The sequence below is a fragment of the Halorubrum sodomense genome, assembly GCF_900111935.1.
In the GTDB taxonomy this organism is placed as follows: domain Archaea; phylum Halobacteriota; class Halobacteria; order Halobacteriales; family Haloferacaceae; genus Halorubrum; species Halorubrum sodomense.
This window is the reverse complement of the sequence record NZ_FOYN01000003.1, coordinates 109329-164521: the sequence shown is the minus strand read 5'-3', so window position 1 is coordinate 164521 and position 55193 is coordinate 109329. Positions and strand designations below refer to the sequence as shown.

Here is a 55193-nt window from a genome sequence, read left to right as displayed (position 1 = left end):
CGTCCGAACGGTGAGCCCGGGACCGAGCCTGACGTCGCCGCGGAACGCCGCCTGCTTGTCGAGGCGTAAGAAGAGCGCGCAGTTGTCGTTGACCCGCTCGTCGAGTTCGTCGAGGACGCGGTCGAGGTCGTTCAGTTCGGACAGCCGGTCCAGCACGTGTCGCATCTCGTCGGCTCGCTCGACGCGCGCCGACAGCACGACGATCCGGTCCCCGTGGTGGCCCACGTTCTCGACGCGGTCGAGCTCGACGTCCTCGGGCAGGAGGTTGTACAGCGCCTGCTCGACCCGTTTTTCGTCTTCCGTGGCGTACGAGAACGCCCGGAGATCGACGTAGTGGAAGGGGACTTTCGGCATGCGGTACGAGTGGGGGCGGCGTTACTCCTCGCTCTCGACGGCGTCGAGCGCGTCCTCGGGGACGCCCGTCTCCTGGCCGTCCTCGAAGCTGACCGTGTACGTCGCGTCGCCGAACATCGTCTCCATCACCTGCGTGATCGTGCCCGACTCGCCGTCGTACTCGCTGTGTTTGTCGTGGAGCACGACCTCGTCTTCCTTCTCGAAGCTCATGGCCTCTCGTTCCGCCGGGACGGTTAAAAGCGCGCGGATCCGGAGCGAGCCGAAGGCGAACCGGACCGCGACGGGGCCTCACGTCACCGCGAGCAGGACCGCGCCGAGCGCGATCATCAGGGCGAGTCCCACCGCGACCGAGACGAGGAGGCTGTCGACGACGAGCGCGAGCGCGACGCCCGCGGCGATCGCGACCAACCCCAGGGCCGCGCCCGCGGTCCCGCCGCGTTGGACGAGTCGGTCGAGCGCGTTCACCGCGCGCTGGCCGCGCGGGGCCTCCGGAGCGCGCTCCGGGGGCGCGGAGAGGGTCTCGTCGACGGCCACCGACTCGTTCGAGGACTCCGGCGACGGGTCGATCCGCACGTCGACGTAGCGCGTGTTCGACCCGTAGCCGGTGACGACCTTCAGTTTGCCCCGGACCGGTTCGTCGACGTCGGCCGTCGAGACGTGGACGCGACGGGTGGCCTCGTCGGCGACGAAGTGGTTGCCCTCCTCGACCCTGGCCACCCGATCGAGGTCGTCGTCGAAGTGAAGGTGGACGTGCGTCGAGCGCCCGCTGTTGTCGAGCACGACCGGAAACGGCCCGTCGGTGACGAACGAGTCCGGGGCGTCGATGTCGTGGACCGCTTCCCCGTTCAGTTCGACGTCGAGTGTCGACACGGGTGAGACCACGACCCCGTACTAAAAAAAGATTCACACGGCCAAGGGTTTCGGAGGGAGTGTCGCCGCCGTCGTCGCGGTCCGTCTGCGTCGGGGTGCCCTACGCCGCCGCCTCTTCGCGCATGTCCGGGGGGAGGAGATTCGGGATCCCGTCCTCGATGGGGTACGTCTCGCCGCACTCCGTACAGGTGAGCGTCCCGGCGAGGACCTCCTCGTCGTCCGCCTCGTCGACTTCGAGTTCCAGAGTCGCTTTATCGAGCGGACAGCAGATCACGTCCATCAGGGATTCCTTCATACCGCTCGATTGGATCGGACCGATAAAAAAGCGTGCGGGTCGGCCCCGCCGTGGCGGCTCGGAACTTAACGTATTTATCAGCCGTGGGCGTACGTCGATTCCGTATGCGGTTCTGCGACGAATGCGGGTCGACGATGTACGCCGAGGGCGACGCGTGGGTGTGCCACTCCTGCGACGCCGAGGAGCCCCGGGACTCGGGGGACGAGGCGGCGATGGCGACGCGGGACGCGCAGCGCGACGACGGGGCGCCCGCCGTGGCCGACGCGACCGAGGGCTCCGCCGACACGATGCGAGAGCCCTGTCCGGCGGACGACTGCGACGGCGACCGGGCCCGCTACGAGATGCTGCCGAAGCCGGGGGGCTCCTACGAGGTCCGTCTATTCACCTGCGTCGAGTGCGGCCACAAGTGGCGCGAGTCCTGACGGCACCCCGCGGTCCCGCCGGTCAGCGGGACGCGGACCGCGCCTTCGGCTCCCAGATCCGAACTGACTCCCACGGATAACAACCCCTTTTGCGACGCGCCCCGGCATCGGTGACATGGGCATCCCGGCGGAGCGGATCGAGCGGCTGTTCGCCCTCGCCCGCGAGGCGGTCGTCGACGACGAGTACGACCGCGCCCGCGAGTACGTCGCCCGCGGTCGCCGGATCGCCGAGCGGAACCGCTGCGGCGTTCCCTCCGAGCTCTCCAGGCGCGCCTGCGACGACTGTGCCGTCTACCTCCGGCCCGGGAAGACGAGCCGCGTCCGGACGCGGCCCGGGCGCGTGGTCGTCCGGTGTACCGAGTGCGGCGCGACGGCGCGGTACCCCTACGGCGGGGAGTGACCGGGTCGGCGGCGGGACCGCGCCAGCGACCGCGTGCGACTACTCGGCGCGCTCGCGCAGCCCGTCGAGCACCGAGACCGTCCCGTCCATGAACCCCTCGTCGAGGACCGCGTCGGCGGCCCCGCGGGCCGCGTCGTCCGCGTTGGCGACCGCGTAGGACTCGCCGGCGACCTCGAACGTGGAGACGTCGTTCTCGCTGTCGCCGACCGCGACGAACGAGGCGGGGCCGACCCCGAGCGCGTCGGCGACCACGCCGAGCGCCCGCCCCTTGCTCACGGCCGTCGACTTGACGTGGTAGGCGTAGCCGGTGTCGACGACCTCCACGTCGTCGACGGCCGCGGCGACCTCCCGCAGGAGATCCGCGTCGGCGTCGGGCGAGAGCGCGACCTCCGTCTCGCGCCACCGGTTCACGGTGTCGCCGTCGCCCCAGCCCACCTCGCCGCCGCGCTCGCGGAACGCCTCGACGACCGCTCGCGCCGCGTCCGGGTCGCCGACGATCGCCGTCTCGCCCTCGACGTGGGCGACGCCGCCGTTCTCGGCGATGACGGTCTCCTCGCGCCCGAGGAAGTGCGCGAGCGCGACCGGGTACGGGAACGCCTTCCCGGTGGCGAACACTATCGGCGCGTCCCACGCGGGCAGCAGTTCGAAGGCCCGCGGGTCGATCCGACCGGTCGGCGTCGTCAGCGTGCCGTCGATATCGAGCGCGAGCGGCGGGACCATACCCGCCAGTCGGTGACTCGGGGTCAACTGTCTTCCGTTCGATCGGCGGGGGTCGGCGGCGGAGCGGGCCGCTGCCGGCCCTGCGAGGCTACCCCGTCCGGGCGCGCCGGTCGAACAGTTCGCGGAACACGACCGTCGGGAAAAGCGGGACGAGCCGGCTCGGCGGCCGCCCCTTCCCGTCGCTCCGGTGGACGGTGACGCGTTCGAGCAGGCCGGCGTCGGCCAGTTCGTAGAGCGCGCGCCGCACCGTCGACGCCGAGAGGTCGACGCCCGGGCGCGCCGCGATGGCCGCCGTCGCCTCACCGACGGTTGACCGCTCCGCGTCCGAGAGCCCGGTGAGTTCGTAGAGGAGTCGCTCCCGGCTCTCGGGGAGCGCCAGGACGCGACCCAGCGAGACGCAGGGGCGCGGGACCCCGTCGATACCGGCGTCGATATCTCCGGATCGGATCGTCGACGCGCCCGCCCGCTCCGCGTTGACCGCGGCGCCCATCACGGCGGCGAGCGCGTCGTGGGCGTCGCCCGCGGCCCACTCGACGATCTCGCGGATCTGGTCGTGGCTGAGCGCGTCGCGGCCGAGCCCGGTCGAACAGCGACTGGTCAGCAGTTCGACGAGCACGTGCCGCCGGTACTTCGCGAACTCGACGGTCGTCTCGGGTTCCCATTCGATCGCGTCCGGCGGGTCGCGGCCGAGACACGCCGGCGTCAGTCGCTCGCCGACCTCGGTGAGCCAGTCGATCAGCGTCGTCGCCGTCGGCGTCTCGGACTCGTTCGCGTGGTCGACGGCGACGACGAGTTCGGGGCCGGTGCGCATCGCGTCGCGCAGCGAGTCGGCCAGCTCCTCGGTCCCGATCCCGTGGTCCGGAACGGGGTCGTCGCTCATCGCGTTCAGCATCGCGTGGTACAGCCGGAAGCGGGTCGACGCCTGTCGGGCGTCGACGTAGACGAACCCGGGGATCGTCGGCTCGACCGCCCGCGTCGTCGTCTGGATCGCCCGCCGCGGCCCGCTGTGGCTCGCGAGTCGGTCGAACAGCGCGGAGACGACCGCCGACTTCCCGCTCCCCTTCGGACCGTACACGTAGACGCTCGGGGGGAGCGATCCGTTGAATGCGGGCGCGAACACGTCGAGCAGTCGCTCTATCGCCGGACCGCGACCGATCGGTGAGTCGACGTGCCTGACCGGTGAGACGGCCTCGAAGTCGGCGAGAACGCTCATGCCGGTGTCGTAGCCGAGCCGTCGCTCGATCCGGTCGTCGATGTTCACGGGCGTCCCTCCGGGGTTCCCGAACAAAACAGGCACGAAGCGGCGGCGATACGAAGCCGGTCGCGGCGACGACCGGCGCCGCCGTCGCGATCGGTGTCGGCCGCGGTGTCGCCGCCGCGATCGGTGTCGACCGCGGTGTCCTCGTCGCGACCGCCGTCGCGGCCGAAAGCGGTGGCTGCGTCGACCCGGCGACGGCGGTCGCTCGGGGATCGGTCTCGTCGGCGGTCGCGTGTCCGGTCTGGTCTCATTGGTGTCCGGCGACTTGGTCGGAAGGTGTTTCTCGGGCGGAGCCGTTCTCGACCGCCGCGAGAGGCCGACGCCGCGTCGGCTCCCGCGAGCGGGCTCAGAGGTACCCGGCGTTCGGCAGGACGCCGAGGATCGAGAGGACCGCGATCACGAGCATCGTGAGCGCGATCGCCATCGCCGGGGGGTCCACGTGGGTCCCGGAGTGCGAGTAGAACAGCCGCTGGGTGACCTCGCCGACGAGGCCGCTGAGCGCGCCGAGCGCCCCGGCGGCGAGCAGCGCGACGACGGCGCCGACCGCGCCCACCGACGCCAGCGGCGTCACCGCGCTGGTGTCGCCGAACGCGCCCACCGCGACCACGGCGCCGACGGACCCGAGCAGCGTGATGTGGTGCGTCACCGGAATCTTCTCGACGCCGAGGTTCAGGAACAGCAGGCTGATCGCCGAGATCGCGTAGCCGAGGAAGATGCTCCCCGTCTGGAGGTAGATGTACCCGCCCAAGATCCCGCCGACGAGACCGATCGCGGCGACGCCCGACCACTTGTACTGGTGGGGGAGCCACGGCTCGGTCGCGGGCCGGCCGGCGTGTTCCTCGGCGCCGCCGTCGGCCTGCGGGTGCATGTCGCCGCGCTCGAACGGCGACATGTCGAGCAGGCCCTTGCCGGCCGGCCTCCCGACGATCGGGTAGCCGAATACGGGCCGCGCGAGGAACGCGGTCGCGAAGACGGACACCGCGATGAAGTCGGTCGGCGGCGTCATCCCCAAGACGTTGATGAAGACGCCGTTGGCGACCCGCGTGAACAGCATCCCGACGACGCCGAATATCGCGCCCACGGCGAGGATGTCAGGCTTCGTGCCGAACGCATACGTGATGTCCTTCCCGAAGTGGTACCCGCCGTCCGCGGGGTTCATGTCGGGGTACTTTTTGCCCGCGTACGCCGAGGCGGCCACGCCGCCCGCGAACACGATGTGTGGGCCGGTTATGGCACCGAACCCGATGACGCCGGTGATGCCCGCGGCGAGCTCGCCCGCGGGGATGCCTTCGACCGCGCCGATCTGTCGCTGAAGGATGCCGATACCCTCACCGAGGAAGACGACGAACCCGGTGAAAATGAACGCCGGGAGCGCGCCGATCGCGGCCCCGAACGCGCCGCCGGCGAGCGCGGTGATGAGCAGCATGACGAACAGCTTGACCTCGATCCCGAGGACCGGGACCTGAAGCAGCAGTTCGTTCATTTACTCGTCCTCCTCGTCGATCGCCCAGTTCTTCGAGCGCTCGACCGCGTCGTCCCAGCGGCCGTACAGCTTGTCGACCTCGCCCTGCGACTTCTCGGGCGTGAACTCGCGGTCGACCTGCCAGTTGTCGCGCAGCTCGTCGACGTTGTCCCAGTAGCCGACGGCGAGGCCGGCGGCGTACGCCGAGCCGAGCGCGGTCGTCTCGTCGACCTCCGGTCGCGCGATCTCGGTCTGGATGATGTCGGACTGGAGCTGACAGAGGAAGTTGTTCTTCACCGCGCCGCCGTCGACGCGGAGCGTCGTGGTCTCCACGCCGGAGTCGGCCTCCATGGCCTCGGCGATGTCGCGGGTCTGGTAGGCGATCGACTCGAGCGTCGCCCGCACGATGTGCTCCTTGCTTGTCCCGCGGGTCATCCCGACGATGGTGCCGCGGGCGCGACCGTCCCAGTGCGGGGCGCCGAGCCCGGTGAACGCCGGGACCATGTAGACGCCGTCGGTCGAGTCGACCGAGCGCGCGAGCTCCGCGGTCTGTGCCGCGTTGTTGATGAGGTCGACGTCTTCGAGCCACTCGATGGCGGCACCGGTGATGAAGATGGAGCCCTCAAGCGCGTACTGGACGGGCTCGCCGGACATCTGGAACCCGATCGTCGTCAGCAGTCCGTGGTCGGACTCGACGGCGTCGGTCCCGGTGTTCATCAGGTAGAACGAGCCGGTGCCGTAGGTGTTCTTCGCGTCCCCCTCGTCGAAGCAGGTCTGCCCGAACAGCGCGGCCTGCTGGTCGCCCAAGGCGCCGGCGACCGGGACCTCCTCGCCGAGGAAGCCGTCGGGGTCGGTGTGGCCGTAGTAGTCCTCGTCGGAGGAGGGGCGCACCTCGGGCACCATCTCCTTCGGTACGTCGAACTCCGCTAAGAGCTCGTCGTCCCACTCCATCTCCCGGATGTTGTACAGCATCGTCCGGGAGGCGTTGGTGACGTCCGTGATATGGTTGCCCGTGAGGTTGTAGATGAGCCACGCGTCGATCGTCCCCATCACGAGTTCGCCCTCGCGGGCGCGGTCGCGGAGGTCGCCGCCGCGCGAGCTCTGCATCTTGAGCGGCTCGGCGTTGTCGAGAATCCACTCGGTCTTGGTCGCGGAGAAGTACGCGTCGGCCTCGAGGCCGGTCTTCTCGCGGATGTCCTCGACTCTGTCCGCTTCCTGAAGCTCCTCGACCCGGTCGGTCGTCCGGCGGTCCTGCCACACGAGAGCGTTGTGGACCGGCTTCCCGGAGTCTTTGTCCCACACGATCGTCGTCTCGCGCTGGTTCGTGATGCCGATCGCCTCGAGCTGGTCGGCGTCGAGGCCGGCGTCCGCGAGGCCGTCGAGGACGACCTGCTGGGTGTTCTCCCAGATCTCGATCGGGTCGTGTTCGACCCAGCCCGGGTTCGGGTAGATCTGTTCGTGCTGTTCGTAAGCGTTCGCGACGACCTGCCCCGCATGGTCGAACACCATGAATCGGGTCCCGGTCGTCCCCTGGTCTATCGCACCGACGTACTGTGTCATGTTGTGGATCCCTCCTGTGGCGCTGGTCCGTGCGCGGCGGTGACCGGGTCGCGCTCGTCGTCGAGCGCGACCTCGGCGCCGCGTTCGCTGCCGCATTTCGCGTCCGCCGAGCCAGGCCCGTCCGGAGCCGACTCGGGGCGGCCGAGAGGCGTATCGACGCCGTCCCGACATATCTTCACGGAAGCTACCACGCCAATCGTGAACATAATGTACTACCATAATAATCTTCCTGTTAAAATCCGGATATCGGCGTGAGTGAAAAAGTGTAGTATATAAACACACCGGCATTGGCAGCGATTACACTACTTGAACGTCCCTGATAGTTATGATCGAAGTGCGCCGGGAGGTAAAGTAAAGTGGTCGGGGTCCAAGGACCTCCCATGGACAGACAAGTGGACGTCGTCGTCGTCGGTGGGGGGTCGACGGGGTGCGGCGTCGTCAGGGACCTGGCGCGGCGCGGGCTCGACGCGGTCCTCGTCGAGAAGGGGAACCTGACGCACGGCACGACCGGGCGGATGCACGGGCTCCTCCACAGCGGGGGCCGCTACGCGGTCTCGGATCAGAAGAGCGCGAAGGAGTGCATCGAGGAGAACCGCGTCCTCCGCGACATCGCGGCGCACTGCGTCGAGGAGACGGGCGGAATGTTCGTCAAGCGACCCGAGGACTCCGAGGAGTACTTCCAGGAGAAGCTGGAGGGGTGTAAGGCGTGTGACATCCCCGTCGAGGTGATCGACGGCGAGGAGGCGCGGCGCCGCGAGCCGTACCTCGCGCGAGACGTCGAGAAGGCGATCGCCTTGCCCGACGGCGCGGTCGACCCCTTCCGGCTCTGCGTCTCCAACGCCGCCGACGCCCGCGAGCACGGCGCGCGGATCGAGACGCACGCGCCGGTGACCGACGTGCTCGTCGAGGACGGCGCGGTCGTCGGCGTCGAGGTCGAACACGAGACCGGCCCCGGCAAGCGGGTCCACCGCGAGCCGGGGACGACCGAGGAGATCCGCGCGCGCCACGTCGTGAACGCGACCGGCGCGTGGGCGGGCAACGTCGGCGAGATGGCGGGCGTCGACGTGGAGGTCCGTCCCTCGAAGGGCGTGATGACGGTGATGAACACCCGGCAGGTCGACACCGTGGTCAACCGCTGCCGGCCGAAGGGCGACGCCGACATCATCGTCCCCCACGAGACGGCCTGTATCCTCGGCACGACCGACGAGGAGGTCGACGACCCCGAGGACTACCCCGAAGAGGAGTGGGAGGTGGACCTGATGATCGAGACCCTCTCGGAGCTCGTGCCCGCGCTCGAGGACGCGCGGACGCTCCGCTCGTTCTGGGGCGTCCGGCCCCTCTACGAGCCCCCGGGGACGGGCACGGAGGACCCGACGGACATCACGCGCGACTACTTCCTCCTCGACCACGGCGACCGCGACGACCTGCCGGGAATGACCACCATCGTCGGCGGGAAGCTCACCACCTACCGGATGATGGCCGAGTCCATCTCCGACCACGTCTGCGAGACGCTCGGCCACGAGGCGACCTGCGACACCGCGGAGGCGCCGCTGCCGGGCTCGGAGAGCGAGGCGCGCATGGCGGAGCTGATGGACGAGTTCGGGCTGCGCTCGCCGGTCGCGCGGCGCTCGGGCCAGCGGCTCGGCTCCCGGGCCGACGACGTGCTCGACGAGTACGACCCGAACCCGATCGTCTGCAACTGCGAGAGCGTGACGCGCGCGGAGGTCCAGGACGCGATCGGCGAGGCCGGCTCCGACCTCAACGCGGTCCGGCTGCGGACCCGCGCCTCGATGGGGAACTGTCAGGGCGGCTTCTGTACCCACCGGATCGCCGCGGAGCTCGCCGAGGAGTACCCCGAGCCCGTCGTCCGCGACGCCGAGGACGAGCTGTACCAGGAGCGCTGGAAGGGCCAGCGCCACGCGCTGTGGGGCGAGCAGCTCTCGCAGGCGATGTTGAACCACATGCTCCACGCGACGACGATGAACCGCGACGGCGACCCCGCGAGCCTGGACGAGGAAGTCGACTTCGGCGCGTTCGACGCGGGCGCCGACGCCGGCTCGCCCGGCGCCGACGGTTCGAGCGGAGAAACGGGGACCGCGGCGGCCGACGGTGGGCGCGCCAACGGCGACGCGACCACTAACGGTGGGCGCGCAAACGGCGACGCGACCACTAACGGTGGGCGCGCAAACGGCGACGCGACCACCGACGGCGGAGGTCGCTGATGGCGATTAACAGCGACGTCCTCGTGGTCGGCGGCGGGCTCGCCGCGGTCACGGCCGCGGTGTCGGCCGCCCGCGAGGGCGCGGACGTGCGGCTCGTCTCCCACAAGGCGAGCACGCTGCGGCAAGCGTCCGGGCTGATCGACGCGCTCGGCTACGTCCCGGCGACCGAACCCGCCAAGCCGCTCCGCGACGGGCCGCCGACCGCGGGGCGCGAACTCGACCGCGACGAGTGGCCGGACCCGGAGGGACCGCTCGCGGACCCGTTCGAGGGAATCGACCGACTCCCCGAGAGCCATCCCTACCGGATCGTGGGGAGCGACGCGCTCCGCGAGGGGCTCGACCTGTTCGACGACCTCGCGGGCGACGCGTACCGCGGGGGCCACACCGAGCGCAACGCCCTCGTTCCGACGTTCGGCGGCGCGGTGAAGCCGACGGCGCGGTACCCGGCGGCCGCGGAGGCCGGGCTGGCCAGCGACGACCGGCCGATGCTGATCGTCGGGTTCCGGTCGCTCACCGAGTACGACGCGCGCGCCTTCGCGGGCCGGCTGGAGGCCGCGGGCGTCCCGTTCGACGCCGCGGGGACCGAGGTCGAGTTCGCGGAGGCGTTCCGCGCCGACGCGAAGATCACCCGGCTCGCGAAGGCGCTCGACCACGACGAGGCCATCGACGGCGTACCGGCGCGCGAGGCGCTGGCGAAGGCGGTCGCGCCGCACCTCCACGACGTCGTTGACGAGGAGGGCGGGGTCGACCGCGTCGAGCGCGTCGGCTTCCCGGCGTTCCTCGGCGACGACGAGGGCGACGAGGTCCGCGCGGAGCTCGCGGACCGGCTCGGCGCCGACGTGTTCGAGATTCCGATGGGGCCGCCGAGCCTTCCGGGCCTCCGCTTAGAGGACCGGCTGTTCGACGCGCTCGACGCCGAGGGCGTCCGGTTCGAGACCGGCAACCCCGTGGTCGGCGTCGAGTCCGCGAGCGACGGCCGGGTGGAATCGGTCGCGGTCGACCGGAAGGGGCGGACGGCGCCGTACGGCGCGGACGCGTTCGTGCTGGCGACCGGCGGGCTGGTCGGCAAGGGGCTCGACTCCGACCGCGAGGGCGTCCGCGAGCCGGTCTTCGACCTGTACGTCGACCAGCCCGACGACCGGTACGAGTGGTTCGTCGACGACGCGTTCGGCGATCAGCCGTACGCCCGGTTCGGGGTCCGGCCCGACGGGCGGTGTCGGCCCACGGACGCCGACGGCGAGGTACAGTACGAGAACGTGTTCGCGGCCGGCGGCGTCGTCGGCGGCGCGGACGCGGCGCGGGAGAAGTCCGCGAGCGGGGTGTCGCTCGCGACCGGCCTCGTGGCCGGGCGGCGGGCGGCGACGGAGGCGAGCCAATGACACGACACACGGACGACGACGGGGACGCTGAGGACTCGAACGGGACGAACGGACCGAGCGGCGGGCGCGATGCGGCCCGCGAGCGCGCGGGATGCGGGGACTGCGGCTGCGGGAGCCCGAGTCCGGGCGTCCCCGAGGCGGGGCGCGACGAGCAGCCGTCGATATTCGTCCCCGACGAGGGGGAGGTGCCCGAGGGCGAGGCGGGCGGCGGTCGCGGCGCGAGCGACCGCGCCGCCACCGACGGCGGCGTCGAGAGCGCCTCGGGCGGGGCGGAGAGCGCGCCGGGCGGGACCGACTCGACCGAGCTCGACCCCGACGCGTACGACCCCGTCGACGTGTTCCCCGGCGGCGACCTCGACCTCCGCGAGGGGGCCGACTCCTGTTACAAGTGCACGAGCTGCGACACCTCCTGTCCGGTGGCGGAGGTCGACGACGAGTTCCCGGGGCCGAAGTTCCAGGGGCCGGAGCAGTGGCGGCTCAAGCGGAAGGGGGACCACGACATCGACGAGTCGATCACCTCCTGTTCGAACTGCATGCGCTGCGACGACGCCTGCCCCTCCTCGGTGCCGCTCTCGCAGATGCACAACGAGGCCCGCGGGCAGTTCGTCGAGCGGCAGATGGAGAAGCTCTCGGTGGAGTACGTCCGGAACCGGATATTGGCCAACTACCGCACGTCCGCGAGCCTCGCCAGCATGTTCCCGCGGACGGCGTCGTTCGCGATGAACTTCGGGCCCGCGCGGTGGGCGATGGAGAAGGTGATGGGGATCCCTAAGGAGCGCGACTTCCCCGAGTTCGCCACGGAGACGTTCCGCGAGTGGTGGAAGGCGCGCGGCGGCGCGCAGGTGGAGAACCCCGACAAGCGCGTGGCGTACTTCCACGGCTGCTACTCCAACTACAACACCCCCGAGGTCGGGAAGGCCATGGTCCGCGTGTACGAGCACTTCGGCTACGAGGTGATGGTGCCGCCCCAGAAGTGCTCTGGCACCCCGATGTTCGCGAACGGGATGCTGAAGGACGCCCGGCGCCACGCGGAGACGAACGTCGAGAACCTCGTCGAGGCCATCGGGGAGGGCGCCGACGTGATCGCGTCCTGTACCTCCTGTTCGATGTCGCTGCGCCAGGAGTACCCCGAGCTGTTCGACCTCCACGGGATCGAGGACGTGGCCGAGCACACCTTCGAGGCGCTGGAGTACCTCCGGATCCACGAGGACCTCGAGGGCGAACTCGACGCGGCCGGCGGGCTCGACGACGAGCGCGCGTTCGCGTACCACGCGCCGTGTCACGCCCGCAATCAGGGGCTCTCCCGGCAGGCGGTCGAGACGTTCCGCGACGTCGACGGCGTGACGATGGAGGACGTCGGCGACTCCTGTTCGGGCATCTCCGGCACGTACGGCTGGAAGGAGGAGAAGTACGAGAAGTCGATGGAGATCGGCGCGGAGATGTTCGATCACATGGAGGACGCGGAGGGCGACGTGGGCATGACGGAGTGCCCGACCTGCGCGATGCAGATGGAACACGGCACCGGCTACGAGATCGAACACCCGCTTCAGCTGCTGGCGGACACGCTCGGCGCGTAGCGGCACCGGTCCGCCGATCGGGGTCGCCGGCCCCGAACGGCTACGGGCGCTGCCCGCGGGCGTGGTCAGTCCCGTCGTCGGCACCGTTCGTTCTCAACTCCGATAACTGCGCGCGAATCCTTATGGGGCGAAATCGCTCAGTCGGGGTACGTGACACTCGAACAGTTTCTCGATCGCTTCGACGGCCCCGAGCGGTCCGTGGTCACCGTCAACCGAACCGACCCGGACCCGGTTTTGAACATGCTCGTGGACACGTTCGGCGACGACGCAGTGCGGGTGGTCGACGGCCGGATGACGACGGGCGACGCCGAGCGGCCCGCGACCGACGGCGCCGGGGTCGCCGGCCCCGAGCGACGGGGGGGACTGACCGCCCGGGAGCTGACGACGAGCGGCGTCGTCGACGGCGACGAACCCGCCCCGTCGATCGACGTCGACGTGCTCCGCCGCCACGACGACGTCCCGTTCGACGGGGACGACCCCGACGACATCGAGAACCTCGTGCTGCTCATGGAGGGCGACGAGGTGGTCGCCGGCTCGACGCTCGGCGAGCTCGGTGACGCCGTGCTGTTCGTCAACTCCGACCTGTACGTCACCGGGAGCCGGCCGCTGGGGGACGTCGATCTCCCGTCGGTGATAAGCGGCCTCGACGACGCGACGTTCACGCTTCGAGGGTATCCCGAGTCGAACCGGCAGAAGCTGCTCCTGATCACCATCTCGCGGTTCATCGAGCGGGCGGCGTGGACCGCCGGCGACGGCACCCTGCGCTCGTCGTTCCAGCGGCTCTCGCGAATCGACGACGAGGTCGGCACGCGCGAGGTGTACGAGCGCGTCTCCGACACCGGCGTCGACACGCACCTCTACGGCGTCCCCGACGAGCTCCCGACGGACCTCGACGCGGTCGTCCACGCCGGGGACGACCCGGACTTCACCGACAGCTGGTTCGTGGTGTACCGCCCTCCGGAGGGACCGCACCCGGCCGAGAGCGACCCGAGAAGCGACCTCGTGCGGGGGATCGAGGGGGGCGTCGGGCTCCTCGCGGTCGAGACGGAGCCCCGCGTCTGGCGCGGCCTCTGGACGTTCGACGCGGAGCGCGTCTCGCGGGTGAACCGGTACATCGAGCGGCACCTCTAGCCCGGCCGTCGATTTCCTCCCGCCGCCGCGCGGTCGTATCCAACCCGTGCGTTCATATTCTCGGAGCGGTGACGGACGGCCATGTTCACGGAGCGGTCCTCGCTCGTCGACGACGGGCGCCCGATGCGCGGGTACGGCGTCGCGGTGACGCCGGGCCGCGACGGGCCGCTCGTCTTCGTCGCCGGCTACGGCGAGCCGAACCGGCTGTACGCCCGGGAGGACGGCCGCTTCTCGGACACCGCCTGCGGCATCGTCGCCGACGGGACGCGCCACGGGATGGGCGTGTGCGCGGCCGACCTCGACGCCGACGGCTGCGAGGAGGTGTACGTCCACAACTGCGCGCGCGGCGTCGACGGCGGCGACCCCGACCTCCTCTTGAGCCGCCTGGAGGCCGACCGGTACCGCTGGACCGACGTGTTCGCCCGCGAGGTGAACGCCGACCGGCTCGACGTCCGCGCCGGCCGGTCGGTCGCGGCGCTCGACCGGCTGGGGACCGGGAGATACGGGGTCGCCGTCTCCGGGTACGCCGCGCCGCTCGCGTTCTACGAGCTCGGTGACGACGGCGAGATCACCGACATGGCCGAGGCGGTCGGGCTGGAGGTGGACGGCGGGTGTCGGTCGCTGCTCGCGGTCCCGTACCGCTCCCGCGAGGGCGACCTGTTCGCGGGCGTCGAGGGCGGGCCGAACCGCCTGTTCAGCAACCGCGACGGCCACTACGTCCGGACCGACGGCGGACCGGACCTCTCGGACCCCGCCGGCGACACGCGCGGCGCCGCGGTCGTCGACGAAGGAGGGACGTTCGCCCTCGCGGTCGGCAACGAGGCGGCCCCGAGCCGCCTCCTGCGCTGTTCGCCCGGCGGCGGGTACGACGACGTGGCCCCGCCGGCGCTCCGCGACGTCGGAGCGGTCCGGACCGTGGTCGCCGCGGACTTCGATAACGACGGGCGCGAGGAGCTCTTCTTCAACGTCTGCGGCGCCGAGAACCGCCTGTTCGAGCGGGTCGACGGGTCCGACGAGGCGGCGCGCTGGGAGGCGGCGTCGCTCGGGGCGGCCGCGGAGCCGGACGGGTTCGGTACCGGCGCGGTCGCGACCGACCTCGACGGCGACGGGGCGCTGGAGCTCCTCGTCGTCCACGGCGAGGTCGCCGCGCAGCCGGTGACGGCGTACGGCGACGACGACGCGTCGGCCGCCGGATGGTTCCGGGTACGTCCGACGACGCGGCACGGCGCGCCGGCCCGCGGCGCCGTCGTCACCCTGGAGACCGACGACGGGGTCCAGCGGCGAGCGATCGACGCGGGCGGCGGCTGCCTCTGTCAGACGGAGCCGGTCGCGCACTTCGGACTCGGGGACGCGGAGCCGCTGCGCGTGGACGTGCGGTGGCCGGACGGCCGCGAGCGGACGGTCGTCGGACCGAGCGCGGACCGGGAGATCACCGTCAAACACCCGTCACAGGAGGCGACCGACCGCGACGCGCGGACGACGCGCTAGCGACGCGAGCGCCCACGCCGCCCGCCCGATCGGCCCGCCCTCGGTGCGAGACCGGGGGAGCCGTGGCCAGAACTGCCGCCCTTCGCGGGTTCAAGTGTCCGCGGGCGTACCGGGAGGTATGGTGGATCCGACCTCGGAGCTCGAGGAGGACGTCGACGAGGAGTCCGCGCCGAGTTGCGCGACGTGCGGCGAGCCGGCGCTGGGGACCGGGCACCGAACGGTGACGTGGGTCGACGGCGACGACGTCGTTCACCGGCACTTCTGCTCGCAGGCGTGCCGAGCGGAGTGGGACGACGAGCGGCCGACGGCGGGCGGGTAGTCGGGGGAGCGGCGGCGCGACGCCCGGACCCGACGACTCGACGCGACGACCGGCGGCGGCGGGAGGCTTTTTGCCCGCGGGGGTGGTACCCTCCGGTATGATATCGCTCGACGAGGCCGTGACGGCCCGACTGGAGTCGCACGGGGAGCGCTTCGAGGTCCTGATCGACCCCGACGCCGCGCTCGCGATCAAACGCGGGGAGTTCGAGGGGGAGTTGGAAGACGTCATCGCCGCGGAGGACGTCTTCGAGAACGCCTCGCGCGGGGACCGGCCCGCCGAGGAGGACTTAGAGACCGTTTTCGGCACCACGGACGCGCTCTCGATCATCCCCGAGGTCGTCGAGCGCGGAGAGATCCAGATCACCGCCGAGCAGCGCGAGGAGATGCAAGAGCGCAAGCACAACCAGCTGGTCACCACCATCACGCGCAACGCGGTGAACCCGCAGATGGACGACTCGCCGCACCCCCCCGAGCGTATCGAGCGCGCCCTCGAGGAGGCCGGGTTCCAGATCGATCCGATGGAGCCGGTGGAGAACCAGGTGGACGACGCGCTCGAGGCGCTCCGACCCGTGATCCCGATCCGGTTCGAGGAGGTGACGATGGCGGTCCAGCTCCCGGCCGACTACGCGGGGTCCGGGCAGGCCCAGATCCGGGAGTTCGGTGACTTAGAGCGCGAGGAGTGGCAGAACGACGGCTCGTGGGTCGGCGTGCTCACGTTCCCCGCCGGGCTCCAGAACGACCTCTACGACCTCGTCAACGAGGTCACCTCCGGCGAGGGCGACGCCCGCGTGATCAAGGACAAAGACGAGCTGCGGACCCGCTGACGGGGTCCGAACCGGCGCTGACGCGGTCTGAACCGCCGCTGACGGGATCAGAGACGCCGCTGACGCCGATTGACTTGGCGCAGTTTCACCGCGTCCGAGGGCTTGATATCGTCCGGGCGCGGCTCCGATCGCATGCATCCACGCGCGGCGGAGTTCGGGGAGCGAGCCCGGGAACGGTACGACGCCGACGTCGACGTGCTGGAGTTCGACGCCAGCACCGAGACCGCGGCCGCCGCGGCCGACGCCCTGGGCTGCGAGACGGGCGCCATCGCGTCGACGATCATCGTCTCGCTTTCCCGCGGCGACGACGAGGCGCGACGGGGGTCCGGCGGTCGGGCTCCGCCCGACGACCTCGTCGCGGCGATCACGAGCGGCGCGAACCGGCTAGACCTCGATGCCGTCGCGGACCACTTCGGTGCCGACGCCGCCGAGATGGGCGACCCCGACCGGATCCGCGAGGTCGTCGGCTGGAGCATCGGCGGCGTTCCACCGGTCTGCCACGACGCCGCGCTGCCGACCGTCTTCGATCCGACGCTCACCGAGTACGACACCGTCTACGGCGCGGCGGGGACACCGAACGCGGTGTTCGTGGTCGAGCCCGAGACGCTCGCGGGACTCGCGGACGCGACCGTCGTCGACCTCACCGACTGAGCCGACGTCGCCGGTACCCCGCCGTCGAGTTGTTAACGTCGGGCGGGTTTCGAACCTGAGTTATTAACTGGGAGTTGTGAAATAACAACTCTTTTCTGTTAATCGGTGGTATCGATCGGTATGACTCACTCACGGCGGTCCGTGCTGCGGCGCGGCGCCGGGTTGGCCGTCGCCGGAACGACGGCGGCGTTGGCGGGGTGTTCCGGCGCCGCGAACGCCGACCCCGAGGGGTTCGACTCGGGGTACGCCGCCTTCTTCACCCTCAGCGACTGGGCGAACGAAGTCGCGGGCGACCGCGCGAGCTTCGAGGACCCGGTCGACGTGGGGCAGCTCGGTCACGGCTGGACCCCGGACGGGACCCTCGCCGCCGACGTCGCCGCGACGGACGCGTTCGTCTACCTCGACAGCCCGGAGTTCTCGTGGGCGCAGGACCTCGCCGCGACCCTCGAGAGGGACTACGACACGGTCGCCGTGATCGACGGGCTCGACGGGCTGGAGGACGACCTGCTCGCCTGGGACCACTCGCACGGCGGGGGGACGGGCGGGGACGACGGGAGCGGAACCCGCGACGGCGGCGGGGGCGACGACGACGGCGAGACCCGGTACGACCCGCACGTCTGGGTCGACCCGGTCCTCGCGGGCGAGATGGTCGACACGATCGCCACGGGGCTCGGGGAGGCGGATCCGGACAACGCCGAGGCGTACGCCGCCAACGCCGACGCGTACGTCGAGGAGCTCGACGCGATCGACGCCGCCTTCGAGTCGATCGCGGAGGACGCCGCGCGAGACGTGGCGGTGATCGCGGGCCACAACTCGTTTCAGTACCTCGAGGCGCGCTACGGTTTCCGACTCCACTCGCCGGTCGGCGTCTCGCCGCAGAACGAGCCGACGCAGACGGAGATAGCCGACACGATCGAACTCGTCGACTCGGCGGGGATCGAGGTCGTGTTGTACGACCGCTTCCAGTCGCCCAGACTCGCCGAGTCGATCGTCGCGAACAGCGGCGCGACGGCGGCGGTCCCCGTCACGCCCGCGGGGGGAACGACCCGCGAGTGGAACGAGGCCGGGTACGGCTACCTCGAACAGATGACCGAGATCAACGTCCCCGCCTTCGAGCGGGCGTTGGGGGCGCAGTGAGCGGGACCGTGACCGACCGCCGGACTCCCCGCCGCGGACGCGACGACGGAGTAAAAGAGCTAAACGTACGGGCTCCCCACGTGAGGGACACGCAGTGACCGCAATCGTGGCTCTCGACGGCGTGACGTTCGCCTACGGCGACACCGTCGCCGTCAGCGACGTCTCGCTGACCGTCGAGGAGGGGGACTTCCTCGGGCTCGTCGGGCCGAACGGCTCCGGGAAGACGACCCTGCTCCACCTCATGCTCGGGCTCCACGAGCCCGACGAGGGGTCCGTCGAGCTGTTCGGGCGTCCGATCGACGAGTTCGACGACGGGGGCCGGATCGGCTACGTCTCCCAGAAGGCGACGAGCCGGGGCGGCGCGATGCCGGTCACCGTCCGCGAGTGCGTCACGATGGGCCGGTTCGCACGCGCCGGCCGCGGGCGACTCTCCGCGGCCGACCGAGCCGCCGTCGCGGACGCCATCGAGACGGTCGGTATCGAGGGGCTGGCCGACCGGCTCGTCTCGGAGCTGTCGGGCGGCCAGAAACAGCGGGCGTACATCGCGCGGGCCCTCGCGAGCGACGCGGACCTGCTCGCGCTCGACGAGCCGACGGTCGGCGTCGACGCCGAGTCGCGCGACGCCTTCTACGCCCTCCTCGACGACCTCAACGACGAGGGGATCACGGTCATCCTCATCGAGCACGACATCGGCGTCGTCACCGAGCGCGCCAACCGCATCGCCTGTATCAACACCGAGCTGTACCATCACGGGGACACCGAGTCGTTCGTCGAGAGCGACGCCCTCGCGGCTGCGTACGGCACCGACGGACAGGTCGTCCACCATCACCACTGATGAGCGGGGAATCAGCGGCCGACGACCGGGCGCGTGCCCGCTCCGTCCGAGGCCTCCGCCGAACCGCGGAGCTCGTCGGAATCGGACTCACCGGCGTCGTCGCGGCCGGCATGCTCGGGTTCCTCCTGCTCTACTGGGCGCGGGACCTCCCGGTGGCGAGCGACCTCTACGTCGCGTTCCGCTCGCTTGGCCGCGGGATGGACGCCGCGTTCGGCACGAACGTGTTCCGACACCCGATCATGTGGCAGTCGATGGCGGTCGGCGTGCTCGTCGGCGTGGTCGCTCCGCTCGTGGGCTCGTTCCTCGTCCACCGAGAGATGGCGCTGATCGGCGAGACGCTCGCGCACACGGCGTTCGCCGGCGTGGCGGTCGGCATCCTCGTCACCTCCTCGACCGGGTGGAACGGGTCGCTGCTGCTCGTCGCGCTCGCGGTCGGTATCGCCGGCGCGCTCGCGGTCCAGTGGCTCACCGAGCGCACCGACGCCTACGGCGACGTGCCGATCGCGATCATGCTCAGCGGGAGCTTCGCGGTCGGCACGCTGATCATCAGCTACGGCGACGGCCTCACCGGCGTCAACATTCAGGGGTACCTGTTCGGGAACCTCGCGGTGGTCACGCCGGAGGGCGCGCGCCTGATGGGCGCGCTCGCGCTGATCGTCGTCGCGGGCGTGGCGCTGACGTACAAACAGCTCCTCTTCATCACCTTCGACGAGCAGGCCGCGCGGGTCGCACGGCTGAACGTCACCGGCTACAACACCCTGCTCGTGGTGTTGACCGCGGTCGTCGTCGTCGGCGCGATGCAGGTGTTGGGCGTCATCCTCGTCGCCGCGATGTTAGTCGTCCCCGTCGCGGCCGCCTCGCAGGTCGCCCGGAGCTTCCGCGAGACGGTGTACCTCTCGGTCATCGTCGGCCAGCTGTCGGTGATCGGGGGCTTCGCCGTCTCGATCGGCCTCGGGCTTCCCTCCGGGGGATCCATCGTCGTCACGGCCATCGCCGTGTACCTCGCGAGCGTCGTCGGCTCCGGCTTCTCCGTGAGGGCCATCTCGACGCACGGGTGAGGACGGAGGAATCCGCGCCCGGCTCGCGAGCGGTGACCGCGTCCGGCTCGCGTCCGGTTTCCACAGACCCTTATGTCGCGGCCGCGACCCACGCGTATGGGAGACACCGAGACCTACACGGTCAGCGGCCCCGACGGTGAGGAAGAGTCGTTCGAACTGCCCGCCGGCCTCGTCGACGTGCTCAGCGAGCAGGGAGAGCCGGCGACGCGGGTCGTCTCCGACGTGATCGTTCAGGCGATGGCCCAGCAGGCGCACGTCATCGTCAACCACAGCGAGGGTGACGTGCCGGACGACATCGCGGAGATGGAGGAGACGGCCGCGGAGCTGTTCGAGGAGCGGTTCGGACAGCCGCTCGAAGAGGCGCTCGGTCACTCGCACTGAGCGGGTTCGCGACGCTCTCCGACCGAACAAGTTCGTCCCGGCCGGCCGCTTAAGCCGATGGAAACCCTCTTATTCGATATGACTCCTGACCCGGACGGCGCCGACGCTCCGGTGTTGATATTCGACGGCGACTGCCCGTACTGCTCGGTCGCGGCGGTCGCGCTCCGCCGGCTCGACGGCGTCGTCGCGGTCCCGTGGGAGGCCGACCCGGTCGGGCCGTTCCTCGACGCCCAGTTCGGCTCGCGCCCCTTCGCGATGGTGTTCGTCGACCCCGCCGAGCGCCGGGTGTACGCGGGCCGGTCGGCCGCCGAAGAGCTGGCCGACCGCGCCGGGACACCCGGGATCGTCGGGGGGCTCGTCCGCGACAACTACGACCGCATCGCCGGCGTCGTCGGCGCGCTGTCGGGCCGCGACCGCGACCCGGCGGACTTCCACGACGCCTACCCGCTCGACGGCGACGCGAGCGATCTGGTGGGATCGCTCCGGTCGGCCGCCGACGAGGCGCCGGCCGCGCTGTCGTGAGCGCCGCGGAGAGCGGCTCTCGGGCGGTGATCGACCGATGAGCGGCGCCGACGGGGGGAGCTACACCCTCGTCGTCGCCCTCGCGAGCGACGCGACGCTGTCGGCGGGCGCGCTGGGCGAGTACCGCCTCCCGGCCGGCGCGTACGCCTACACGGGCAGCGCGCTCGGCGCCGGCGGCTTCTCCCGGGTCGACAGGCACCGGCGCACCGCGCGCGGCGACCACGACGTCCGCCACTGGCACGTCGACTACCTGCTCGGCCACCCGGCGGCGCGGATCGACCGCGTCGTGCGGAGCATCGGCGTCGACGTCGAGTGCGCGGTCGCCGAGCGGCTGCCGCCCGGACCGGTCGACGGGTTCGGCGCCTCCGACTGCGGCTGTCCGAGCCACCTCGCGAGCGGCGACCGGGACGAGCGCGGCGGCGACGCCGACGAGGCGCTCGACGCCCTCGCGGAGCGCGCGCTGGCGGCACACGGGGCGGCGGTCGCCGCGTCCGACGCGCCGGACGCGACCGTCGAGGTCGTCGCGGGCTCGGCGGAGTGAACGCTCGCGGGGCGCCCGTTCAGATGTCGTAGCGGTCGACGACCTGCCGCAGCTGTTCCTCGCGGCCTTCGAGGGCGTCGTCGCGGAGGGCTTCCTCGTCCGCGGTCGGGCACGCGAGATCGGGAACCGGCGTCGGGCGTCCCTCGTCGTCGAGCGCGACGAACGTGAAGTAGGAGGTGGTCGTCCGCCGCGTCTCGTCGGTTCGCGGGTCCTCGGCGCGGACGTCGACCTTCGCGTCGACGCTCGTCCGACCGGTGTTGAACACGTACCCCTCGATGATCGCGACCTCGCCCGTCTCGATGGGCGCGATGAAGTCGACGTGGTCCATCGAGGCGGTGACGACCTGTCGGTTCGAAAAGCGCATGCCGGCGATGGCGCCGCAGATGTCCATCCAGTGCAACACGGCGCCCCCGAGCGCGCGGCCGAGGTTGTTCGTGTCGTTCGGGAGCAGCATCTCCGTCATCTCGGTGTGCGAGGAGGCGAGCGTGGCCGTCTCGTCCATACCCGTCGTGGGACGCCCGGCGACTTGAACGACGGGCTTCCCGTCGGCCGTCACCGGACCCGGCGGCTCAGCGCTCTTCGGACGGGTCGCCGTCGCCGCTGAACTCGACCGAGTCCGACGGGCGGCCGGCCTCGTCGATCACCTCGTCGGTCACGACGATCGGACAGTCGACGCGCACGGCGAGCGCGAGCGCGTCGGAGGGGCGGGCGTCGAAGACGAACCGCTCCGGCTCGCCGTCCTCGTAGCGCTCGGCGTCGACCTTCGCGTAGAAGGTGCCGTCGCGGAGGTCGTCGACCCTGACGCGGTCGATGGCGCCGCCGAACTCCGTGAGGATGTCGACCAGGAGGTCGTGGGTGAGCGGTCGGTCGAACGGTTCGCCCTCCAGCGCCATCCCGATCGATCGAGCCTGGTCGGCGCTGACGAATATCGGGACGTACTCGCCGCGCGCGGACAGGATCACCGCCGGGACGTCGCCGCTCGGCGCCGACCCCGCACCGACGCCGACGACCTCGGCCTCGTGTTCCATACGCGAACGTAGGGACGGCGCTTTGAATAGCTGTCCCACGAGCCGCCGTTTGGCGGACGCGCTCCGCCCGGTACGACGCCCGCGCTACCGGTTCGACGCGCGGTACCAGTACGCCCACGCGAGCGTGAACACGAGCGCGGCGGCGACGAAGAAGACGAGTCCGGGCTCGACGAGCGAGACGGCGTACTCCGCGAGCGGGTCGCCGACGAGTTCGATCGCGCCGTCGGCGGTCTCGGCCCCGGAGTCCGCGTTCGGGGCGCTCGCTATCGTCGGACCGTCGGCCGCGCCCCCGTCGCCCCCCGCGCCGCCGGCCGCCCCGGCGTCGCTCCTCGCCCGGTACCCGCCGAGCGAGCCGACCGCGAGGAGCCGCTGGGCCGCGACCGCCGCGAGGCCGATTATCCCGTAGCCGCCGAGCAGGCGCATGAGCGCGGTCTTGATCCCGGTCGACTCCTCGGAGCCGCCCGCGAACAGCACGAGCGGCTCGTCCGCGGCGGCGTACACGTCCATCTCGCGGCCCTTCTCGGAGTAGGCGGTGTCGACGACGTCGACGAGGTCGGCCTCGTCGAGCCGAGAGAGGTGGTACTGGACGTTCTGAAGCGACGTGTCGACCTCGTCGGCGAGCTCGGACTTCGTCGCCGGGCGCTCGTGGAGCGTCGAGAGGATCGCCCGGGCCGTCTCGGAGCCGAGGGCGGCGATGAGGTCGTCGGCCTCGTCGTCGTCGACGCCGACGACCCGGGGTTCGCGCTCCTCCGGGGTCGCGTCCGGCAGGGAGGGCAACAGCCGGGACATACGAGGAGGTGAGAGGCGTGAGAATACAAGTTTATTGGATCGCCGGGAACGCGGTTCGGCGGCGGGCCCGCGACGCGGCGGCGGGCGCGCGAACGCCGGGATCGACTCACAAACCCTAAACGCGGTGACCGAGTACGACGGGTGATGACAGAGACGTCACGGGGGACCGACGAGGCGCCCCCGTCGGCCGATCGGTCCGCGCGGACCGACGGCGGCGGCCTCGAGGCGGGGCCGCGCCGCGATCCCGCCGCCGACGAAGGGTCGGTCACGGTCGTCGGGACCGCGCACGTGTCGGAGCAGTCCGTCGACGAGGTCGAAGCGGCGATCGAGCGGGAGCGTCCCGACGTCGTCGCGGTCGAGCTGGACGAGGGGCGCTACCGGCAGCTCAACGGCGAGACGCCCGAGGACCTCGACGCGAGCGACCTGCTCAGGGGGAACACCGTGTTCCAGTTCCTCGCGTACTGGATGCTCTCGTACGTCCAGACCCAGCTGGGCGAGCGGTTCGACATCGAGCCGGGGGCGGACATGAAGGCCGCCGTCGACCTCGCGGAGTCGCTCGGCATCGACGTGGCCCTCGTCGACCGCGACATCCAGACCACGATCCAGCGCTTCTGGGCGCGCATGACGGTCACGGAGAAGCTGCGTCTCGTCGGCGGGCTCGCGTTCGGCGTCAGCGACCCGCGGGTCGCCGGCGTGATCGGCGGGCTCTTCGTCGGGATCCTCGCCGGACCGGCGATCGGCCTCTTCGGCGGCGCCGTCGGGATCACGAACGCCGTGCTGACGAGCGTCGCCGCCGGCGTCCTCGTCGCGCTCGTCGCGGGTATCGTCGTCGACCAGGTCGGGACGCTCGCGCTCTCGCCGGACCAGCGCCTCTACGCAGCGGTCGGCACCGGGCTCGCGCTCGGCGTCGCCGCCGGGGTCACGGGCGTCGTCGACGGGCTCGTGTCGACGTACCTCGGCGGCTTCGCCGTCACGGCGATCGGGGGCTTCGGGGTCGGGATCGGCCTCGGCCTGGTCGTCGGCGCCGTCCTCGCGGTCGCGGTGGGCGCGTTCGCCGGCGGCGACGTCGACGCCGAGGCCGGCGGGATCGAGGAGCTCGACGAGGCCGACCTCACCGACACGGACGTGGTGACGATGATGATGGAGGAGTTCCGCCAGTTCTCTCCGGGCGGCGCGGAGGCGCTCATCGACGAGCGCGACGCGTTCATCGCCCACCGGCTCGTCGCGCTCCGCGAGTCGGGCTACGACGTGGTCGCGGTCGTCGGCGCCGGCCACCGGGCGGGGATCGAGGGCTACCTCGCCCGCCCGACGACCCTCCCGCCGATGGAGAGCCTGGTCGGCCAGGAGTCCGGTCGCGGGCTCCCGTGGAAGAAGGCGATCGGCTACGCGATCACGGTCGGCTTCGTCGGCTTCTTCGTCCTGCTGGCCCTGGGCGGGGCCGGGAACGCGTTCCTGCTCCGGCTGTTCGGCGCGTGGTTCCTGATCAACGGGGTCTTCGCGTTCGCGTTCGCGAAGGTCGCCGGCGCGCGCTGGCTCTCGGCCGGCGTGGGCGGCGCCGTCGCGTGGATGACCTCGATCAACCCGCTGCTCGCGCCCGGTTGGTTCACCGGCTACGTCGAACTCCGAAGCCTGACCGTGAACGTCGCCGACATCGGCGCCTTGAACGACCTGCTCGCCGACGAGACGCGCTCCGCGGCGGAGCTGGTCTCCGCAATGTTAGATGTGCCGCTGTTCCGGCTCATCGTCGTCGTCGCGATGACGAACGTCGGGAGCATCGTCGCGAGCTTCCTCTTCGCGGCGTACGTCATCCCGGCGATGTTCGGCGCCGAGGTCGGCGGCGTCGAGGACGTCGGGCGGCTGCTCGTCGACGGCGCGATCAACGGCGCGAACCTCGTGCGCGGCGCCGTGGAGGGGATCGCATGAGCGGCGACTCGACGTTCGCCGGGCGTCGGATCGCCGGGCTCTACTTCAGCGGACAGGAGATCCGCGACCTCCTCGTCGCGTGGCTCGCGCTCGGCGTGGCGTTCACGCTGTTCTTCGTCGGCGGCTCGGGCGGGATCAGTCGGATCCTCGCCGCCGGCGTGCTCCCGCCGCTGTTCGTCGCGCTCGCGACCGCCGGGGTCGCCTTCCTGCTCCACGAGGTCGCACACAAGGTCGTCGCGGTCCACTACGACCAGGTCGCGGAGTTCCGCGCGGACAACAGCATGCTGTTCCTCGCGGTGATGAGCTCCTTACTGGGCTTCATCTTCGCCGCGCCGGGCGCCGTCCACCACCGGGGACGGCTGACGCCCCGCGAACACGGCCACATCGCGCTGGCGGGGCCGGTCGTGAACCTCGGGCTGATGGTCGCGTTCGTCCCGCTTTTCGCCCTCGGCGGAATCGTCGGCAGCGAGATCGTCACGATCCTCGGGGCGCGCGGCGTCGCGATCAACGCGTTCCTCGCCGCGTTCAATCTCGTCCCGTACGGTCCGCTCGACGGGAAGACGGTGCTGAACTGGAGCAAGCCGGTCTGGGCGGCCGTCTTCGTCCCGTCCGTGCTGCTCGCCTTCGGGCTCGTCTTCGTCGTCGGGCTCGGGTTCGGCGGGCCGTTCTGATCGCCGGCTCGTCACGACCGCCGCCTCGTTCTGATCGCCGGCTCGTCACGACCGCCGCCTCGTTCTGATCGCCGGCCCGTCTGGTTCCGCGACCGCTCCCCGCCCTCCGGAACGGTGCGCTTTTGCTCCGGGGGCGTGCCCCCTCACACATGACCGAGGGCAACGGCGGCGACGGCGGATCGGCGGGCGACGACGGGGAACCGGAGGCGGCCGAGGGCGACGAACTCACCTACGCGGACGCGGGCGTCGACGTCGACGCGAGCGAGGCGGCGACCGCGGCGCTGATCGGCGCGGTCGGGGCGGACACCGAGGCGGAGGGCTCCGGGAGCGAGTACGCCGGGCTGCTCGACATCGGCGACCGCTACCTCGCGCTCGCGACCGACGGCGTCGGGACGAAGCTGCTCGTCGCGGAGGCGCTCGGCGACTACTCCACGGTCGGCATCGACTGCGTCGCGATGAACGTCAACGACCTCGTCGCGGCCGGCGTTCGCCCCGTCGCGTTCGTCGACTACCTCGCGGTCGACGGGCCGGACGAGCGGTTCGCAGAGCAGGTCGGCGAGGGGCTCGCCCGCGGCGCGGAGCTGGCCGACATGGAGCTCGTCGGCGGCGAGACGGCGGTGATGCCCGAGGTGGTCCGCGGGCTCGACCTGGCCGGCACCTGCGCCGGCCTCGCCGCGAAGGACGGCGTGTTCGACGGCCGGGCCGAGCCGGGCGACGCCCTGGTCGGCTGGCGCTCGTCGGGGATCCACTCGAACGGGCTCACGCTGGCGCGGGAGGCGGTCACGCGCGAGCACGCCTACGCCGACCCCTGTCCGTTCGACGGCTACGAGACGCTGGGCGACGCGCTGCTCGAACCGACCCGAATCTACACCGACCTGCTCGACCCGATGCGCGCCCACGGCGTGCGCGGCGCGGCCCACGTCACCGGCGGCGGCTGGACGAACCTCGAACGCCTGGGCGGCCACCGCTACGTGATCGACGACGCGTTCGACCCCCAGCCGGTCTTCGAGTTCGTCCAGAGTGAGGGGAACGTCACCGACGAGGAGATGCACCGCACGTTCAACATGGGGACCGGGTTCGTCGCGGCGCTCGACTCCGACGCGGCCGAGTCGCTGGCCGACGCCACCGACGGGCGCGTGATCGGGCGCGTCGAGGCCGCCGAGCCGAGCGATGAGGCCGGCGACGAGGGGAGAGCGACCGTCGCGATCCGCGGACTGGAGCTGTAAGCGGGCGCGTCCGGGGTACCGGAGAGCGTTGCGGCCGGCGGGGAGACGCGGCGCGTCGTGCCGCCGAATGGCCGCTTATCAGCGGCGTCGACCTACGTCCGGCAGATGACCGACGGAGCCGCGGCGGACGACGAGACGGGAGGGGACAGCGACGGCTCCGGACGGGACGACGAGGCCGACGGCGACGCGGGAGGCGGATCGAGCCACCTCGACGACGTGGAGGACGGCGCGGGCTGTACGGAGATCTGGGAGCGGCTCTCGGAGCGCCGGGAGGAGTAGGGCGCGGTCCGGCGCGGTCGGCCCCGCGGAGCGCTACGACAGCTGCGCCGCGATGTCGGCCTCCGTGATGATCCCGACGGTCTCGCCGCCGTCGGTGACCATCACGGCCTTGTAGTGGTCGAGGAGGTTCCGGACCTCGTCGACGGTCGCGGACGGCGCGACCGTCGGGAACGACTCGCTCATCACCTCGCTAACGGGGTGGTCGCCCACGTTCTCGCCGGCGTGGACGACGTCGCCCTGGCTGATCGAGCCGACCGGCACCCCGTTCTGGAGGACGGGGAGCTGCGAGTACGCCTCGGCCTCCATCAGTTCGACCGCCTCGCTCACGGCGTCGTCCGGCGCGACGCTGATCACGGTCTCGTTCATCAGGTCGGCCGCGCGCACGACCTCGCCTTCGGCCTCTTGGAGGGCGTTGACGATGCGGCGCAGCGTCGAGAGTCGGGGATCGACGTCGCCACCCTCGATCCGAGCGATGAGCGGCTGCGAGACATCCGCGGCGTCGGCGAGTTCGCTCTGCGTCAGATCGAGCGCCGTCCGGCGCTCGCGGAGGTCCTGTGGCGTCGGCAGTTCCATACCGCCTAATTACTTATGGTTATTAGAAAAGCTTTCGGGACCGATCGAACTCGCGTCGCCCGCGGATCCTTCGACCGACCGCGTCGGGTCCGCGGACGCGGTCGCGGCTATCGGTCAGCGCCCTCGTCCTCGTCGTCGGCCTCGGTCTCGAAGACGTCGATGACTTCGAGGGGGACGTCGCGGAGCGCGCCGCCGACCTCGCTTTTCGCGATCCGCTCGGCGTGCTCCTCGCTGTCGGCGTTGAAGATGTCGATCTCTAAGAGGAGTCCGACCAAGGCCGTGTTCGCCGCGAGGAACGCGGCGTCGAACGGCTCGCCGCAGGCGGGACAGCCGGTGACGCCGGGTTCGACCTCGACGTACTGCTTGTCCGTCTCGTTGAGTCGCTTGCCGGCCTCGCTGACCGCGACGCCGATGGCGTCGTCGGTCTCCTCGACGTCACGGACCAACCAGGCGGCTTCCATCGCGACTTCGTAGTTGCTCATATCCGGTCGGAGGGGCCGCAGGGTTTCTTGTCTTGTGGTTCGCTCGCGGTCGCGATCCGCCCGCCGTTCCGACGCGATCGGGGGCGAGCGCCGCCTTACAGCCGGTCGACGATCGCCGCGGTGACCTCGTCGGTGGTCGCCGACCCGCCGAGATCGCCGGTGCGCGGGCCGTCCGCGAGGACGCTCTCCACGGCGTCGCGCACCCGTCCTCCCTCCTCGACGTGCCCGAGGTACTCCAGCAGCATGGCCGCCGAGAGGACCGCCGCCGTCGGGTTCGCCATCCCCTCGCCCGCGATGTCCGGCGCCGTGCCGTGGACCGGCTCGAACAGCCCGTTCTCGTGGCCGACGTTCGCGGACGGAAGCAGGCCGAGCCCCCCGACGAGGCCGGCGGCCAGGTCGGAGAGCACGTCGCCCGCGAGGTTGGGACAGACGATCACGCCGTACTGGCTCGGGTCCAGCGGGAGCTTCGTCGCGAACGCGTCCATCAGCTCCTCGTCGGCGTCGACGCCGCGCTCGTCGGCGACCGCGAGGACCTCCTCGCGGAACCGGCCGTCCGTCTCGCGCATCACGTTCGCCTTGTGCGCGACCGTGAACCCCTCGTCGGGGTCGCCCGCGGGACCGCGACCGTCGCGGACGAACTCGCAGGCGTACTCGGCCAGCTCCCGCGACGCGGACGAGGTGACGACCCGCGTCAGCGTCGAGAGGTCGTCGGACAGGCGGTCCTCGTGACCGGCGTAGACGCCCTCGGTGTTCTCGCGGAGGAACACCACGTCCGTCTCGGGGCGGAGCGCGTCGACGCCGGGGTACGCCTTCGCGGGGCGGACGTTGACGAACGAGTCGACCGCCTCGCGCAGCGGGAGGATGACGTCGGCGGCCGTCTCGCCGGCCGCGCCGAACAGCGTCGCGTCCGCGTCGGCGACCAGGTCGTACGTCTCCGCGGGGAGCGCCTCGCCGGTGGCCGCTTTCGTCGCGTCGCCCGCCTCGGCGGCGACGAACTCGAAGTCCAACTCGAACGACTCCAACACCTCGACGGCGGCCGGCACGACCTCGCGGCCGATGCCGTCGCCCTCGATGACGACGATCTCGTCCGTCATTCGGCTCAGTCGTCCCCCTCGACGTACGGCAGGCCGGCGACCGTCTCGTCGACCTTGCTCCGGTTCGAGTACATCAGCGCCGTCGTGTCCCAGATCCCCTCGACCAACGCCTCCCGCATCGCGTCGTCGACCTCCACGTCGATGACGGTGTCGCCGTAGGTGACGGTCTCGCCCTCGACGTCGATGTCGATGTGGCCGTCGGGGTTCGCCTCGATCCACTCCTGGAGCGCCACCACGGTCTCGTGGTCCGCGGTGACCGCGGGGATGCCGAGCGACTTGCAGTTGTCGCGGAAGATCTCGGCGTACGACTCGCCGACGATCCCGTCGACGCCCCAGCGCATCATCGCCTGCGGCGCGTGTTCACGGGAGGAGCCGCAGCCGAAGTTGGAGTTGACCACCGCGATCGACGCGCCGTCGAAGCGGTTGAGGGGGTGGTCGTTGAGCTCCCCGTCCTCGTCCCGCCGGGCGTCGTAGAAGAGGTAGTCCGCCATGTTGTCGAACGTGACCTCCTTCATGAACTGCGCCGGCAGGATCTGGTCGGTGTCGACGTCGTCGCCCGGGATCGGCACCCCGGTGCCCGACACCTCCGTGATGTGCTGGTCGCCGCCCGCGTTCGCGTCGGGGGCCATCAGTCCGCCACCTCCTCGACGCCGCCGGCGCCCCCGGTCGGCCCGTCGTCGAGGTAGTCGCGCGCGTCCGCGACCTCGCCCTCGACGGCCGCGGCCGCGACCATCGCGGGACTCATCAGCACCGTCCGCCCCTCCTTCGACCCCTGCCGGCCGACGAAGTTGCGGTTCGACGAGGACGCGCACACCTCGTCGCCCTCCAGGGCGTCGTCGTTCATGGCGAGACACATCGAACAGCCGGCGCGGCGCCACTGGAAGCCGGCCTCGATGAACGTCTGGTCGATTCCCTCCGCCTCGCACTGCGCGCGGACCGTCTCCGAGCCGGGCACCGCGAGCGCCCGCACGTCCTCGTCGACGTCGTGGTTCTCCAAGATCCGCGCGGCCTCCCGGAAGTCCGAGAGGCGGCCGTTGGTACAGGTGCCGAGGAACGCCACGTCGACGTCGTAGCCGAGCATCGACTGGCCGGCCTCGATCTCCATGTGATCGAGCGCCTGTTCCGCGGCCTCGCGGTCGGTCCGGGCCTCGAAGTCGTCCGGGTGCGGGACCGGCTCCGAGATCTCGATCACCTGTCCGGGGTTGATCCCCCAGGTGACGAGCGGGTCGAGCCCGTCGGCGTCGACGGTGACCACGTCGTCGTACTCGGCGTCCGCGTCGGAGCTGATCGACTCCCAGTACGTTTTCCGCTCCTCGAACGCCTCGCCTTCGGGGACGTACTCGCGGCCCTTCAGGTACTCGTAGGTGGTCTCGTCGGGGTTGATGTAGCCCGCGCGGGCGCCGCCCTCGATGGACATGTTACACACCGCGAGCCGGCCCTCCATGTCGAGCGCCTCGATGGCGGGACCGCCGTACTCGTACACGTGCCCGACGCCGCCGTCGACGCCGAGGTCCTGGATCACTTTCAGGATCACGTCCTTCGCGTAGACGCCCTCGCCGAGTTCGCCCTCGACGTTGACCCGGCGGACCTTCTGTTTGTCCGCCGCGATACAGCCGGTCGCGAGCACGTCGCGGATCTGGCTCGTGCCGATGCCGACGCCGATGGAGCCGAACGCGCCGTGGGTCGCGGTGTGGCTGTCGCCGCAGGCGACGGTCATCCCGGGCTGGGAGAGCCCCAGTTCCGGGGCGACGACGTGGGTGATCCCCTGCTTGCCGGACTCGAAGCCGAAGAACGTGATCCCGCTGTCGCTCACGTTGCGTTCGAGCGCGGAGAGCATCTCCTCGGCCTGGTCGTCGGCGAGGGGGCGCTCCCGCTTGTCGGCCTCGGTGGGCGCGATGTGGTCCGTCGTCGCGAACGTCCGATCGGGGTACGCGACGTCGAGGTCGCGCTCGCGGAGCATGCCGAACGCCTGCGGGCTCGTCACTTCGTGGACGAGGTGGAGCCCGACGAACAGCTGGTCCTGTCCGTTCGGGAGCTCCGTCACCTTGTGGCGGTCCCACACCTTGTCGTACAGCGTGCCCTCGCTCATCTGGAGTCACCTCCGACCGCGGTTGCGCCGGACGCCGGTCCGGTTCCCGCTACGCCCATCACGCGGTCACCTCGGCGCTCTCCTCTTCCTCGTCGTCGGTCGACTCCTCCCACGCGAACAGCCCGCGCAGCTCGTCGCCGACGGCCTCGATCTCGTGGTCCTTCTCCGCGTTCCGGAGCTGGGTGTAGGAGGGCCGCCCGGCCTGGTTCTCGGCGATCCACTCGCGGGCGAACTGCCCGTTCTGGACCTTCTCTAAGACCTCCTCCATGTTCTCGCGGGCGTGCTCGTCGACGACGACGTCGCCCTGTGTGAGCCCGCCGTACTCGGCGGTGTCGGAGACGGAGTCCCACATCTCTCCGAGCCCGCCCTCGTACATCAGGTCGACGATGAGCTTGAGCTCGTTGAGACACTCGAAGTACGCCATCTCCGGCGAGTAGCCGGCGTCGACGAGCGTCTCGTACCCCTGCTTCACGAGCGAGGTGACGCCGCCACAGAGGACGGCCTGCTCGCCGAACAGGTCGGTCTCCGTCTCCTCGCGGAACGTCGTCTCGACGACGCCGGCGCGGGTACAGCCGATGGCGGCCGCGTACGCGAGCCCCTCGTCGTGCGCGTCGCCGGTCGCGTTCTGGTACACCGCGAGCAGGCCGGGCGTCCCCTGGTCGCTCTCGTAGTTCCGGCGGACGAGGTGCCCCGGCGACTTCGGCGCGACCATCGTCACGTCGACGTCCGCGGGCGGCTGGATCTGGTTGTAGTGGATGTTGAACCCGTGCGCGAACTGAAGCGTGTCGCCCGCGTCGAGGTTGGGTTCGACCGCGTTCTCGTACACGTCCGGCTGGACGGTGTCGGGGACGAGGACGCTCACGATATCGGCCTCGGCGGCCGCGTCCGCGGGGGTCGCCACGCGGAGCCCGTCGCTCTCGGCGGCGGCCCGCGAGGAGCTTCCCTCGCGGAGGCCGACGACCACGTCCACCCCGCTGTCCGCGAGGTTCTGCGCGTGGGCGTGGCCCTGCGAGCCGTAGCCGAGGACGGCCACCGTCTTGTGGGCGATCGCCTCCTCGTCCGCGTCGTCGTCGTAGTATACTGTCGAGTCGAACGTCTGCGTGTCGTCTTCGGTCATGTGTATCGTGTGTGTTCGCCGTGTGTTCGTGTGTGCGCGTGCGTTCGCGGGTTGCGCGGGTTCGCGTGTCAGTCGTCGTGTGGATTCGCGTGTCAGTCGTCGTGGGTGGTCGGTTCGCCGGCCGTTCCGGGCTTCTCTCCGGGCGCCGTCGGTGTGTCTCCGCGCGCGAGGGCGGTCGGTCCGGTCCGCGCTATCTCGACGATCCCGAACCGCTCGAAGGCGCGGATCGCGCCGTCGATGTCGGTTTTGTCGCCGGTGAGTTCGACGGTGATCGTCTCGGGGCCGGCGTCGGCCGTGCGGCCGTCGTACATCTCGGAGACCGCCTGGACCGCGGCGGGGTCGTCGGCCTCGACCTTCAGTAGGACGAGCTCCGAGGTGACCGCGTCGCCGGCGACCTCGCCGACCGAGATGACCGGCTTCAGCTTCGCCATTTGCTTTTCGATCTGGTCGATGCCGGGGTCCGTCTCCTCGACGACCATCGTGATCCGCGAGTGGCCCTCGACGGTCGTCGGCCCGACCGTGAGGCTCTCGATGTTGAACTGGCGGCGAGAGACGAGCCCGGAGACGCGCGCGAGCACGCCCGGTTCGTCCTCGACGAGGGCGGAGATGACGGCGCGCCGCGACTCGTGTTCGGCCTCGACGACGGGGTCGATCCGGATCCCCTCGAGGTTCCGACGCCCCTCGGGATGGTCGCGCTCGTCCGGGCCGGGCTGCTCGCCCGGGAGGGGCCGGGAGTCCGCGTCGGGAGCCCCCGACTCGGACGCGTCGCCGCTCATAGCTGGTCCTCCGCGGCCGCGAACTTCCCGTTCGCGCCGCCGCTCGGCACCATCGGGAGGACGTTCTCCTCGGGGTCGACGTGGAAGTCGACCACGGCGGGCCCCTCGTAGTCGAGCGCCTCCTCGACGGCGGGCGCGACCTCGTCGTAGTCGTCGACTCGCAGGCCCAGCGCGCCGAACGCCTCCGCGAGCTTGTCGAACTCGGGCATCCACGTGTAGTCGGAGGCCATGTGACGCCCCTCGTAGAAGGCGTCCTGCCACTGGCGCACCATCCCGATGTACTCGTTGTTGAGCACGGCGATGGTGATGTCCAGCTCCTCGCGAACGGCCACGGAGAGCTCCTGCATCGTCATCAGGAAGGAGCCGTCGCCGTCGAAACACACCACGTCGCGGTCCGCCTCGCCCATCGTGTCGGCCGCGACGCGGGCGCCGACCGCGGCGGGAACGCCGTATCCCATCGTGCCGAGCCCGTGCGAGGAGACCCACGTCCGGGGCTCCGAGTACGACCAGAACTGCGAGGCCCACATCTGGTGTTGGCCGACGCCGGTCGTCACGATGGTGTCGTCGTCGGTCGCCTCGTCGAACGCCTCGACGACGAACTGCGGCTTCAGCGGCTCGTCGTCGGGGGTCGCGTAGGTGAGCGGGTACGTCTCCTTCCACTCGGCGCACCGGTCGCGCCACGCCTCGGCGTCTGGCGCCTCGCGGACCGCGGCGGTCAGCTGGTCCAACACGCGCCCGGCGTCGCCGATCAGCGGGTAGTCGGCGTGGACGTTCTTGCTTATCTCCGCGGGGTCGATGTCGACGTGGATCACCTCGGCCTCGGGCGCAAACGTGTCTATCCCGCCCGTCAGCCGATCGTCGAACCGCGTACCGACCGCGATCAGGCAGTCGGTGTGGGTGATCGCCAGGTTCGCGTAGCCGGTGCCGTGCATCCCCGCCCACGAGAGGCAGAGGTCGTCGTCCTCGGGGAACGAGCCGATCCCCGGCATCGTCGTCGTCACCGGGATCCCGTAGCTCCGGGCGAACGTCCGCGCCTCGTCGCTCGCGTCGGCCTTGATCACGCCCCCGCCGAACAGGCAGACGGGCCGGTCGGCCGACTCGATTGCGCGCGCGGCCTCCTCGACCGCGTCCGGGTCGGCGTTCGGGTCGGGGTCGGTCCCCGCCGGCGGCGCCGCCGGACCGGGCGTTCGGTCGGTCTCGTCCTGCGTCACGTCCTTCGGAAGGTCGACCAGGGTCGGGCCGGGGCGTCCCGCGCGCGACAGCTCGAACGCCTCGCCGACGGTGTCCCCGACGGTGTCCGCGCCGCCGGCGAAGTAGTTGTGCTTCGTGACGGGGCGAGTGACGCCGACCGTGTCGGTCTCCTGGAACGCGTCGTTGCCGACGAACTCCGTCGGCACCTGTCCGGTCAGCGCCAACAACGCGTCCGAGTCCATGTCCGCGTCGGCGATACCGGTGACGAGGTTCGTCGCGCCCGGGCCGGACGTGGCCATACAGAGCCCCGGCTCCCCGGCGACGACGCCGTAGGCGTCGGCGGCGTGGGCGGCGCCCTGCTCGTGGGCCATCGTTACGTGTCGGATCGACGAGTCGTATAACGCGTCGTAGACGGGCATGATCGCGCCGCCCTGAACCCCGAAGGCGGTCTTCGCGCCCGCCGCTTCGAGGGCGGCGACGACCGACTCGGCGCCGGTCGAGACCGGGCCGGCGGCGGGGGTCTCGTCGGCGTCGGGGGTCCCGTCGTCGGCTCCCGCCGGCGGCTCCGTAGAGCCCTCCGGCTCGTCTTCTCGTGTGTGTGCTGCTGTGTCGCTCATTGTCGTGGTGGTGTTCGGTGTGGCATCTGGCGGGTGGTGTCGGTCGCTGCGAACGCGGTGCGGACGGGATCGCTCTTTTCGGACGCGGAGCGCGACTCCGTGCGTCGGAGACGGTCAGTCCGCCGGCGGTCAGCGGTGCGTCGCGTCGGTGAGGAAGGGATGATGTAGGGGGTCAGACCCCTACGATGATCGGCGCGACGGCTCCGGGAACGCGCGTTCGCCCCGCGGCCGCGGCGTGCCGTCGCATCTCGCTCGGAGCAACGCGGGCGGGGTATAAATTCCTGTCGGGGGTCCGGGACGAGACCCCGGTCGGGCTCCTCGCAGGACCGCCCTCGCGGTCGCTCGGGGAGCGCTCCGGTCGAGGAGGCGGGCATCAGACCCGGACCTCCTCGTCGCGCGTGACGCCCGCCTCCTCGGCGAACCGCTCGACGTCGCCGGCGGTCACCTGCCGCTTGCCGGCGCCGTACTCCTTGACCCGCTTGGTGATCGTCCGGACCTCGCTGTCCGTCGGGTCGAAGCCGGCCTCCACCAGGTGCTTGCGCACGCTGTGGGTACCGGTGTGTTTGCCCAGCACGAACTCGCGTTCGGCCCCCACCATCTCCGGGGTCATCACGCCGGTCTCGAACGTGTCGCTGTTCTCGATGACGCCGGCGGCGTGGATGCCGGACTCGTGGGCGAACGCGTTGCGTCCGGTGATCGGCTTGTTCGCCGGCACCGGGATGTCAGAGGCCTCCTCGACGATCCGGGCCAGCTTGGTGATCTGAGTCGTGTCGATGCCGGTGTCGACGCCGTACACCGACTCGACCGCCATGACGACCTCCTCGTACGCGGCGTTGCCGGCGCGCTCGCCGATCCCGTTGACCGACACCTGCGCCTGCTCGGCGCCGTTCTCGAAGCCGGTGACCGCGTTGGCCGCGGCCATACCGAAGTCGTCGTGGGTGTGGACGTCGACGCGGGCGTCGGTCGCCTCGACGACGGCCTTCACCGTCTGCCCGAAGCTGGTCGGCATCCCGACGCCGCAGGTGTCGGGGATGTTGATCCAGTCGGTGCCCGCCTCGGAGACGGCCTCGACGATGTCGGTCAGGTAGTCCGGGTCCGTCCGGGTGGCGTCCATCGGCGAGAACATACACTCGACGCCGGCGTCTTTCACCTGCTCGACGGCGTCCACCGCGCGCCCCTTCGCCTCCTCGCGGGTCGCGTGCATCGAGTCCTCCAGCTGAACGTCGCTGGTGGAGACGAACACGTGGACCATCTCGACGCCGGAGTCGATGGCGGCGTCGATGTCGCCCTCGACGACCCGCGCCAGCCCGCAGACGGTGGTGTCCGTCGCGGCGGCGATGTCGCTGACGGCCTCGAACTCCGCGTCCGAGTTGACCGGGAACCCCGCCTCGATGACGTGGGTGTTCATGTCGTCCAGCGTCGCCGCTATGCGGCGTTTCTCATCGTAGCTGAACGACGTGCGTGGTGACTGTTCTCCGTCTCGCAGGGTCGTGTCGAAGATCCTGACAGGACCGATATCGACGTTAGAAGCTATCGTGCCCTGGAAGAACTCGATCCGCCGGGGTGTCCGACGAAGCCTCCGTGATGTCTGTCATCGGTTCACGACAAGACGGTCGGGTACTTAACGGTTTGGACGATCGCAAAATCGGAGCGGACCGGCAGTTCGGATCGGCGCTCGGCGCGAACAGCAAACCGCACGACAGCGACGACATACAAACACCTTAAGGAGGTTATACGCACACCGGTGATCCGACCGGTATTCCGATCCGGAAGCCAGTTAATAAGCAGAATCGACGTTCGTTTCGTTCGAACCGCGGCCGGCACGCGGTCCGGCGAGGGGTTCGAGCCGGTCGGCGCGCGTTGCGAACCGGGGCCCTCCAAGGTCGGCGCGCGTCGCGAGCCGAGGGCCCTCCAAGGTCGGCGCGGCTACCGACCGAGGGCGTCCGTCACCTCGCGGCGGAGCGCGACCAAGTCGGCGTCCGCCCGGTCGCGGGGGCGGTCGATGTCGACGTCGACGACGGACGCAACCGTGCCCGGTTGGCCGGAGAGGACGACCACGCGGTCCGCGAGGTAGACCGCCTCCTCGACGTCGTGAGTGACGAGGACGACGGTCGTCCCGCGCTCCTCCCACACGTCGAGCAGGTGGTCCTGTTGGTCCGCCTTGGTCAGGCGGTCGAGCGCCGAGAACGGCTCGTCGAGCAGCAGCACGGAGGGGTCGTACGCCAGTCCCCGCGCGAGCGACACGCGCTGGGCCATCCCCCCGGAGAGCTCGTCCGGACGGCTCTCGGCGAACCCGTCGAGACCGACCGTCTCGATCAGGTCGTCGACGCGCTCGCGGGCCGGCGGGCTCGCAGGGTCGACGTCGGACGGGAGCCCGACCGCGACGTTCTCGCGCACGTCCGCCCAGTCGAGCAGCCGCGGTTCCTGAAACACCATGCCGACGGCGTCGCTGCCGCCGTCGCGCACGTCCGTCCCGTCGACCGCGACGCGGCCGCCGAACTCGGCTTCGAGCCCCGAGAGCACGCGGAGCAGCGTCGACTTCCCGCAGCCCGAGGGGCCGACGACGGCGACGAACTCCTCGTCCGCGACCGCGAGGTCGACGCCGTCGAGCGCGACGGTGTCGTCGTACCGCTTCCGGAGGTCGTCGACCGCGAGGACCGGGTCCGCGGTCGACGAGTCGGGATCGGCCTCGCCGGTCGGCGTCGCCGCGTCGACCCCGTCGGCCGACGACGGGGTGACGTCCGCGTCAGCGTCCGACGACACGGTTCCTCACCTCCTTCACCGCGACGTCCGAGCAGTTACCGAGGAAGGCGAAAAGCAGGATCGAGCCCACGATGATGTCGGGCCGCGCGAGGGCCCGCCCGTCGCTCAGCAGGAACCCGATCCCCTGGCTCGCCGCGATGAGCTCGGCGGCGACGACGAACATCCACGCCAGCCCGACGCCGCCGCGGATCCCGACGAGCAGGTCCGGGAGCGCGGCCGGGAACACGACCCGGCGCAGCGACTCGACGCGCCCGAGGTCGTACACCTCGGCGACCTCCAAGAGCTCCTCGTCGACCGCCGCGATCCCCGTCGAGAGGTTGAGGTACACCGGGAAGAAGGCGCCGACCGAGATGAGCAGCACCTTCGCGGTCTCGCCGATGCCGAACCAGAGGAGGAACAGCGGTACCCACGCCAGCGACGGGATGTTCTTCAGGCTCTGGAGCAGGGGGTCCAGCAGGTCGCTCGCCGTCCGCGAAAGGCCGGTGAGAGTCCCGAAGACGGTGCCGACGACGATTCCGAGGCCCGCGCCGAGCGCCACGCGCTGGAGCGTGATGGCGACGTGGCCCCACAGCTCTCCGGACGCCGCCATCCCGTAGAGGGTCTTCGCCACCCGAAGCGGCGGCGGCAACTGGTAGGCGGCGAAGACGCCGGTCGTGACGAGTGCGTGCCAGACGACGACAAGAGCGAGGGGAACGAACAGCCCGAGCAGGGGGCGGAACCGGCTCGCGGAGGGGACGGGGATCGGGCCGAGCGTGCGAGGCTCCGCGGCGCGGGCCGACCCGCCGGCGTCCGACCCGTGACGGGCGTCGGACTCGCGGGAGACGTCCGACTCCCGGCGGGTGTCGGCGGCCATCTCAGACGACCCCGCTCGCGAACTCCGAGTCGATCAGCTCGTCGACGGCGCCGGCGGGGTCGGCGTCGTCGGTCACGAGGTCCTCGCGTTCGAGGATCGGCGAGAGGTTCGACAGCAGCTCGCGGTGCGGTTCGCCCGGGATCGGCCGGGAGAGGTCGGTCCGCTGGGTGAACACGCGCTCCGCGACCGGCTCGGACATCCCCGAGGCGTCCGCGAGGATCCCCGCTGTCGCCTCGGGGTTCTCGATGGCCCACTCGCGACCCCGCTCGTAGGCCTCGAGGACGCGACGGGCGTCCGCCGTACGGTTCGCGAGGAACCCGTCGAGGAAGTTGAGGAAGCCGTACGTGTTGTACCGCGGCTCGCGGAAGAACAGCTCCGCGCCCTCGTACTCGAGTTCCAGTTCCGCCATGTGGGGATCGAGGCCGGCCCAGGCGTCGACGTCGCCCTGGATGAGCGCGGACTGCCCCTCCGGGTGCTGGAGGTGGACGATCTCCACGTCCTCCGCGCTCAGTCCGGCGTCCTCGAGCGCCTGAAGCAGGAAGAAGTACGGGTCGGTCCCGCGGGTGGCGGCGACGCGCTTCCCCTCGAGGTCGGCCGCCGACTCGATGCCGGTCTCCCGGAAGGTCACGAGCGCGGTCCACTCGGGATTCGAGTAGACGTACGGCGTCGTGATCGGCACGCCGTTCGTGCGGGCCATCAGCGCCGCGATCCCGGCGGTCGAGGAGACGTCCGCCGCGCCGCTTTGCGCGTACTCGTTGGCCTGGTTGCTCCCGAGGCTCAACACCCACTCGACGTCGGTGCCGGTGTCCGCGAACGCCGCTTCGAGCCACCCCTTCTCGCGCAACACGAGACTGACCGGGTTGTAGTACGCGTAGTCGACCGTCACCGTTCCGGATTCGCCGCCGCTTCCCGCGCAGCCGGCGAGCAGCGAACCGCCGATCGCCGCGCCGGTACCGCGCAGGAATTGTCTTCGCTCCATCGTGACTCCTCGTACCGGTGCCACTCATAAACCGATATGGCTATTGAGAATATTCAGCTACGGCTATGATGCTTATCAGTTATTTATTTTCGTCAATGAGTACCGTTTACACGGGCGGCGATCGCCGCGTCAGGGTCGCTGACATCCAGATATGCGTTTCTGACCCCATCTCACGCCCCGACGAAGCCGTTCGGCTTCCGTTCCGGGTATCGGACCATGTTGCTGGTTGTTTGCGGCGGTCGCGCGGTCTGCCGTGAGAGCCCACCCGACTGCGAGGTCCGGACGCGTCGCCGGCCCGGCTACATTCCCATGTCGGCGGCGGCGTCCGGCACCGGAAGCTCCGAGACGGCGACGCCGAGCAGTTCGGCGGCGTGGTCGAGCGCCATGTCGAACCCGTAGTACCGCTCCAGTTCGTCGCCGTCGGGGCCGGGACGGACCTTCAGCATGGCGTACCCCTCGACGTTCTGCGCGACGGCGGCCTCGCGGCCGTCAAGCGAGAAAGTGAGCAGTCGCTCGCCGTCGGCCTCCTCGTATCGCGCCGCGATGCCGTTCGCCGACGCGGCCTCCGTGTCGGTCATACGAGCGCTACGGGCCGATCCCTGTCGAATCTGTCGATCGCAGCGCGTCGAGGACGACGCGACGGCGGCCCGAACACGGTCGTCCGCGTGCGCGACGCGGTATCGCTCGCCGCGACTCGGTATCGACGCGAAGGGAGACGAAACGCGATGGCAAGCTTAAGGAACGACACGCACCAACGGGCGGCAATGACCACCGAGGTGACTCGTCGGCGGGCGTGGGTGATCGCCGCCCGCCCCCAGACGCTCCCGGCGGCGGCCGCGCCGGTGATCGTCGGCGTCGGGCTCGCGCTCGCCGACGGCGTGTTCGCCCCGCTGCCGGCGCTGGCGGCGCTCGTCGGCGCGGCGCTGATCCAGGTCGGCACGAACTTCGCGAACGACTACTACGACGCGATCCAGGGCGCCGACACCGACGACCGCGAGGGGTTCACCCGCGTCGTCGCCAGCGGCCTCATCGAACCGACCGAGGTGAAGCGAGCGATGTGGCTCACGTTCGCGGCCGCGATCGGCGTCGGTACCTACCTCGTCGTCGTCGGCGGCGTTCCGATCGTCGTGATCGGGCTCGCCTCCGTCGCCGCCGGGATCGCTTACACCGGCGGCCCGTACCCGCTCGGCTACCACGGGCTCGGCGACCTCTTCGTGTTCGTCTTCTTCGGGGTGATCGCGGTGACGGGGACCTACTACGTCCAAGCGGCCGCGCTCCTCTCCGGGTGGTTCCCGGTGGGTGTTCCCGACGGCACCGTCACGCTCGCGGCGCTCGTCGCGAGCCTCCCGATCGCCGCGCTCTCGACGAACATCCTCGTCGTCAACAACCTCCGCGACCGCGAGGAGGACGCCTCGACGGGCAAGCGGACCCTCGCCGTCCGGTTCGGCTACCGCTTCGCCCGCGCCGAGTACCTCGCGATGCTCGCGCTGGCGTACCTCGTCCCGCTGTGGTTCGTCGCGCGCGGCGACGGCCTCGCGACGCTGCTCCCGCTCGTCACCCTCCCGCTGGCGGCGTCCGTCGCCCGGACGGTGCTGACCGAGACGTCCGGCGAGGCGCTCAACCCCGCGCTCGAATCGACCGGCAAACTGCTCGCGGCGTACGCCGTCGCGTTCGCGGTCGGCCTCGCGGTGTGACCCGCGATTACCCCCGCGACGAGAACCCCCCAGTCACGGTGCGACACCGCCCGTTCGCCCTCGACCTGACCCGCCCGCTCGGCACCGCTCGGGGGAAAATTCGCAGTCGAGAGGGGTTCGTGATCGCGGTCGAGCGCGAAACCGGGGTGACCGGCGTCGGCGAGGCGACCCCGCTTCCGGGGTGGACGGAGTCGCGGGATGCGTGCGCGACGGCGCTCGACGAACTCGACGGTCGAGCTGAAGCCGAACCGCCGCTGGAGTCGCTGAACGCCGAGGCGACTCCGGCGGCCCGGCACGGCGTCTCCCTCGCGCTCGCCGACGCCGCGGCCCGCGACGCCGGGGAGCGGCTCGCGGACCGGCTCGCGGACGGCGCCGGCGTCGAATCCGCGCCCGCGGACGCCGTCCCGATCAACGCGACCGTCGGGGACGCCGGACCGGACGAGACCGCCACCGAGGCGAGGCGGGCGGTCGAGGCGGGGTTCGACTGCCTCAAGCTGAAGGTCGGCGCCCGCGACGTCGACGCCGACGTCGACCGCGTCCGCGCGGTCCGCGAGGCGGTCGGCGACGCGGTCGCGCTCCGCGCCGACGCGAACGGCGCGTGGGACCGCGGGACGGCGCGCCGCGCGCTCGACGCGCTGGCCGCCTTCGACCTCGCGTACGTCGAGCAGCCGCTCCCCGCGGACGACCTCGACGGACTGGCGGCGCTCCGTGAGCGCGACCCGGCGGACGGCAGCGGGGGCGGGACCGGCGGGGGCGACGGTGGCGGCGGCGTCCCGATCGCGGCCGACGAGTCGGTCGTCGACCGGGGGATCGACGCGGTGCTGGACGCGGGCGCCGCCGACGCGGTCGTCCTCAAGCCGATGGCGCTCGGTGGGCCGGACCGCGCGCTGGCGGCCGGGCTGCGGGCGCGGTCGGCCGGCGTCGACCCGGTCGTCACCACCACGATCGACGCGGTCGTCGCGCGGACGGCCGCCGTCCACGTCGCGGCCGCGGTCCCCGACGTCTCCCCGTGCGGGCTCGCGACCGGAGCGCTGCTCGACGAGGACCTGGCGCCCGATCCCTGTCCGATCGCGGACGGGCAGATCGCGGTCCCGGCCGGCCCGGGCCTCGCGGGCGGCGCGTTCGACGACCTCCGGCGGTGGTAGCGGGCGGGACCGCCTCCGTTCCGTGGCTCGTCGTCGGGGAACGGACTTTTCACCGCGACCGCCGAACGGAGGCGCATGAGCGAGTGGACCGACGCCATCGTCGGCGAGCGGATGACCGTCGACAACCAGTTCAACGAGCGCGTCGCGGCGTCGCGCTTCTCCAGCCAGGAGTGGGGACTGATCATGACGGCCACGGAACTGGAGATAGAGGACGCCGACGACCCCGAGGCCGCTCGGGTCGTCGCGGACACGTCGAGCCTCCCGGCGATCATGCCCGAACTCGAGAACCTCCGGTCGCAGATGTCCGGGATGGGCGGCGCGCCCGGCGGCGGCGGCGCCGGCGATTCCGGCGGGTCGGGCGGCGGCGTCGTCGACTCGATCAAAGGTGCGCTCGGGCTCGGTGACGGGTCCGGCGGTCCCTCGGACGAGGAACTGGAGGCCGCCGAGCGCCTCGTCCAGGAGTACGCCGACGAGCTACAGGCGCACCTCGAAGAGGTCGGCAAGTGGGAACAGGTCCGCGTCGCCTACCAGGAGTAGGGCCGGCTCGCGGCGGCCGCGGCCGGTCCGCCGACCGCAGTCACTCCACGTCGCTACCGCGGAACAGCGTGAGCTCCTCGGCCTCGTAGATGCTGATGAGCTCGCTGACGATCTCGTCGTACTCCTCGTCGTCGACCCGGATCGCGTCCAGCCGCTCGACCGTCTCCTCGTCGAGGTGGATCTGGGGCATGCGTGGCGGTTCGTCGTCGGGGGAATAAAAGATATCGGCGGAGCGTGACCGACGACGCTGGCACGGAGCGTTTCTTGGATCGCGCCAAATCAGTCTTACTACTCCGACTCGCGGCGGAGTTCCGCCGAGTCGCCCCCGTCCGAGTCTTCGGCCGCGAGAGCTCCCCGAGCCGACTCCTCGACGTCTTCGACCGTGAGATCGACCGTCGGGGACATGAACTTCCCGTTGAGGAACAGCGTGGTGTCTGGTTCGGTCGAGCAGTCGGCCACCACCTCGGAGGAGACCATCGGCCGCTCCGTCGGGTCGCGTCCGACGAGTCGGGTCTTCTCGTCGAAGCAGTCGTACAAGATCTGATGCTCCGCCCCGAGCCACGAGGCCGGAGAAAGCACCGTTCGCCAAGTGAGTCGGTGTTTCGACTCCGTTTCGGACTCGACGAAGACGAGTCTGGGTGTGGGGGGGTTCGGAGGCACCACGTTCGTGGAGGCGTCGCCCGCGAACTGAACGGAGGGACGACCGGGTAGTCGTAGCGTAGCGAGGGTCGTGTCGAGCGGGAGACCGACCGAGGACAGCAGTTCGACCAGCGTTCGTAGCTGGTCGTCCGGAACCCGACCGTCGATCACCGCGGACCCCGTGCCGCCGCGCCGGACTGTATCAATCCCGACTGCGACGCGTCGACCGCCCTCAAAGACGGTGACGGCCGGAGCCGATCGACCATCCGTCCCCACGCGATGAGGGGACTCGACCGGATCGGAGTCGACGACCGAGACATCCCCGTCGAGGGGAAGGTCACAGTACAACAGGTCGATCGACGAGTCCGAGAGCACGTCCGCGACGACATCCGCGGTCGGCGTTTCGAGAACGGAAAGCGACCCGACCCCGGCTGCGAGCGACGGAGTCGTGAGTGCCTCGCGAAGGTGCCGCGCTCGGTCTGCGGACCGGACGAGGAGCGCGACGTTCGCTTCCCCGGCGCTCGGAGAGGTCCGCCGAAGCGCGTGTTCGTACGCCGACGGGAACGTGGCGGCAGTCCAGGCTGGGATCGAGTCCGCGTCCGGGTCCGGTACCGGGTCGTCGTCGCGTGGGGAAGACTCTGGACCGTTAGTCGGCCGATCCGCCGTCGTGAGACCCACCGAGTCTCCCGCGCGTGTCTGCTCGACCGAACCGCGGACTCGGACCGGTGCGAGGACGTGCGCGAGGTGGGGTAGGAGTTCGGCGCTCGCGGGACCGGGACGAAGTACCGCCTCAGTCGACCACTCGGGGGTATACGGCGCGACCGTCTCAGGGCTGACTTCCAAGTACTCCATCAGCCGCTCGCTGGGTGAGAGCCCGTCTAGATTCGGGGGATAAAACGGAAGCTGCGCTCCGACCTGATCGTACTCATCCCTGTCGGAGAGCGTGTAGCCGTCGGTCCGCACGAGGGTGTCGAGAAAGAACCACGTGCGTAGCAGTTCTTCGGCTCGCTCTTCGAGCCCGCGACCGTCGGTAGGAAGCCGCTCCGTGTATCCGGTGTCGAGCCGGATAGCCGGTTCCTCACCGATCGCCATCCTCGCGCCGAGGTAGTACGCGAGCGTCGAGAGACGGTACACGTCGGCGTACGTCGGTCGGACGACGACCTCGACGCCCGTGTCGGGGGCGGTCAACGGGCTCGGAATATCGAGCGATTCGCCTCGCCGGATCCGGGGCGGGTATCCCCGCAGGGTCGGCCAAGACCGTTCCGCCGAGAACTCTCTGATCGACGAGCCCATGGCCGACACCGCCTCCGCGAGCGCCTCCGGGTCGTCCGGGACGGTGATCGTCGCCTCCGGACGGCTGTGAAGCGACCGGGCGCCGAGGCTGACGGTCGCCGGACGAGCGAGCGCGATCTCGATCGGATCGGGTCCCTCGATCCCGCTGACAGAGAGTTCCGCGTCTTCGAGCCTGAGGGACGCCTTCGTCACACCGGTTATGTCGATACAGTACGTTCCCCGCGGAAACTCCGTCGGCTCGTTGGGCCACTCGATGAACTCGCCCTCGGCGTCTCGGACGGCGATCGACGTGTACTCCGCAACCGTGAGCGATTCCGCCTCGAAGCTGACCGCCCCGTCGACCGGGAGCGGGAATAGTTCGGGGAGCGCCGGTGAGAGCTCCGGCTCGCGGTCGACGCGAAACTCCATCCGCTCGCCCTCGATCACGTCCCGGACGGTGAGCGTCGTCCCGTCGACTTCGAACCCGATCCGTCCGTCCGGCGACCCGTCTTCCACTATGTCGTTTTGGTTCGCCAACACGTATGAGGGTGTCGTTGATCGCCGCGATCCGGGATTCTGATGCGTGTACCTCGATTTCACGTGACACGGTGTGATATCTCTGACAACAATTTTAACACCGGTCGGGGGAGAGAAAACCCATGGACGGCGGCGAATCGACGGCGATCCCGCGGGCCCTCACGGAGGCGTTTCCGGACCGGGCGGTCGACCGGCTGACCGGCGTCGGCCCCTCCTGGAACGGCGCCAACGAGACGGTCGGCGTCGTCTTCACGGACGGTTCGCGGGCGTTCCTCAAGGTCGCGCTCGCCGACGAGAGCCGTCGGCTCGCCCGCGAGCGCGCCGTGCTCCGGTACCTCCGAGCGCACGGTCCGGTTCCGGTGCCCGAGGTGCTCGCGGCCGATCCGGACGGCGACCCGGCGTACCTCGCGACGGCGCCGGCGCCGGGCGAGGGGCTGCTAGAGGTGTACGAGGCCGCGAGCGACCGGGAGCGCGAGCGGTTGCTCCGGCGCGTCGGCGCCGCGATCGCCGCGCTCCACGCCGACCGGTTCGCGAGTCACGGCGAGATCGTCGGCGCGGGGAGCGGATCGGGGACGGAAGGCGGGGCGGACGCGGATCCGATCGAGGGGAGCGACCCCCCGAGCGGACTCGCTATCGAGACCGCACCGTGGACGGACGTGCTGCTCGCGACGATCGACCGGACTCGCGAGATCGGCACGTCCGAGCGGCTCGCCGAGCACTACGACGCGGTGATCGACTGCGTCCACGCGAACCGGGACCTGCTCGACGGCGCGCCCGCGGCGCTGCTCCACGGCGACGTGACGAAGCCGAACCTATTCGTCGCGGCCGAAGGAGACGGAGCGGACGCGCGAGGCGCGTCGAACGGGAACGCCCCGGGCGTCGCGATGATCGACTGGGAGCTGTCTCACGTCGGCGACCCCGCCCGGGACCTCGTCCGCGCGGAGGACCAGCTGCTCAACGGCTTCGACTCGACCGGTCCGGAGCGGTTCGCCGCGGCGCTCCGCGCGGGCTACCGCGACCGAGCCGGCGGACTCCCGGAGGGTTTCGAGCGCCGTCGCCCCGTCTACGAGGTGGTTCGGATGCTGGGGCGCTCGGGCTTTATCGACCAGTGGGCGACGTACCTCGACGAGCCGCTCGACTTCCTCGTCGAACGCGCGGACGCGGAGCTGCGGGCGCGGCTCGACGCGGTGTGACCGGTCGCTCCTCCCGAACGGCGGCCCCCTCACCGGTTCCACGCCGCGTCGTCCGGGTCGATCTGCCGCTCTCCGGGGTCGAGCGCGTCGATCGCGTCGAGGTCGGCGTCGGGGAGGTCGACGTCGAGCGCGCGCAGGTTCTCGCGCACGTGGTCGCCGCGCGCCTTCGGGATCGGCGCGACGCCGCGGTCGAGCGCCCACGCGAGCGCGACGACCGCCGACGAGAGGCCGTTCAGTTCCGCGATCTCGACCACCGCCGGGTCGTCGAGGATCTCGCCGCGGCCGAGCGGGGAGTAGCCGACGAGGCGATGGTCGAGCTCGTCGGCGAGGGCTCGCAGTTCCGGCTGGCGGAACCGCGGGTGACACTCGACCTGGTGGGCCGCGATCGGCGCGTCGAGGATATCGGCGGCCTCGCGCAGCAGGTCGGGGGTGAAGTTCGAGACGCCGACGTGGTCAGTTACCCCCGCGTCGCGGAGGTCGTCGAACGCCGGCAGCGTCGCCGCCGCGTCGTACGCACGGATCGGCCAGTGGACGTACAGGAGGTCGACGCGGTCGAGGCCGAGCCGGTCGAGGCTCGCCCGCGCGGTCTCCCGCACGTCGTCGGGCGCGAGGTTCTCCGGATGGACCTTCGTGGCGACGACCACGTCGTCGCGGTCGACGTCGCTCTCGGCGATCCCCTCGCCGACGGCGGCCTCGTTGTCGTACATCTGCGCGGTGTCGACGTGGCGGTAGCCGGCGTCGAGCGCCGCGGCGACGGTGTCGGTACAGGTCTCGGGGTCGTCGAGCCCGGACGTTCCGAGCCCGATCGACAGGTCCAGCGGTGGCACGCGATCCCGTTCCGCCCGCGGAGTGAAAAAGGCGCGCGAGCCGGCACGACGGGATCCGAGGGCCGGTGTCTCCCGGCGACCCGCACTCTTAATCCGTCGCGCCCGTAGGACGGGTCGATGGCGACCGGCCCCGCGCTGCCCTCGACCCCGGAGCCGCTCCCGCTGGGCGCGCTCTCGGACCCGATCCTCGTCGACCCCGGACCGCGACTGCTCCGCGCGGTCGTCGAGGCGTACCGCGAGGCCGCCCCGGCGCTCGCCGACCCGAGCGTCGCGGATCTAGCGAGCGGGGCGAACGAGGACGGCGGGGACAGCTCCGACCCGTCGAACCTCCCGACGCTGAAGGCCTTCGCGGGCGAGAGAGCGGTCGACGCAGCGACCGCGGGGTTCGGACCGGCGAGCCGGCTCGCGGCGCTCGTCGACGCCGGCGTGGTCGACCTCCGCGTCCTCGATGCGCCGCAGCCGAACCCGGTGCTCGCTGGCGAGGAGACGGGGTTCGCGCTGGTGGAATCGCAAGACTGTGAAGCGGTCGGAGCGCCGAGTCGGTGGCACCGGGTCGGGGGCGACGCCTCGCTCCGCGAGCGGTACGCGTCGGGGTTCGCGGACGCCGAACCGTACCGGCTCCGGACGCCGACCCGGCGGCGAGTCCACGAGGGGTTCGCGGACCGGTGCGACGAGTCCGTCGCGGCGGCGGTGCTCCGGGCGCTCGACGTGACGGAGGAATCGGAGGAGGCGGACCGCGCGGTGGATTCGGAGCTACCGACCGACAGCCCCGATCCGGAGGAGACGCGCGTCCGGGCCTACGCGGTCGGCGCCCGCGAGAAGGTCCTCGACCGCACCCTGCGCCGGGCCTGCGAGGACGCCGGACTCGGGAGCCCGTCGACGTTCACGCGGGTGAAGCGGCTGCTCCGCGAGGCCGACCTGATCGAGACCGTTTCCGAGCCGCAGCCGGTCGGACGCCCCCGGGAACGGCTCGCGGCGCGCGGCGCGCTCGAAGCCGCCGAGACGCCCGCGGAGACGGTCGCGGCGGTGCGGGGCGTGACGGAATAAGGCACGTCGGTCCTCAGTCCGGACCGGTCAGTCGTCCTTCGTCTTGATGTCCGCGGAGAGTCCCTGCGCCATCTCGATCTCCTTCGAGTTGTTCAGGGTCCACGCGGTGCGGTCGGTGACGGCCTCGATCGCCTCGCGGGCGGAGGGGTAGCCGTTGCCGGACTTCTTCACGCCGCCGAAGGGGAGCTGGACTTCGGCGCCGATACACGGGAGGTTCCCGTACGCCAGCCCCAGCTCGGCGCGGTCGCGGTAGTAGTTGATCTGCCGGTAGTCCTCGGAGATGATCGCGCCGGCGAGGCCGTACTCGGTGTCGTTCTGTATCTCGACCGCGCGCTCGATGTCGCCGTCGTACTCCATGAGCGCGACGTGCGGCCCGAACACCTCCTCGCGGGTACACCGCAGGTCCGCGTCGGGGTCCGCCTCGTAGACGAACGGCCCGACCCAGTAGCCGTCCTCGTGGCCGTCCGGGATCTCCTCGTCGTCGAGATCGGTCCGGTCGACGAGTACGTTCACACCCTCCTCGCGGGCCGCCTCGTTGTTCCGGGTGACCTTCTCGCGGTGTTCCGCCTCGATGAGCGGCCCCATGAAGGTGTCCTCGTCGAGGGGGTCGCCGACCGCGACCGACTCCGCGACCTCGACGAACCGCTCCTTGAACTCGTCGTAGACGTCCGTGTGGACGATCAGTCGCTCGGAGGAGACGCAGCGCTGACCGGTCGTCTTGAAGGAGGACATCAGCGCCGAGTGGACCGCGACGTCGAGGTCCGCCGCCTCGGTGACCACGATGGCGTTCTTCCCGCCCATCTCGCAGGCGGCGCGCTTGCCGGCGACGCCGCCGAGCTTGTCTTGGATGTGGTGGCCGACCTCCGCGGAGCCGGTGAACAGCACCGTCGAGACATCGTCGTGCTCGACGATCGCGTTGCCGGCGTCGCCGAACCCCTGGACCATGTTGAACACGCCGTCGGGGATGCCGGCGTCGTCGAACATCTCCGCGATGATCTGCGCGCACCACGGCGTCTGCTCGGCCGGCTTGAAGACGACGGTGTTCCCTTCGACCAGCGCGATGGCCATGTGCCAGTACGGTATCGCGACGGGGAAGTTCCACGGCGTGATACAGCCGGTGACGCCGCGCGGCTTCCGTCGCATGTACGCGTCCTTCGACGGGATCTCCGAGGGGACGATGTCGCCCTTCGGGTGGCGGGCGTCGCCCGCGGCCCACTCGACCATGTGCGCGGCCTCGACCACGTCCGCTCTCCCCTCGCTGATCTCCTTGCCGCACTCCTTGGTGACGATCTCTCCGAGCTCGTCCGTGCGGTCGCGGAGCTCGTGGTACACGTCCCAGAGGTACTCCGCGCGCTGGATCCGCGAGAGCTCGCGCCACTCCTCGAACGCCGCGTCCGCGGCGTCGACCGCGCGGTCGACGTCTTCGGGGGTTCCCTGACGAAACTCCCCGAGCGTCTCTCCGGTCGCGGGGTTCTCGCTCTCGAAGGTCTCGGACCCGTCGCCGTCGACCCACTCGCCGTCGATGTAGTGTTGGTACGGCTGCGCCATGTTCGGCACATCCCGTCGGCACGTCCAAATAACCCACCCTACCATGGTCGGCAGGGTCTTTGTCATGTGGTGCCAAGGAAAGGTGAACAATGGCGACAACCGACGCGGACGGGGCGGGAGAGTGGGCCGGAACCAGGCTCACGCTGGACCTGTGGCATCCGAACTGCTGGGCGATCGAGGCGACGAAAAAGACCGGCGGTGGCGTCCTCGCACACGCGATATACAACTCACCGAGGGCCGAGAGCGACGCGCCGAACACGGTGAACGGCCTGTTCACGGCGTTCGGAGACACGAACGAGGAGGTCGAAGCGCTGCTCGACGCGATCCGCGAGTCCGACCGCGCGGGGAACCTGCTCGAACTACAGGAGCGGTTCGGGCGCGCTCGGGACGCCCCGGGAAACGTCGTTCGCGAGTTCTTCTTGGAGTACGACCCGGCGGACATGGTGTGCCCGACGCTGCTGGAGTACGGCTTCGTCCACAGCGCGCCGGTCCGGATCGAAGAGGGACGAGAGGAGTGGCAGGTGTGTTTCGTCGGGGAGCGCACGGAGATCCGGGAGTCCCTCGACGCGGTTCAGGAGGCGGCCGGCGCGGAGGTGACGGTGGAGTCGATGTCGTCGTCGGGACACGCGGGGCGGACCCCCCGCGAGCAGCGGCTCGACACGCTGACCACGACCCAGCGGAAGGTGTACGAACACGCCCGCGATGCGGGCTACTACGAGTGGCCCCGAGAGGCGTCGACGCGCGAGCTCGCCGACGACCTGAACGTCTCGAAGACGACGCTGCTCGAACACCTTCGGAAGGCGGAGTCGAAGCTGCTGGACCCCTAATCGGCGGTGTCGACAGCGGAGCGAGTGGTAAGAGCGTCAGTTGCGATACAATATTTAAATACCCGCAAGTGGCGGCGACGAGTGCTTATAAATGAAGGCGGTGGCGCGTGCCGGTGAGCGCCGCACCGCGGCGCGAACCGCACGCGCGAGGGAGTCGGGCGCGACGAGGGCGACCGAAGGGAGCCCGAAGGACGCGCCCGACGAGGTTGGGGAGGGATGAGGCTGCGGTGCTGTGCGGTCGGGTGGGACTCAGAGGGGCAGCCGCGAGGCGGGCGCACGCTCGCTGTCGTTCGAGACGCCGAAGGCGTCTCGTGATGACGAGAGAGCTTTGCTCTCTCGAACCACGCTCCTCACTCGGTCGCTACCGCTCCCTCCCTGCGGTGCCTGCGTCGCCTGCGCCCGCCTCGCGGCTGGGGCTTTGGAGGTACTCGCCACCGATCTGCTGGTAGCTATTTATAAATAAGCCGTTGAGGCTTTGGAGGTACTCTCCGCCGATCTACTGTCAGTTATTTATAGGCGAGCGGCTGGGGCTTTGGCGGTGTCCGTTGTCGATCCATCAATCACTTATAAACAGTTGACCGCAACACCACGCTCTGATTGATAAATCGTAACGCCCGATCGCCGGTCTCTGACCCAGTTCGTTCAGCTCCCGACGACCGCGCGCAGCGCGAACAGCGCGTTCGACTTGCGCTCCCGGATCCGCCGGTAGAAGTAGGAGAACCACTTGGAGCCGTACGGGATGTACTGGTAGACCGTCACGTCGTCTTCGGCGGCGAGTTCGAACTGCGCCGACTCCCGGACGCCGGTCAGCATCTGTACTTCGTAGGGGGTCCCGTGTTCGGCGTACAGCTCCGTCGCGTACTCTATCATCGCGGGGTCGTGGCTCCCGACGGCGACGCCGTCGTCGAACGCCTCGAACATGTAGGCGAGGCAGTTGCGGTACGACTCGTCGACTCGCGCCTTCTTTTTATAAGAGATCTCGGCCGGCTCGTCGTACGCGCCCTTGACGAGTCGGACCTTCCCCGGGAGGTCGGCGAGCCGTTCGAGGTCCTCGCGGGTCCGCTTCAGGTTCGCCTGCACGCAGACGCCGACGTTGCCGTCCGTCTCGACCGCGTGCCGTTCGAACGCGTCGAGCGTCACGTCGGTGGTCTCGTGGTCCTCCATGTCGATCCAGACGAACGTGCCCGTCCCGTCGGACCCGGTCGCCGCCGGGGCGTTGGCCGCCTCGACGATGCGCGCGAGGTTCTCTTCGAAGACGTCGTCGCCGACGTCGAGGCCGATCTGGCTCGATTTGACGGAGACGCAGGCGTCGACGCCGCGCTCCGCGATCGCCTCGACGAGGTCGACGTACGCGTCGGCGTCGGCGTCGGCGGGGGGCCGTTCCTCGTAGTGTTCGCCGAGCAGGTTCAGGATGCCGGCCACGCCGCGGTCGTTAAGCCCCTCGACGTGAGCGAGCGCCGCCTCCGGCGTCTCGCCGGCGACAAAGTTGCTCGCGATGGGCGGTATCATACGATCACCGCGGATCCGAAGCGGTATATATTGGTACCCGACCAATTGTTCCGAAAATACATTTCTGTATAAAATGTATTCACTGCCACTACCCGCTGATTCACCGATCTGTCCCGCTCGTCCCGACCATGGACGGGCCGGGGTTGAGGTAGCCGAATGTGCTCGGGACTATCGGAAACATATGTCACGAGATACCACGGACACGACGGACCGGCGAACGCTGCTGAAGCTGACCGGCGGTGCGGGGCTCGTCGGACTGTCGGGCTGTCTCAGTACGACCGACGACGGGGGCGAGGGCGGCGAGGGCGGCGAGGGCGGCGAGGGCGGCGAGGGCGGCGACGGGGGAGACTCGACCGAGGCCTACGAGATCGGGATGGTCGACTCCCAGACCGGGTCGCTGTCGGCGTTCGGCGAGCGGAACCAGCGCGGCGTCAACCTCGCCCTCTCGCGCGTCAACGAGATCGGCATCAACGGGCGAGACCTCGACATCGTCGTCGAGGACTCCGAGAGCGAGAACCAGGGCGGGATCGCGGCCGCCCAGAAGCTCGTCAATCAGGACGGCGTGCCGTTCCTGATCGGCGCGGTCGGCTCTGGCGTCTCGCTGGCCATCTACGAGAGCGTCATCGAGGGGACCGACGTCGTTCAGCTGAGTCAGAACTCCACCGGACTCAACCTCACAGAATTCCCGGGACTGCTCCGGATGTCGCCGTCGGGACGGAGCCAGTCGCTCGCGCTCTCGAACCTCATCACCGACGACGGCTACGACGAGGTGGCGATCACCTACGTCAACAACGACTACGGCCAGAGCCTCACGGACGCGTTCGTCGACGCGTACGACGGCGAGGTCGTCTACAACACGCCCCACGACCAGGACCAGCAGTCGTACTCCAGCGTCATCTCGGAGATGAACAGCTCCGGCGCCGACGCGTGGCTGTTCATCACCTACCAGGCCGAATTCGCGACGATGGTCAACGAGGTGTACTCCTCGGGGTACGAGGCGCAGTTCTACGGCGCCGACTCCGTCTCCGGCGACAACGTCTTGGAGAACACCCCCGAGGGGAGCATTGAGGGGATGAAGATCGTCGTTCCGTCCGCGCCCGTCGAGGAGGAGAACTACCAGTCGTTCGCGGACGCCTTCGAGTCCGAGTACGGCCGGCAGCCGACCTCGTGGGCGGCGTACGCGTACGACTGCGTGATAAACGCCGCGCTCGCGATTCAGGCCGCCGACGAGTTCTCCGGCGCGGCGCTTCAGGACACCGTCCGGCGCGTCTCCGGTCCGGAGGGCGAGGAAGTGACCTCGTTCGAGGCCGCCAGCCAGATCCTCGCGGACGGCGGCGGCCCGGACGACGTCGACTACCAGGGGGTCAGCGGCCCCATCAACTTCGACGAGAACGGGGACCCGGTCGGCTTCCTTCAGGTCCTGGAGGTCCAGGACCACGCGTACGAAGGCATCGACTTCATCGAAGGCTAATTCCGACCGATGACCGTCCTCGGATACCTGGCCAACGGGTTGGTGTTCAGCAGCATCATCGTCCTCGGCAGCATCGGGCTGTCGCTGGTGTACAGCATCGCGGACTTCGCGAACTTCGCGCACGGCGACACGATGACGATCGGCGCGTACTCGGCGCTCGTGACCTTCGGCGCCGTCGGCGGGCTCGGCGGCGCGGTGTTGGGGCTCCCGTACGGCTTCTTCCTGGCCCTGATCGTCGGGATCGCCGTGGCCGCGGTCGTGGCGGTCGCCACCGAGAAGCTCATCTACGAGCCGCTCGACGTCGACTCGATCGGCCTGCTGATCACGTCGATCGGGATCGCGTTCATCTACCGCGCGGTGATCCAGATCCGGTTCGGCTCCGACTTCACTCGGTTCGACGTCCGGCCGCTGCGGCCGATCGAGGCCCTGGTACCGTACGGCGTCCGGATAACGCTCCACGACGTCGCGATATTCGGATCGGCGGTGGCGCTCGTCGTCGGGCTCCACGTCCTGCTCCAGTACACCGACCTCGGTCGGAAGATGCGCGCGATGGCGGACAACCCCGACCTCGCGCGGGTCAGCGGTATCCGGACGAAGCGGGTCAAGCTCTGGACGTGGGTCATCGGCGCCGGGCTCGCCGGCGCGGGCGGCGTGTTCCTCGGGCTCTTCAACCAGCTCGCGCCCCGGATGGGCTTTAACCTGCTGCTGGTGATATTCGCGGCGGTGATCCTCGGCGGGATAGGCTCCGTCTACGGCGCGATGGCGGGCGGGTTCCTCATCGGCATGATAAATCAGCTAACGCCGTTCTTCTCCAACGTGGTCGAGGCGCTACCGATCCGTCCGAACTGGCTCGCGACACTGATCGAGAACCTGGTCACCATCGAGTACGCGAACGCGATCGCGTTCGTGATCATGGTCGTCGTGCTGTTGGTCCGCCCCAACGGGATCGCCGGGGAGGGTGCGACATGAGTCTCCTCGACGACCCGAAAGCGGCGTTCGCCGACCTGACCCGCCCGGAGTGGTGGGTGCTCGGCGTCAGCGTCGCGTTCCTGCTGTTCCTCTTCGTCGCGATGCTCACCGGCGGGCTCAGCC

Annotated in this window: 59 protein-coding genes (2 of these 59 cut by a window edge); 29 read left to right on the top strand and 30 right to left on the bottom strand. The window is 70.5% G+C overall.

What is annotated here, in order from left to right:
- From BM286_RS10240 to BM286_RS10225, 4 genes are all read right to left on the bottom strand, one after another.
- Nucleotides 1-354: the 5' portion of an RNA-binding protein gene (locus BM286_RS10240; protein WP_092921727.1), read on the bottom strand. Its footprint begins 93 nt before the window's first position; the window shows 354 of its 447 coding nt (coding positions 1-354); its start codon is at nt 352-354; its stop codon lies beyond the left edge, outside the window.
- A 21-nt stretch (nt 355-375) separates the two neighbouring features.
- Nucleotides 376-564: a hypothetical protein gene (locus BM286_RS10235; protein ID WP_006113388.1), complete on the bottom strand. Its 189-nt coding sequence runs from the start codon at nt 562-564 to the stop codon at nt 376-378.
- A gap of 78 nt (nt 565-642) precedes the next feature.
- Nucleotides 643-1224 (bottom strand): DUF7524 family protein, encoded by a 582-nt coding sequence (locus tag BM286_RS10230; RefSeq protein WP_174549003.1) that lies wholly within the window; start codon nt 1222-1224, stop codon nt 643-645.
- A gap of 100 nt (nt 1225-1324) precedes the next feature.
- A complete protein-coding gene (locus tag BM286_RS10225; RefSeq protein ID WP_174549002.1) occupies nt 1325-1519 on the bottom strand; it encodes a methytransferase partner Trm112 in 195 nt (64 codons plus the stop codon).
- 104 nt (nt 1520-1623) lie between these two features.
- On the opposite strand from BM286_RS10225, the gene BM286_RS10220 reads away from it, so the two are divergent.
- Both BM286_RS10220 and BM286_RS10215 read left to right on the top strand, forming a co-directional pair.
- Entirely contained in the window at nt 1624-1941 is a 318-nt protein-coding gene (locus BM286_RS10220) for an RPA12/RPB9/RPC11 RNA polymerase family protein (RefSeq protein WP_092921723.1), read from the top strand.
- Nucleotides 1942-2056: 115 nt separating this feature from the next.
- Complete coding sequence (locus BM286_RS10215) at nt 2057-2341, top strand: ribonuclease P protein component 4 (RefSeq protein ID WP_092921721.1); 285 nt, start codon at nt 2057-2059, stop codon at nt 2339-2341.
- A 39-nt stretch (nt 2342-2380) separates the two neighbouring features.
- Here the strand turns inward: BM286_RS10215 and BM286_RS10210 are convergent, their stop codons facing one another.
- From BM286_RS10210 to BM286_RS10185, 5 genes are all read right to left on the bottom strand, one after another.
- On the bottom strand, nt 2381-3061 hold the full coding sequence (locus tag BM286_RS10210) for an HAD-IIB family hydrolase (protein WP_092921719.1): 681 nt from the start codon (nt 3059-3061) through the stop codon (nt 2381-2383).
- Nucleotides 3062-3149: 88 nt separating this feature from the next.
- Nucleotides 3150-4322 carry a Cdc6/Cdc18 family protein gene (locus tag BM286_RS10205; RefSeq protein WP_092921717.1) on the bottom strand — a complete coding sequence of 391 codons (1173 nt, stop codon included), beginning with the start codon at nt 4320-4322 and terminating at the stop codon, nt 3150-3152.
- A 343-nt stretch (nt 4323-4665) separates the two neighbouring features.
- A complete protein-coding gene (locus BM286_RS10195; RefSeq protein WP_092921713.1) occupies nt 4666-5802 on the bottom strand; it encodes a hypothetical protein in 1137 nt (378 codons plus the stop codon).
- Nucleotides 5803-7341: a glycerol kinase GlpK gene (glpK, locus tag BM286_RS10190; protein WP_092921711.1), complete on the bottom strand. Its 1539-nt coding sequence runs from the start codon at nt 7339-7341 to the stop codon at nt 5803-5805. It abuts the gene before it with no gap.
- Nucleotides 7338-7547, bottom strand: a complete 210-nt coding sequence (locus tag BM286_RS10185; protein WP_092921709.1) for a hypothetical protein — start codon at nt 7545-7547, stop codon at nt 7338-7340. Before BM286_RS10185 ends, glpK begins: the two co-directional genes overlap by 4 nt.
- Nucleotides 7548-7721: 174 nt before the next feature.
- On the opposite strand from BM286_RS10185, the gene glpA reads away from it, so the two are divergent.
- From glpA to BM286_RS10115, 14 genes are all read left to right on the top strand, one after another.
- Complete coding sequence (glpA, locus tag BM286_RS10180; protein ID WP_092921707.1) at nt 7722-9563, top strand: anaerobic glycerol-3-phosphate dehydrogenase subunit GlpA; 1842 nt, start codon at nt 7722-7724, stop codon at nt 9561-9563.
- Nucleotides 9563-10942, top strand: a complete 1380-nt coding sequence (glpB, locus tag BM286_RS10175) for a glycerol-3-phosphate dehydrogenase subunit GlpB (RefSeq protein ID WP_092921705.1) — start codon at nt 9563-9565, stop codon at nt 10940-10942. The genes glpA and glpB overlap by 1 nt, the downstream gene beginning before the upstream one ends.
- Complete coding sequence (locus tag BM286_RS10170) at nt 10939-12519, top strand: anaerobic glycerol-3-phosphate dehydrogenase subunit C (protein WP_092921703.1); 1581 nt, start codon at nt 10939-10941, stop codon at nt 12517-12519. The genes glpB and BM286_RS10170 overlap by 4 nt, the downstream gene beginning before the upstream one ends.
- A 150-nt stretch (nt 12520-12669) precedes the next feature.
- Nucleotides 12670-13650, top strand: coding sequence for a hypothetical protein (locus tag BM286_RS10165; RefSeq protein ID WP_092921701.1), 981 nt, complete (start codon nt 12670-12672; stop codon nt 13648-13650).
- Nucleotides 13651-13731: 81 nt separating this feature from the next.
- A complete protein-coding gene (locus BM286_RS10160; RefSeq protein WP_092921699.1) occupies nt 13732-15138 on the top strand; it encodes an ASPIC/UnbV domain-containing protein in 1407 nt (468 codons plus the stop codon).
- Nucleotides 15139-15256: 118 nt separating this feature from the next.
- Nucleotides 15257-15457, top strand: a complete 201-nt coding sequence (locus tag BM286_RS10155) for a DUF7576 family protein (protein WP_092921697.1) — start codon at nt 15257-15259, stop codon at nt 15455-15457.
- A gap of 97 nt (nt 15458-15554) precedes the next feature.
- Nucleotides 15555-16280, top strand: a complete 726-nt coding sequence (locus BM286_RS10150) for a ribosome assembly factor SBDS (RefSeq protein ID WP_092921695.1) — start codon at nt 15555-15557, stop codon at nt 16278-16280.
- A gap of 132 nt (nt 16281-16412) precedes the next feature.
- On the top strand, nt 16413-16931 hold the full coding sequence (locus tag BM286_RS10145) for a YbaK/EbsC family protein (protein WP_092921692.1): 519 nt from the start codon (nt 16413-16415) through the stop codon (nt 16929-16931).
- 120 nt (nt 16932-17051) lie between these two features.
- Nucleotides 17052-18068, top strand: coding sequence for a metal ABC transporter substrate-binding protein (locus BM286_RS10140; RefSeq protein ID WP_092921690.1), 1017 nt, complete (start codon nt 17052-17054; stop codon nt 18066-18068).
- A gap of 94 nt (nt 18069-18162) precedes the next feature.
- Complete coding sequence (locus BM286_RS10135; RefSeq protein WP_092921688.1) at nt 18163-18903, top strand: metal ABC transporter ATP-binding protein; 741 nt, start codon at nt 18163-18165, stop codon at nt 18901-18903.
- Nucleotides 18903-19961, top strand: a complete 1059-nt coding sequence (locus tag BM286_RS10130) for a metal ABC transporter permease (protein WP_092921686.1) — start codon at nt 18903-18905, stop codon at nt 19959-19961. Before BM286_RS10135 ends, BM286_RS10130 begins: the two co-directional genes overlap by 1 nt.
- Nucleotides 19962-20057: 96 nt before the next feature.
- Nucleotides 20058-20342, top strand: coding sequence for a DUF7545 family protein (locus BM286_RS10125; protein ID WP_092921684.1), 285 nt, complete (start codon nt 20058-20060; stop codon nt 20340-20342).
- Between the two features lie 78 nt (nt 20343-20420).
- The gene (locus BM286_RS10120; RefSeq protein ID WP_092921682.1) at nt 20421-20864 is read left to right on the top strand and encodes a thiol-disulfide oxidoreductase DCC family protein; all 444 of its coding nucleotides are present in this window, start codon (nt 20421-20423) and stop codon (nt 20862-20864) included.
- Between the two features lie 37 nt (nt 20865-20901).
- Entirely contained in the window at nt 20902-21405 is a 504-nt protein-coding gene (locus BM286_RS10115; protein ID WP_092921680.1) for a GIY-YIG nuclease family protein, read from the top strand.
- Between the two features lie 19 nt (nt 21406-21424).
- Here the strand turns inward: BM286_RS10115 and BM286_RS10110 are convergent, their stop codons facing one another.
- From BM286_RS10110 to BM286_RS10100, 3 genes are all read right to left on the bottom strand, one after another.
- Complete coding sequence (locus BM286_RS10110; protein WP_092921678.1) at nt 21425-21907, bottom strand: acyl-CoA thioesterase; 483 nt, start codon at nt 21905-21907, stop codon at nt 21425-21427.
- Between the two features lie 67 nt (nt 21908-21974).
- Entirely contained in the window at nt 21975-22433 is a 459-nt protein-coding gene (locus BM286_RS10105) for a bifunctional nuclease family protein (protein WP_092921676.1), read from the bottom strand.
- 84 nt (nt 22434-22517) lie between these two features.
- Nucleotides 22518-23222 carry an ArsR/SmtB family transcription factor gene (locus BM286_RS10100; protein ID WP_092921674.1) on the bottom strand — a complete coding sequence of 235 codons (705 nt, stop codon included), beginning with the start codon at nt 23220-23222 and terminating at the stop codon, nt 22518-22520.
- A 144-nt stretch (nt 23223-23366) separates the two neighbouring features.
- Here BM286_RS10100 and BM286_RS10095 point away from each other — a divergent pair, with 144 nt between their 5' ends.
- The 4 genes from BM286_RS10095 to BM286_RS15635 all read left to right on the top strand — a co-directional run bounded on the left by BM286_RS10095 (nt 23367) and on the right by BM286_RS15635 (nt 27321).
- On the top strand, nt 23367-25145 hold the full coding sequence (locus BM286_RS10095; protein WP_092921672.1) for a TraB/GumN family protein: 1779 nt from the start codon (nt 23367-23369) through the stop codon (nt 25143-25145).
- The gene (locus tag BM286_RS10090; RefSeq protein ID WP_092921670.1) at nt 25142-25816 is read left to right on the top strand and encodes a zinc metalloprotease; all 675 of its coding nucleotides are present in this window, start codon (nt 25142-25144) and stop codon (nt 25814-25816) included. The genes BM286_RS10095 and BM286_RS10090 overlap by 4 nt, the downstream gene beginning before the upstream one ends.
- Before the next feature lie 149 nt (nt 25817-25965).
- Entirely contained in the window at nt 25966-27042 is a 1077-nt protein-coding gene (purM, locus tag BM286_RS10085) for a phosphoribosylformylglycinamidine cyclo-ligase (RefSeq protein WP_092921668.1), read from the top strand.
- A gap of 105 nt (nt 27043-27147) precedes the next feature.
- A complete protein-coding gene (locus BM286_RS15635) occupies nt 27148-27321 on the top strand; it encodes a hypothetical protein (protein ID WP_167603387.1) in 174 nt (57 codons plus the stop codon).
- A gap of 33 nt (nt 27322-27354) precedes the next feature.
- On the opposite strand, the gene BM286_RS10080 is transcribed toward BM286_RS15635, so the two are convergent.
- From BM286_RS10080 to BM286_RS10020, 13 genes are all read right to left on the bottom strand, one after another.
- Nucleotides 27355-27894: a CBS domain-containing protein gene (locus BM286_RS10080; RefSeq protein ID WP_092921666.1), complete on the bottom strand. Its 540-nt coding sequence runs from the start codon at nt 27892-27894 to the stop codon at nt 27355-27357.
- Nucleotides 27895-28001: 107 nt separating this feature from the next.
- A complete protein-coding gene (locus BM286_RS10075; protein ID WP_092921664.1) occupies nt 28002-28376 on the bottom strand; it encodes a DUF555 domain-containing protein in 375 nt (124 codons plus the stop codon).
- Nucleotides 28377-28471: 95 nt separating this feature from the next.
- On the bottom strand, nt 28472-29470 hold the full coding sequence (locus tag BM286_RS10070) for an isocitrate/isopropylmalate family dehydrogenase (RefSeq protein ID WP_092921662.1): 999 nt from the start codon (nt 29468-29470) through the stop codon (nt 28472-28474).
- 5 nt (nt 29471-29475) lie between these two features.
- On the bottom strand, nt 29476-30099 hold the full coding sequence (gene leuD, locus BM286_RS10065; protein ID WP_092921660.1) for a 3-isopropylmalate dehydratase small subunit: 624 nt from the start codon (nt 30097-30099) through the stop codon (nt 29476-29478).
- On the bottom strand, nt 30099-31559 hold the full coding sequence (gene leuC, locus BM286_RS10060; RefSeq protein ID WP_092921658.1) for a 3-isopropylmalate dehydratase large subunit: 1461 nt from the start codon (nt 31557-31559) through the stop codon (nt 30099-30101). The genes leuD and leuC overlap by 1 nt, the downstream gene beginning before the upstream one ends.
- 58 nt (nt 31560-31617) lie before the next feature.
- Nucleotides 31618-32676 (bottom strand): ketol-acid reductoisomerase, encoded by a 1059-nt coding sequence (gene ilvC, locus BM286_RS10055; RefSeq protein ID WP_092921656.1) that lies wholly within the window; start codon nt 32674-32676, stop codon nt 31618-31620.
- Nucleotides 32677-32768: 92 nt separating this feature from the next.
- A complete protein-coding gene (gene ilvN / locus BM286_RS10050) occupies nt 32769-33452 on the bottom strand; it encodes an acetolactate synthase small subunit (protein WP_092921654.1) in 684 nt (227 codons plus the stop codon).
- Nucleotides 33449-35260, bottom strand: coding sequence for a biosynthetic-type acetolactate synthase large subunit (ilvB, locus tag BM286_RS10045; protein WP_092921652.1), 1812 nt, complete (start codon nt 35258-35260; stop codon nt 33449-33451). The genes ilvN and ilvB overlap by 4 nt, the downstream gene beginning before the upstream one ends.
- 373 nt (nt 35261-35633) lie before the next feature.
- Entirely contained in the window at nt 35634-36815 is a 1182-nt protein-coding gene (locus tag BM286_RS10040) for a LeuA family protein (protein WP_449272178.1), read from the bottom strand.
- Between the two features lie 371 nt (nt 36816-37186).
- Nucleotides 37187-38023, bottom strand: a complete 837-nt coding sequence (locus tag BM286_RS10035; RefSeq protein ID WP_092921648.1) for an ABC transporter ATP-binding protein — start codon at nt 38021-38023, stop codon at nt 37187-37189.
- On the bottom strand, nt 38007-38876 hold the full coding sequence (locus tag BM286_RS10030; protein ID WP_092921646.1) for an ABC transporter permease: 870 nt from the start codon (nt 38874-38876) through the stop codon (nt 38007-38009). The genes BM286_RS10035 and BM286_RS10030 overlap by 17 nt, the downstream gene beginning before the upstream one ends.
- 1 nt (nt 38877) lies before the next feature.
- A complete protein-coding gene (locus BM286_RS10025) occupies nt 38878-39855 on the bottom strand; it encodes a substrate-binding domain-containing protein (protein WP_092921644.1) in 978 nt (325 codons plus the stop codon).
- 299 nt (nt 39856-40154) lie between these two features.
- Nucleotides 40155-40433: a DUF7111 family protein gene (locus tag BM286_RS10020; protein ID WP_092921642.1), complete on the bottom strand. Its 279-nt coding sequence runs from the start codon at nt 40431-40433 to the stop codon at nt 40155-40157.
- Nucleotides 40434-40619: 186 nt separating this feature from the next.
- On the opposite strand from BM286_RS10020, the gene BM286_RS10015 reads away from it, so the two are divergent.
- From BM286_RS10015 to BM286_RS10005, 3 genes are all read left to right on the top strand, one after another.
- Nucleotides 40620-41549: a 1,4-dihydroxy-2-naphthoate polyprenyltransferase gene (locus BM286_RS10015; protein ID WP_092921640.1), complete on the top strand. Its 930-nt coding sequence runs from the start codon at nt 40620-40622 to the stop codon at nt 41547-41549.
- Entirely contained in the window at nt 41546-42694 is a 1149-nt protein-coding gene (locus tag BM286_RS10010; protein WP_092921638.1) for a mandelate racemase/muconate lactonizing enzyme family protein, read from the top strand. The genes BM286_RS10015 and BM286_RS10010 overlap by 4 nt, the downstream gene beginning before the upstream one ends.
- A gap of 75 nt (nt 42695-42769) precedes the next feature.
- On the top strand, nt 42770-43231 hold the full coding sequence (locus BM286_RS10005; protein ID WP_092921636.1) for a DUF5799 family protein: 462 nt from the start codon (nt 42770-42772) through the stop codon (nt 43229-43231).
- Nucleotides 43232-43271: 40 nt separating this feature from the next.
- Here the strand turns inward: BM286_RS10005 and BM286_RS15630 are convergent, their stop codons facing one another.
- Together BM286_RS15630 and BM286_RS10000 are read right to left on the bottom strand one after the other, a co-directional pair.
- Entirely contained in the window at nt 43272-43421 is a 150-nt protein-coding gene (locus BM286_RS15630) for a DUF7557 family protein (protein WP_167603385.1), read from the bottom strand.
- Between the two features lie 98 nt (nt 43422-43519).
- The gene (locus tag BM286_RS10000; protein ID WP_092921634.1) at nt 43520-45658 is read right to left on the bottom strand and encodes a hypothetical protein; all 2139 of its coding nucleotides are present in this window, start codon (nt 45656-45658) and stop codon (nt 43520-43522) included.
- A gap of 143 nt (nt 45659-45801) precedes the next feature.
- On the opposite strand from BM286_RS10000, the gene BM286_RS09995 reads away from it, so the two are divergent.
- A complete protein-coding gene (locus tag BM286_RS09995) occupies nt 45802-46872 on the top strand; it encodes a phosphotransferase family protein (RefSeq protein WP_092921632.1) in 1071 nt (356 codons plus the stop codon).
- Between the two features lie 29 nt (nt 46873-46901).
- Here BM286_RS09995 and BM286_RS09990 read toward each other — a convergent pair whose 3' ends face one another.
- Nucleotides 46902-47699: an aldo/keto reductase gene (locus tag BM286_RS09990; protein WP_092921630.1), complete on the bottom strand. Its 798-nt coding sequence runs from the start codon at nt 47697-47699 to the stop codon at nt 46902-46904.
- Nucleotides 47700-47816: 117 nt separating this feature from the next.
- Here BM286_RS09990 and BM286_RS09985 point away from each other — a divergent pair, with 117 nt between their 5' ends.
- Complete coding sequence (locus BM286_RS09985) at nt 47817-48746, top strand: transcriptional regulator TbsP domain-containing protein (protein ID WP_092921628.1); 930 nt, start codon at nt 47817-47819, stop codon at nt 48744-48746.
- A 27-nt stretch (nt 48747-48773) separates the two neighbouring features.
- Here BM286_RS09985 and BM286_RS09980 read toward each other — a convergent pair whose 3' ends face one another.
- Nucleotides 48774-50294, bottom strand: a complete 1521-nt coding sequence (locus BM286_RS09980; RefSeq protein WP_092921626.1) for an aldehyde dehydrogenase family protein — start codon at nt 50292-50294, stop codon at nt 48774-48776.
- 89 nt (nt 50295-50383) lie between these two features.
- Here BM286_RS09980 and BM286_RS09975 point away from each other — a divergent pair, with 89 nt between their 5' ends.
- Entirely contained in the window at nt 50384-51121 is a 738-nt protein-coding gene (locus tag BM286_RS09975) for a helix-turn-helix domain-containing protein (protein WP_092921624.1), read from the top strand.
- 642 nt (nt 51122-51763) lie between these two features.
- Here the strand turns inward: BM286_RS09975 and BM286_RS09970 are convergent.
- Nucleotides 51764-52630 carry a proline dehydrogenase family protein gene (locus BM286_RS09970; protein WP_092921622.1) on the bottom strand — a complete coding sequence of 289 codons (867 nt, stop codon included), beginning with the start codon at nt 52628-52630 and terminating at the stop codon, nt 51764-51766.
- Between the two features lie 181 nt (nt 52631-52811).
- Here BM286_RS09970 and BM286_RS09965 point away from each other — a divergent pair, with 181 nt between their 5' ends.
- The 3 genes in view from BM286_RS09965 to BM286_RS09955 are tightly spaced (at most 9 nt apart) and all read left to right on the top strand, a layout consistent with a single transcriptional unit that may run on beyond the window.
- Nucleotides 52812-54101 (top strand): ABC transporter substrate-binding protein, encoded by a 1290-nt coding sequence (locus BM286_RS09965; protein WP_092921620.1) that lies wholly within the window; start codon nt 52812-52814, stop codon nt 54099-54101.
- Nucleotides 54102-54110: 9 nt separating this feature from the next.
- Nucleotides 54111-55070 (top strand): branched-chain amino acid ABC transporter permease, encoded by a 960-nt coding sequence (locus BM286_RS09960; RefSeq protein WP_092921618.1) that lies wholly within the window; start codon nt 54111-54113, stop codon nt 55068-55070.
- Nucleotides 55067-55193 carry the beginning of a branched-chain amino acid ABC transporter permease gene (locus BM286_RS09955; protein WP_092921616.1) on the top strand. It continues 1055 nt past the right edge of the window, so 127 of the gene's 1182 nt are visible here — the first part of the coding sequence; the start codon lies at nt 55067-55069; the stop codon falls past the right edge of the window. The genes BM286_RS09960 and BM286_RS09955 overlap by 4 nt, the downstream gene beginning before the upstream one ends.

Bases quoted from the DNA above. Each gene is read 5' to 3' on its own strand.
- BM286_RS10235 (WP_006113388.1), bottom strand. From the start codon at position 564: ATGAGCTTCGAGAAGGAAGACGAGGTCGTGCTCCACGACAAACACAGC.
- BM286_RS10225 (WP_174549002.1), bottom strand. From the start codon at position 1,519: ATGAAGGAATCCCTGATGGACGTGATCTGCTGTCCGCTCGATAAAGCG.
- BM286_RS10220 (WP_092921723.1), top strand. From the start codon at position 1,624: ATGCGGTTCTGCGACGAATGCGGGTCGACGATGTACGCCGAGGGCGAC.
- BM286_RS10215 (WP_092921721.1), top strand. From the start codon at position 2,057: ATGGGCATCCCGGCGGAGCGGATCGAGCGGCTGTTCGCCCTCGCCCGC.
- BM286_RS10210 (WP_092921719.1), bottom strand. From the start codon at position 3,061: ATGGTCCCGCCGCTCGCGCTCGATATCGACGGCACGCTGACGACGCCG.
- BM286_RS10195 (WP_092921713.1), bottom strand. From the start codon at position 5,802: ATGAACGAACTGCTGCTTCAGGTCCCGGTCCTCGGGATCGAGGTCAAG.
- glpK (WP_092921711.1), bottom strand. From the start codon at position 7,341: ATGACACAGTACGTCGGTGCGATAGACCAGGGGACGACCGGGACCCGA.
- BM286_RS10185 (WP_092921709.1), bottom strand. From the start codon at position 7,547: ATGTTCACGATTGGCGTGGTAGCTTCCGTGAAGATATGTCGGGACGGC.
- glpA (WP_092921707.1), top strand. From the start codon at position 7,722: ATGGACAGACAAGTGGACGTCGTCGTCGTCGGTGGGGGGTCGACGGGG.
- glpB (WP_092921705.1), top strand. From the start codon at position 9,563: ATGGCGATTAACAGCGACGTCCTCGTGGTCGGCGGCGGGCTCGCCGCG.
- BM286_RS10170 (WP_092921703.1), top strand. From the start codon at position 10,939: ATGACACGACACACGGACGACGACGGGGACGCTGAGGACTCGAACGGG.
- BM286_RS10160 (WP_092921699.1), top strand. From the start codon at position 13,732: ATGTTCACGGAGCGGTCCTCGCTCGTCGACGACGGGCGCCCGATGCGC.
- BM286_RS10155 (WP_092921697.1), top strand. From the start codon at position 15,257: ATGGTGGATCCGACCTCGGAGCTCGAGGAGGACGTCGACGAGGAGTCC.
- BM286_RS10150 (WP_092921695.1), top strand. From the start codon at position 15,555: ATGATATCGCTCGACGAGGCCGTGACGGCCCGACTGGAGTCGCACGGG.
- BM286_RS10145 (WP_092921692.1), top strand. From the start codon at position 16,413: ATGCATCCACGCGCGGCGGAGTTCGGGGAGCGAGCCCGGGAACGGTAC.
- BM286_RS10140 (WP_092921690.1), top strand. From the start codon at position 17,052: ATGACTCACTCACGGCGGTCCGTGCTGCGGCGCGGCGCCGGGTTGGCC.
- BM286_RS10130 (WP_092921686.1), top strand. From the start codon at position 18,903: ATGAGCGGGGAATCAGCGGCCGACGACCGGGCGCGTGCCCGCTCCGTC.
- BM286_RS10125 (WP_092921684.1), top strand. From the start codon at position 20,058: ATGGGAGACACCGAGACCTACACGGTCAGCGGCCCCGACGGTGAGGAA.
- BM286_RS10120 (WP_092921682.1), top strand. From the start codon at position 20,421: ATGACTCCTGACCCGGACGGCGCCGACGCTCCGGTGTTGATATTCGAC.
- BM286_RS10115 (WP_092921680.1), top strand. From the start codon at position 20,902: ATGAGCGGCGCCGACGGGGGGAGCTACACCCTCGTCGTCGCCCTCGCG.
- BM286_RS10110 (WP_092921678.1), bottom strand. From the start codon at position 21,907: ATGGACGAGACGGCCACGCTCGCCTCCTCGCACACCGAGATGACGGAG.
- BM286_RS10105 (WP_092921676.1), bottom strand. From the start codon at position 22,433: ATGGAACACGAGGCCGAGGTCGTCGGCGTCGGTGCGGGGTCGGCGCCG.
- BM286_RS10100 (WP_092921674.1), bottom strand. From the start codon at position 23,222: ATGTCCCGGCTGTTGCCCTCCCTGCCGGACGCGACCCCGGAGGAGCGC.
- BM286_RS10095 (WP_092921672.1), top strand. From the start codon at position 23,367: ATGACAGAGACGTCACGGGGGACCGACGAGGCGCCCCCGTCGGCCGAT.
- BM286_RS10090 (WP_092921670.1), top strand. From the start codon at position 25,142: ATGAGCGGCGACTCGACGTTCGCCGGGCGTCGGATCGCCGGGCTCTAC.
- purM (WP_092921668.1), top strand. From the start codon at position 25,966: ATGACCGAGGGCAACGGCGGCGACGGCGGATCGGCGGGCGACGACGGG.
- BM286_RS15635 (WP_167603387.1), top strand. From the start codon at position 27,148: ATGACCGACGGAGCCGCGGCGGACGACGAGACGGGAGGGGACAGCGAC.
- BM286_RS10080 (WP_092921666.1), bottom strand. From the start codon at position 27,894: ATGGAACTGCCGACGCCACAGGACCTCCGCGAGCGCCGGACGGCGCTC.
- BM286_RS10075 (WP_092921664.1), bottom strand. From the start codon at position 28,376: ATGAGCAACTACGAAGTCGCGATGGAAGCCGCCTGGTTGGTCCGTGAC.
- BM286_RS10070 (WP_092921662.1), bottom strand. From the start codon at position 29,470: ATGACGGACGAGATCGTCGTCATCGAGGGCGACGGCATCGGCCGCGAG.
- leuD (WP_092921660.1), bottom strand. From the start codon at position 30,099: ATGGCCCCCGACGCGAACGCGGGCGGCGACCAGCACATCACGGAGGTG.
- leuC (WP_092921658.1), bottom strand. From the start codon at position 31,559: ATGAGCGAGGGCACGCTGTACGACAAGGTGTGGGACCGCCACAAGGTG.
- ilvC (WP_092921656.1), bottom strand. From the start codon at position 32,676: ATGACCGAAGACGACACGCAGACGTTCGACTCGACAGTATACTACGAC.
- ilvN (WP_092921654.1), bottom strand. From the start codon at position 33,452: ATGAGCGGCGACGCGTCCGAGTCGGGGGCTCCCGACGCGGACTCCCGG.
- ilvB (WP_092921652.1), bottom strand. From the start codon at position 35,260: ATGAGCGACACAGCAGCACACACACGAGAAGACGAGCCGGAGGGCTCT.
- BM286_RS10030 (WP_092921646.1), bottom strand. From the start codon at position 38,876: ATGGCCGCCGACACCCGCCGGGAGTCGGACGTCTCCCGCGAGTCCGAC.
- BM286_RS10025 (WP_092921644.1), bottom strand. From the start codon at position 39,855: ATGGAGCGAAGACAATTCCTGCGCGGTACCGGCGCGGCGATCGGCGGT.
- BM286_RS10020 (WP_092921642.1), bottom strand. From the start codon at position 40,433: ATGACCGACACGGAGGCCGCGTCGGCGAACGGCATCGCGGCGCGATAC.
- BM286_RS10015 (WP_092921640.1), top strand. From the start codon at position 40,620: ATGACCACCGAGGTGACTCGTCGGCGGGCGTGGGTGATCGCCGCCCGC.
- BM286_RS10005 (WP_092921636.1), top strand. From the start codon at position 42,770: ATGAGCGAGTGGACCGACGCCATCGTCGGCGAGCGGATGACCGTCGAC.
- BM286_RS15630 (WP_167603385.1), bottom strand. From the start codon at position 43,421: ATGCCCCAGATCCACCTCGACGAGGAGACGGTCGAGCGGCTGGACGCG.
- BM286_RS09995 (WP_092921632.1), top strand. From the start codon at position 45,802: ATGGACGGCGGCGAATCGACGGCGATCCCGCGGGCCCTCACGGAGGCG.
- BM286_RS09985 (WP_092921628.1), top strand. From the start codon at position 47,817: ATGGCGACCGGCCCCGCGCTGCCCTCGACCCCGGAGCCGCTCCCGCTG.
- BM286_RS09980 (WP_092921626.1), bottom strand. From the start codon at position 50,294: ATGGCGCAGCCGTACCAACACTACATCGACGGCGAGTGGGTCGACGGC.
- BM286_RS09975 (WP_092921624.1), top strand. From the start codon at position 50,384: ATGGCGACAACCGACGCGGACGGGGCGGGAGAGTGGGCCGGAACCAGG.
- BM286_RS09970 (WP_092921622.1), bottom strand. From the start codon at position 52,630: ATGATACCGCCCATCGCGAGCAACTTTGTCGCCGGCGAGACGCCGGAG.
- BM286_RS09965 (WP_092921620.1), top strand. From the start codon at position 52,812: ATGTCACGAGATACCACGGACACGACGGACCGGCGAACGCTGCTGAAG.
- BM286_RS09960 (WP_092921618.1), top strand. From the start codon at position 54,111: ATGACCGTCCTCGGATACCTGGCCAACGGGTTGGTGTTCAGCAGCATC.